The sequence below is a fragment of the Streptomyces daliensis genome (genome assembly GCF_054782395.1).
Genome location: NZ_BAAGSO010000030.1, coordinates 113,960 through 170,944 on the forward strand (window position 1 = coordinate 113,960; position 56,985 = coordinate 170,944).

At 73.1% G+C, this 56,985-nt stretch carries 50 protein-coding genes and 1 pseudogene (2 of these 51 only partly in view); 24 read left to right on the forward strand and 27 right to left on the reverse strand.

Annotation, left to right across the window (positions count from 1 at the left end; genetic code table 11):
* Positions 1-1,934, forward strand: partial view of a right-handed parallel beta-helix repeat-containing protein gene (locus ACYVOO_RS07560; RefSeq protein ID WP_461014849.1) — the 3' portion only. The gene continues 520 nt to the left of window position 1, outside the view; only the last 1,934 of its 2,454 coding nucleotides appear in the window; the start codon falls outside the window, past its left edge; its stop codon occupies positions 1,932-1,934.
* Here the strand turns inward: ACYVOO_RS07560 and ACYVOO_RS07565 are convergent.
* On the reverse strand, positions 1,901-4,537 hold the full coding sequence (locus ACYVOO_RS07565) for a hypothetical protein (RefSeq protein ID WP_461014850.1): 2,637 nt from the start codon (positions 4,535-4,537) through the stop codon (positions 1,901-1,903). The two genes, ACYVOO_RS07560 and ACYVOO_RS07565, sit on opposite strands and share 34 nt — an antisense overlap.
* A 175-nt stretch (positions 4,538-4,712) precedes the next feature.
* Here ACYVOO_RS07565 and ACYVOO_RS07570 point away from each other — a divergent pair, with 175 nt between their 5' ends.
* Together ACYVOO_RS07570 and ACYVOO_RS07575 are read left to right on the forward strand one after the other, a co-directional pair.
* Positions 4,713-5,645, forward strand: a complete 933-nt coding sequence (locus ACYVOO_RS07570) for a DeoR/GlpR family DNA-binding transcription regulator (RefSeq protein ID WP_461014851.1) — start codon at positions 4,713-4,715, stop codon at positions 5,643-5,645.
* A 59-nt stretch (positions 5,646-5,704) separates the two neighbouring features.
* Positions 5,705-6,205 carry an SRPBCC family protein gene (locus ACYVOO_RS07575; protein ID WP_461014852.1) on the forward strand — a complete coding sequence of 167 codons (501 nt, stop codon included), beginning with the start codon at positions 5,705-5,707 and terminating at the stop codon, positions 6,203-6,205.
* A 674-nt stretch (positions 6,206-6,879) separates the two neighbouring features.
* On the opposite strand, the gene ACYVOO_RS07580 is transcribed toward ACYVOO_RS07575, so the two are convergent.
* Positions 6,880-8,010 (reverse strand): PLP-dependent cysteine synthase family protein, encoded by a 1,131-nt coding sequence (locus ACYVOO_RS07580; protein ID WP_461014899.1) that lies wholly within the window; start codon positions 8,008-8,010, stop codon positions 6,880-6,882.
* Between the two features lie 167 nt (positions 8,011-8,177).
* Between ACYVOO_RS07580 and ACYVOO_RS07585 the strand changes: the two genes are divergently transcribed.
* Positions 8,178-8,489 (forward strand): hypothetical protein, encoded by a 312-nt coding sequence (locus ACYVOO_RS07585; protein ID WP_453348631.1) that lies wholly within the window; start codon positions 8,178-8,180, stop codon positions 8,487-8,489.
* A 168-nt stretch (positions 8,490-8,657) separates the two neighbouring features.
* Complete coding sequence (locus ACYVOO_RS07590; protein ID WP_461014853.1) at positions 8,658-9,245, forward strand: ATP-binding protein; 588 nt, start codon at positions 8,658-8,660, stop codon at positions 9,243-9,245.
* 44 nt (positions 9,246-9,289) lie between these two features.
* On the opposite strand, the gene ACYVOO_RS07595 is transcribed toward ACYVOO_RS07590, so the two are convergent.
* From ACYVOO_RS07595 to ACYVOO_RS07605, 3 genes are all read right to left on the reverse strand, one after another.
* Positions 9,290-9,622 carry an SHOCT domain-containing protein gene (locus tag ACYVOO_RS07595; protein WP_461014854.1) on the reverse strand — a complete coding sequence of 111 codons (333 nt, stop codon included), beginning with the start codon at positions 9,620-9,622 and terminating at the stop codon, positions 9,290-9,292.
* Between the two features lie 145 nt (positions 9,623-9,767).
* Positions 9,768-10,343 carry a GNAT family N-acetyltransferase gene (locus tag ACYVOO_RS07600; RefSeq protein ID WP_461014855.1) on the reverse strand — a complete coding sequence of 192 codons (576 nt, stop codon included), beginning with the start codon at positions 10,341-10,343 and terminating at the stop codon, positions 9,768-9,770.
* A gap of 4 nt (positions 10,344-10,347) precedes the next feature.
* Positions 10,348-11,580 carry an ROK family protein gene (locus tag ACYVOO_RS07605; protein ID WP_461014856.1) on the reverse strand — a complete coding sequence of 411 codons (1,233 nt, stop codon included), beginning with the start codon at positions 11,578-11,580 and terminating at the stop codon, positions 10,348-10,350.
* 17 nt (positions 11,581-11,597) lie between these two features.
* On the opposite strand from ACYVOO_RS07605, the gene ACYVOO_RS07610 reads away from it, so the two are divergent.
* Both ACYVOO_RS07610 and ACYVOO_RS07615 read left to right on the forward strand, forming a co-directional pair.
* Complete coding sequence (locus tag ACYVOO_RS07610; protein WP_461014857.1) at positions 11,598-12,863, forward strand: MFS transporter; 1,266 nt, start codon at positions 11,598-11,600, stop codon at positions 12,861-12,863.
* Positions 12,860-13,627, forward strand: a complete 768-nt coding sequence (locus ACYVOO_RS07615) for a maleylpyruvate isomerase family mycothiol-dependent enzyme (RefSeq protein WP_461014858.1) — start codon at positions 12,860-12,862, stop codon at positions 13,625-13,627. Before ACYVOO_RS07610 ends, ACYVOO_RS07615 begins: the two co-directional genes overlap by 4 nt.
* Positions 13,628-13,700: 73 nt before the next feature.
* On the opposite strand, the gene ACYVOO_RS07620 is transcribed toward ACYVOO_RS07615, so the two are convergent.
* On the reverse strand, positions 13,701-15,824 hold the full coding sequence (locus ACYVOO_RS07620; protein ID WP_461014900.1) for a glycoside hydrolase family 3 N-terminal domain-containing protein: 2,124 nt from the start codon (positions 15,822-15,824) through the stop codon (positions 13,701-13,703).
* Positions 15,825-16,295: 471 nt separating this feature from the next.
* On the opposite strand from ACYVOO_RS07620, the gene ACYVOO_RS07625 reads away from it, so the two are divergent.
* The gene (locus tag ACYVOO_RS07625) at positions 16,296-16,691 is read left to right on the forward strand and encodes a DUF6332 family protein (protein ID WP_461014859.1); all 396 of its coding nucleotides are present in this window, start codon (positions 16,296-16,298) and stop codon (positions 16,689-16,691) included.
* On the opposite strand, the gene ACYVOO_RS07630 is transcribed toward ACYVOO_RS07625, so the two are convergent.
* The 4 genes and pseudogenes from ACYVOO_RS07630 to ACYVOO_RS07645 form a co-directional block, all read right to left on the reverse strand.
* Positions 16,652-17,317, reverse strand: coding sequence for a response regulator (locus ACYVOO_RS07630; RefSeq protein WP_461014860.1), 666 nt, complete (start codon positions 17,315-17,317; stop codon positions 16,652-16,654). The two genes, ACYVOO_RS07625 and ACYVOO_RS07630, sit on opposite strands and share 40 nt — an antisense overlap.
* A complete protein-coding gene (locus ACYVOO_RS07635; RefSeq protein ID WP_461014861.1) occupies positions 17,314-18,885 on the reverse strand; it encodes a sensor histidine kinase in 1,572 nt (523 codons plus the stop codon). The genes ACYVOO_RS07630 and ACYVOO_RS07635 overlap by 4 nt, the downstream gene beginning before the upstream one ends.
* Positions 18,886-19,014: 129 nt before the next feature.
* A pseudogene (locus ACYVOO_RS07640) lies at positions 19,015-19,444 on the reverse strand (TetR-like C-terminal domain-containing protein); the annotation flags it as partial.
* A gap of 261 nt (positions 19,445-19,705) precedes the next feature.
* The gene (locus ACYVOO_RS07645; RefSeq protein WP_461014901.1) at positions 19,706-20,875 is read right to left on the reverse strand and encodes a geranylgeranyl reductase family protein; all 1,170 of its coding nucleotides are present in this window, start codon (positions 20,873-20,875) and stop codon (positions 19,706-19,708) included.
* A gap of 473 nt (positions 20,876-21,348) precedes the next feature.
* Here ACYVOO_RS07645 and ACYVOO_RS07650 point away from each other — a divergent pair, with 473 nt between their 5' ends.
* Positions 21,349-22,794, forward strand: coding sequence for a M20/M25/M40 family metallo-hydrolase (locus ACYVOO_RS07650; RefSeq protein ID WP_461014862.1), 1,446 nt, complete (start codon positions 21,349-21,351; stop codon positions 22,792-22,794).
* Between the two features lie 364 nt (positions 22,795-23,158).
* On the opposite strand, the gene ACYVOO_RS07655 is transcribed toward ACYVOO_RS07650, so the two are convergent.
* Positions 23,159-24,274 carry an NUDIX domain-containing protein gene (locus ACYVOO_RS07655; RefSeq protein ID WP_461014863.1) on the reverse strand — a complete coding sequence of 372 codons (1,116 nt, stop codon included), beginning with the start codon at positions 24,272-24,274 and terminating at the stop codon, positions 23,159-23,161.
* 165 nt (positions 24,275-24,439) lie between these two features.
* Complete coding sequence (locus ACYVOO_RS07660; RefSeq protein WP_461014864.1) at positions 24,440-25,078, reverse strand: TIGR03086 family metal-binding protein; 639 nt, start codon at positions 25,076-25,078, stop codon at positions 24,440-24,442.
* Positions 25,079-25,142: 64 nt separating this feature from the next.
* On the opposite strand from ACYVOO_RS07660, the gene ACYVOO_RS07665 reads away from it, so the two are divergent.
* A complete protein-coding gene (locus ACYVOO_RS07665; RefSeq protein WP_461014865.1) occupies positions 25,143-26,114 on the forward strand; it encodes a DUF6597 domain-containing transcriptional factor in 972 nt (323 codons plus the stop codon).
* A gap of 68 nt (positions 26,115-26,182) precedes the next feature.
* The gene (locus tag ACYVOO_RS07670; protein ID WP_461014866.1) at positions 26,183-26,452 is read left to right on the forward strand and encodes a DUF4873 domain-containing protein; all 270 of its coding nucleotides are present in this window, start codon (positions 26,183-26,185) and stop codon (positions 26,450-26,452) included.
* Between the two features lie 91 nt (positions 26,453-26,543).
* Here ACYVOO_RS07670 and ACYVOO_RS07675 read toward each other — a convergent pair whose 3' ends face one another.
* The 5 genes from ACYVOO_RS07675 to ACYVOO_RS07695 all read right to left on the reverse strand — a co-directional run bounded on the left by ACYVOO_RS07675 (position 26,544) and on the right by ACYVOO_RS07695 (position 31,699).
* Positions 26,544-27,098, reverse strand: coding sequence for a hypothetical protein (locus ACYVOO_RS07675; protein ID WP_461014867.1), 555 nt, complete (start codon positions 27,096-27,098; stop codon positions 26,544-26,546).
* 217 nt (positions 27,099-27,315) lie between these two features.
* The gene (locus tag ACYVOO_RS07680) at positions 27,316-28,233 is read right to left on the reverse strand and encodes a carbohydrate ABC transporter permease (RefSeq protein WP_461014868.1); all 918 of its coding nucleotides are present in this window, start codon (positions 28,231-28,233) and stop codon (positions 27,316-27,318) included.
* Positions 28,230-29,144, reverse strand: coding sequence for a carbohydrate ABC transporter permease (locus ACYVOO_RS07685; protein ID WP_461014869.1), 915 nt, complete (start codon positions 29,142-29,144; stop codon positions 28,230-28,232). The genes ACYVOO_RS07680 and ACYVOO_RS07685 overlap by 4 nt, the downstream gene beginning before the upstream one ends.
* Positions 29,145-29,205: 61 nt before the next feature.
* Positions 29,206-30,555 (reverse strand): ABC transporter substrate-binding protein, encoded by a 1,350-nt coding sequence (locus ACYVOO_RS07690; RefSeq protein ID WP_461014870.1) that lies wholly within the window; start codon positions 30,553-30,555, stop codon positions 29,206-29,208.
* Between the two features lie 202 nt (positions 30,556-30,757).
* Entirely contained in the window at positions 30,758-31,699 is a 942-nt protein-coding gene (locus ACYVOO_RS07695) for an ROK family protein (protein ID WP_461014871.1), read from the reverse strand.
* A 281-nt stretch (positions 31,700-31,980) separates the two neighbouring features.
* Between ACYVOO_RS07695 and ACYVOO_RS07700 the strand changes: the two genes are divergently transcribed.
* The 12 genes from ACYVOO_RS07700 to ACYVOO_RS07755 all read left to right on the forward strand — a co-directional run bounded on the left by ACYVOO_RS07700 (position 31,981) and on the right by ACYVOO_RS07755 (position 45,019).
* Complete coding sequence (locus ACYVOO_RS07700) at positions 31,981-32,967, forward strand: LacI family DNA-binding transcriptional regulator (protein ID WP_461014902.1); 987 nt, start codon at positions 31,981-31,983, stop codon at positions 32,965-32,967.
* Positions 32,968-33,404: 437 nt separating this feature from the next.
* Positions 33,405-34,436 (forward strand): hypothetical protein, encoded by a 1,032-nt coding sequence (locus ACYVOO_RS07705; RefSeq protein WP_461014872.1) that lies wholly within the window; start codon positions 33,405-33,407, stop codon positions 34,434-34,436.
* Between the two features lie 89 nt (positions 34,437-34,525).
* Complete coding sequence (locus ACYVOO_RS07710; protein ID WP_461014873.1) at positions 34,526-35,794, forward strand: FAD-dependent monooxygenase; 1,269 nt, start codon at positions 34,526-34,528, stop codon at positions 35,792-35,794.
* Positions 35,795-35,872: 78 nt separating this feature from the next.
* The gene (locus tag ACYVOO_RS07715; protein WP_461014874.1) at positions 35,873-37,324 is read left to right on the forward strand and encodes an MFS transporter; all 1,452 of its coding nucleotides are present in this window, start codon (positions 35,873-35,875) and stop codon (positions 37,322-37,324) included.
* 31 nt (positions 37,325-37,355) lie between these two features.
* Positions 37,356-38,270 carry an FAD binding domain-containing protein gene (locus ACYVOO_RS07720; protein ID WP_461014875.1) on the forward strand — a complete coding sequence of 305 codons (915 nt, stop codon included), beginning with the start codon at positions 37,356-37,358 and terminating at the stop codon, positions 38,268-38,270.
* Positions 38,267-40,660, forward strand: coding sequence for a xanthine dehydrogenase family protein molybdopterin-binding subunit (locus tag ACYVOO_RS07725; RefSeq protein ID WP_461014876.1), 2,394 nt, complete (start codon positions 38,267-38,269; stop codon positions 40,658-40,660). The genes ACYVOO_RS07720 and ACYVOO_RS07725 overlap by 4 nt, the downstream gene beginning before the upstream one ends.
* The gene (locus ACYVOO_RS07730) at positions 40,657-41,217 is read left to right on the forward strand and encodes a (2Fe-2S)-binding protein (protein ID WP_461014877.1); all 561 of its coding nucleotides are present in this window, start codon (positions 40,657-40,659) and stop codon (positions 41,215-41,217) included. Before ACYVOO_RS07725 ends, ACYVOO_RS07730 begins: the two co-directional genes overlap by 4 nt.
* On the forward strand, positions 41,208-41,885 hold the full coding sequence (locus ACYVOO_RS07735) for an SRPBCC family protein (protein WP_461014878.1): 678 nt from the start codon (positions 41,208-41,210) through the stop codon (positions 41,883-41,885). Before ACYVOO_RS07730 ends, ACYVOO_RS07735 begins: the two co-directional genes overlap by 10 nt.
* 14 nt (positions 41,886-41,899) lie before the next feature.
* Complete coding sequence (locus tag ACYVOO_RS07740; RefSeq protein WP_461014879.1) at positions 41,900-42,571, forward strand: isochorismatase family protein; 672 nt, start codon at positions 41,900-41,902, stop codon at positions 42,569-42,571.
* A gap of 64 nt (positions 42,572-42,635) precedes the next feature.
* The gene (locus tag ACYVOO_RS07745) at positions 42,636-43,535 is read left to right on the forward strand and encodes an alpha/beta fold hydrolase (protein WP_461014880.1); all 900 of its coding nucleotides are present in this window, start codon (positions 42,636-42,638) and stop codon (positions 43,533-43,535) included.
* Between the two features lie 61 nt (positions 43,536-43,596).
* A complete protein-coding gene (locus ACYVOO_RS07750) occupies positions 43,597-44,088 on the forward strand; it encodes a MarR family winged helix-turn-helix transcriptional regulator (RefSeq protein ID WP_453348600.1) in 492 nt (163 codons plus the stop codon).
* Between the two features lie 148 nt (positions 44,089-44,236).
* Positions 44,237-45,019, forward strand: coding sequence for a maleate cis-trans isomerase family protein (locus tag ACYVOO_RS07755; RefSeq protein WP_461014881.1), 783 nt, complete (start codon positions 44,237-44,239; stop codon positions 45,017-45,019).
* Positions 45,020-45,047: 28 nt separating this feature from the next.
* Here ACYVOO_RS07755 and ACYVOO_RS07760 read toward each other — a convergent pair whose 3' ends face one another.
* From ACYVOO_RS07760 to ACYVOO_RS07785, 6 genes are all read right to left on the reverse strand, one after another.
* Positions 45,048-46,904, reverse strand: coding sequence for a serine/threonine-protein kinase (locus ACYVOO_RS07760; RefSeq protein ID WP_461014882.1), 1,857 nt, complete (start codon positions 46,902-46,904; stop codon positions 45,048-45,050).
* Positions 46,905-47,046: 142 nt separating this feature from the next.
* Positions 47,047-48,330 (reverse strand): DUF6986 family protein, encoded by a 1,284-nt coding sequence (locus tag ACYVOO_RS07765; protein ID WP_461014883.1) that lies wholly within the window; start codon positions 48,328-48,330, stop codon positions 47,047-47,049.
* Positions 48,331-48,493: 163 nt separating this feature from the next.
* Positions 48,494-49,456: an electron transfer flavoprotein subunit alpha/FixB family protein gene (locus ACYVOO_RS07770; RefSeq protein WP_461014884.1), complete on the reverse strand. Its 963-nt coding sequence runs from the start codon at positions 49,454-49,456 to the stop codon at positions 48,494-48,496.
* 57 nt (positions 49,457-49,513) lie between these two features.
* Complete coding sequence (locus tag ACYVOO_RS07775; RefSeq protein WP_453348595.1) at positions 49,514-50,299, reverse strand: electron transfer flavoprotein subunit beta/FixA family protein; 786 nt, start codon at positions 50,297-50,299, stop codon at positions 49,514-49,516.
* Positions 50,300-50,464: 165 nt separating this feature from the next.
* Positions 50,465-50,974: a flavin reductase family protein gene (locus tag ACYVOO_RS07780; protein WP_461014885.1), complete on the reverse strand. Its 510-nt coding sequence runs from the start codon at positions 50,972-50,974 to the stop codon at positions 50,465-50,467.
* A gap of 97 nt (positions 50,975-51,071) precedes the next feature.
* Positions 51,072-51,485 carry a thioredoxin family protein gene (locus ACYVOO_RS07785; RefSeq protein WP_461014886.1) on the reverse strand — a complete coding sequence of 138 codons (414 nt, stop codon included), beginning with the start codon at positions 51,483-51,485 and terminating at the stop codon, positions 51,072-51,074.
* 266 nt (positions 51,486-51,751) lie between these two features.
* Between ACYVOO_RS07785 and ACYVOO_RS07790 the strand changes: the two genes are divergently transcribed.
* Positions 51,752-52,471: a lysophospholipid acyltransferase family protein gene (locus tag ACYVOO_RS07790; protein ID WP_461014887.1), complete on the forward strand. Its 720-nt coding sequence runs from the start codon at positions 51,752-51,754 to the stop codon at positions 52,469-52,471.
* 63 nt (positions 52,472-52,534) lie between these two features.
* Here ACYVOO_RS07790 and ACYVOO_RS07795 read toward each other — a convergent pair whose 3' ends face one another.
* The 4 genes from ACYVOO_RS07795 to ACYVOO_RS07810 form a co-directional block, all read right to left on the reverse strand.
* Positions 52,535-53,056 (reverse strand): MarR family winged helix-turn-helix transcriptional regulator, encoded by a 522-nt coding sequence (locus ACYVOO_RS07795; protein WP_461014888.1) that lies wholly within the window; start codon positions 53,054-53,056, stop codon positions 52,535-52,537.
* Positions 53,057-53,085: 29 nt separating this feature from the next.
* Positions 53,086-54,927, reverse strand: coding sequence for an asparagine synthase (glutamine-hydrolyzing) (gene asnB, locus ACYVOO_RS07800; RefSeq protein WP_461014889.1), 1,842 nt, complete (start codon positions 54,925-54,927; stop codon positions 53,086-53,088).
* A gap of 285 nt (positions 54,928-55,212) precedes the next feature.
* Entirely contained in the window at positions 55,213-56,292 is a 1,080-nt protein-coding gene (locus ACYVOO_RS07805) for a threonine aldolase family protein (RefSeq protein WP_461014903.1), read from the reverse strand.
* Positions 56,289-56,985, reverse strand: partial view of an SDR family NAD(P)-dependent oxidoreductase gene (locus ACYVOO_RS07810; protein WP_461014904.1) — the 3' portion only. Its footprint extends 83 nt past the window's final position; 697 of the gene's 780 nt are visible here — the last part of the coding sequence; its start codon lies off the right edge, out of view; the stop codon is at positions 56,289-56,291. The genes ACYVOO_RS07805 and ACYVOO_RS07810 overlap by 4 nt, the downstream gene beginning before the upstream one ends.

The window sequence follows — 56,985 nt, forward strand, 5'->3', positions numbered from 1 at the left end:
ACGGCGCACACCCCCGCTTCGAACGCTGCCGCGTCCACCACGCGTCCGGCGCCGGGCTCTCCCTGCACGGTGAGGGCAGCGCCGCCGAGGCCGTGGGCTGCGAGGTGTACGAGATCAAGGGCAGCGGCGTGCAGGTCACCGCGCGCGCCACAGGCCATCTGACGGACTGCCAGGTGCACCGCACCTCGGCCGACGGCATCACCCTCGACACCGACGCCGTGCTCACCCTCGCCGACTGCGACATCCACGACATCCCCGAGAACGCCGTCGATCTGCGCTCGCGCTCGGTCCTCACCCTCACCCGCTCCACGGTGCGCCGCTTCGGCCGCAACGGCCTGTCCGTCTGGGACCCCGGCACCCGCGTGGACGCCAACAACTGCGAGATACACGAGAGCACGGGCGACTACCCCGCCGTGTGGGTCAGCGACGGCGCCACCGTGGTGCTGGACTCCTGCCGGGTGCACAGCGTGCCCGACGCGCTGTTCGTGCTCGACCGCGGCTCGCGGGCCGACGTCGTGGACAGCGACCTCACACAGGTGCGCGGCACGGCGGTCTCCGTGAGCGACGGCGCGACGGTCCAGCTCGACGACTGCCGGATCAGGGACGCCGCCACGGGCGCCTGGTTCCGCGACCACGGCAGCGGCGGCACCCTCGCCAACTGCACGGTGGACGGGGTCGCGACGGGCTTCATCGTCACCAAGGGCGCCGACCCCACTGTCGAGCGCTGCACGGTCACCTCGCCCGCCGAGGCGGGCTTCTACGTCTCGGCCGAGGGCCGCGGCACCTTCCACGGCTGCCGCGTCACAGGGTCCCAGGGCTACGGCTTCCACGTCATCGACGGCTGCCGCACGACGCTGCGCCGCTGCCGTACGGAGCGGTGCGCGCGCGGTGGCTACGAGTTCGCGGAGGAGGGCCCGACGGTCGAGGACTGCACCAGCGACGAGAGCGCCGCCGCCGTCTCCCCCGCCACCGACCTCGCCGCACCCGCGGCACCCTCGACAACGGGGCTGCTGACCGCGCCCGCCGCCGTACCGGCCCGTGCCACTGCCGAGGCGAAGACCGCAGGGCCCGGCGACGGCACGGCGCAGGGGCAGGGGCAGCCCGCCGAGGACGGCCCGTCGCGCCCCTCGTCGGAGGTGCTGGGCGAACTCGACGCGCTGGTGGGCCTGGAGAGCGTCAAGCGCGAGGTGCGCGCGCTCACGGACATGATCGAGGTGGGCCGCAGACGGCAGCGGGCCGGTCTCAAGGCGGCCTCGGCCCGCCGCCACCTGGTCTTCACCGGCTCCCCCGGCACCGGCAAGACGACGGTCGCGCGGCTGTACGGGGAGATCCTGCGCTCCCTCGACGTGCTGGAGCGCGGCCACTTGGTCGAGGTCTCCCGGGTCGATCTGGTGGGCGAGCACATCGGCTCGACGGCGATCCGTACGCAGGAGGCGTTCGACCGGGCGCGGGGCGGGGTGCTCTTCATCGACGAGGCGTACGCGCTCTCCCCCGAGGACTCGGGGCGTGACTTCGGGCGCGAGGCGATCGACACCCTCGTGAAGCTGATGGAGGACCACAGGGACGAGGTCGTGGTGATCGCGGCGGGCTACACGGCGGAGATGGAGCGCTTCCTCGCCGTCAACCCCGGTGTGGCGTCCCGGTTCTCGCGCACCATCACCTTCGGCGACTACTCGCCCGAGGAGCTGCTGAGCATCGTGGAACAGCAGGCCGAGGAGCACGAATACCACCTGGGCGAGGGCACGGGAGAGGCGCTGCTCAAATACTTCACCGTGCTGCCCAAGGGGCCCTCGTTCGGCAACGGGCGCACGGCGCGGCAGACGTTCGAGGCGATGGTGGAGCGGCACGCGGGCCGGGTCGCCCAACTGGGCGACCCGAGCACCGACGACCTCACGCTGCTCTACGCCGACGACCTGCCCGACTCGGTGGTCTGAGCCGCCGCCTCCCGGCGGCCTTCGGCGGCGCCCCTGGCCTCGGCGGCGCGGTTCTCCGCCTCCTTGGCCGCCACGTCCGGGTCCACCACCAGAGGGGGCTCGGCGACACCGGCCGTCGTCCCCGCCTCGGCCGTCCCCGCTCCCTTCGGATCCGCCGCGCTCGCCGACCGCTCCGGCTGGCGCGGCACGCCGCACAGCCCGGTCTCGACGGGCCGCCGCTCGCGCAGCCTGGCCAGCAGCCGGTCGCGTTCCTCGCCGAACGCGGGGTCCGCCTGGTACTCGCCGTGCCCCAGTATCGGCGCGGGCAGCGGCTGTTCGACGGTACGGCCGTAGGCGAGCGGGTCGAGCAGGGGTCCCCTGTCCACGTCGGGGCCCTTGCCGTTCGGCAGCCGCACGGGGCCGCCGATGGGATCGGTGAAGCGCCACAGGTTGCGCCAGCAGTCCAGCTCCCGGTGCAGGTCCCGCAGTTGCTGGGGGCCGAAGTAGGCGGGGAACCAGCGCCCGTAGAGCCGTTCCAGTGGCGAGCCGTACGTCAGCAGGGCCACATGGCGGCGCGTGACCGGGTCGAGCTGCCAGATGGCCGCCGCTGACAGGACGCTGCCCTGGGAGTGCCCGGAGAGCACGAGCCGTCCCCCGGTCTGCTGGGTCCACATGCCGATGCGCCAGGCCAGGTCGGGCACGGCGCGCTCGGCGTAGCAGGGCGGCGCGAAGGGGTGCGCGGCGCGGGGCCAGAAGGTGCCCACGTCCCAGAGGATGCCGATGGTGCGGCGCGCCGAGGGGTCGCGGTAGGCGCGGCGGCCCCAGGTCAGCAGGAGCAGGAACGCGAAGCCGATCAGCCAGGAGCCGAGCGCCTGCACGGTCTCGGCGAAGCCGTCGACGATGGCGGGCAGCCCGTCGGCCGCGCGCCCCGGCACCTCGCCCGTGGTCCAGGCGCCGAGCACGGCGAGGCCGCCGAGCAGCAGCGTGATGAGGGCGACGGTGCCCACCAGCCAGGGCGCCGAGTCGGTGAGCCCCGCACGCGATACGGCACCGGCGATGCGGCGGGAGCGGGTGGCGTCGGGCACCACGCCCGGGTAGCCGCGCTCGACGTCCTCGGTCAGCGCGCCCGCCTGCCGCCACACGTGGACGCCGAACCAGCACACCAGCACCAGGACGGCCGCCAGCAGCAGCGGGATGACGGATGCCTGCCAGCTCAGCACCGTGGGCGGGCCCTCCAGGTGGGCGCCGCGCATGCCGGGGGTGCTGGAGCCTCCGTCGAGCCAGTCGCCCATGCGCTGTGCGACGCCGCCCGACATGATCCCGCCCAGCCCGCAGGCAAGCATGGCGACCGACGCCGAGCCCAGCCCCTTGAGCGCGGTGCGCGCGACGGGGCGCTGCGAATACAGGAGAAGGCCCAGGGCGCCGAGGGCCACGACGAGGGCGCCCTGGAGGACGGCGATGACGCCGAACGTCTCGTCGCCGGGGAGTTCGCCCCCGGCCGAGACCCAGCCGGGGCGGGACCAGAGCGCGTGGCCGACGGCGAGCACCAGCACGGCGACGGAGGCGCCCGGCAGGGCCCTGACCGCCAGTTCGTCGACGCGGTCGTCCGGACTGCTCTCCTTGCGGCCCCTGCTGCACACCACGTACAGGACGCACAGCGCACCGGCCACGGCCAGCAGCCCGATCGCCCAGCCCGCCGCGTTCAGCGCGGCGCTGCCGCCCGGCTCGCCGTCGTGGCGGGTGGTGGCGGCCGTCAGCGCGGCGGCGACGGTGAGGAACCCGGCAGCGGTGTGCGCGGCACGCAGCCGGGCGACGAGCCGCTTGCCGTACCAGAAGCCGGGCAGGCAGAGCGCGGGCCTGCCGTCGGCGGCGCAGTCGTCCTCGTCGATGGGCTTCTGGAGCGGCGGCTGCGACTCGTAGGCGCTCCAGGTGCGGTGCGAGAGCCACCACAGCAGGACGGTGAGCGCGACGGGCAGCAGCGCCGCCAGGGCGAGGCGGCGGCCCGGCTGGCTCCACCAGCCGCCGTTGCCCGCGCGGTCGGCGGCCATGAAGCCGAGCCAGGAGTGGTCGGCCACGCACAGGGACGCTCCGGCGCACTGCCAGGCGACGAGGTCGAGCGCCACCTCGCAGGCGGCGGCGACGAGCAGCACCGTCAGGCTGAGCGAGAGCAGCCGCACCAGGACGCCGTGGACCCGCACGGCCTTGCGGCTGCCTCCGGCGGCGGGGCGCATCCAGTGCGCGAGGTTGGCGACCATGAAGGGCAGCAGGAGCAGCCAGAGCGCGCGGGCGCCGTTGCCCGAGGTGAGGTTGCACCAGGAGTACGCCTCGGGCACCGGCTTGTCGGTGTAGTCGCCGGGGCGGGCTTCGGCGTCCATGTCCTCGCCGCGCCGGTAGACGGCTGCGGTGGCGTCCCCCGTGACGCGTTCGGGGAAGGGGGCGTCGAGCATCTCGTCGGGCGTGGTGCCGCCGACGCCGTGGACGAGGAGTTCGAGGTTGAGCCCGGAGGCGTCGGGCCCGGGAGCGGGTTCAGGGCCGGGCCGGGAAGCGGGCCGGGGAGCGGAGGGGGCGGGAGGCGGTTCGGAACGCGTCGCCGAGGCGTGGGAGTGCTTCTTGTCGGAATGCATGCTGATGGTCCCCCGAGGTCTGTGGCTGTGATCGCCTTCCAGGATCGCTTCCCCGTACCGTCGCGCGCATCCCCTACCGGTGAAGGTGCAGCGAAATCGTCACTCGCGCGGCGGCCCTGCCCCCATGGGAGGATGAGCGCGACCGACGTGCGGGTGACGAAGGGACTATGGCGCGGTGAGCGACAACCAGAACCTCCTCGCGGAGCAGCGGCGGGCGCTCATCCTCGAAGAGGTGCGCCGCCGTGGCGGGGCGCGGGTCAACGAACTGACCCGCAAGCTGAACGTCTCGGACATGACGGTGCGCCGGGACCTGGACGCACTGGCCAGGCAGGGCGCGCTGGAGAAGGTGCACGGCGGTGCCGTCCCCGTCGCCGAGGCGAGCACGCACGAGCCGGGGTTCGAGGCGAAGTCGTCGCTGGAGCTGACGGCCAAGGAGGACATCGCGCGGGCCGCCGCCGCGATGGTCCAGCCGGGCAGCGCCATCGCCCTGTCGGGCGGCACCACGACGTACGCGCTCGCGCAGCACCTCATCGACGTCCCGGACCTGACGGTCGTCACCAACTCGGTCCGGGTGGCCGACGTCTTCCACACCGCGCAGCGCGCCGGGAGCGCCGTCCGCAATCCGCGCCCCGGCGCCGCGACGGTGGTGCTCACGGGCGGGGTGCGCACGCCGTCGGACTCGCTGGTGGGCCCCGTCGCCGACGCGGCGATCCGGTCGCTCCACTTCGACGTGCTCTTCCTCGGCGTGCACGGCATATCCGTCGAGGCGGGCCTCTCGACGCCGAACCTGGCCGAGGCCGAGACGAACCGGCGCTTCGTGGGCTCGGCCCGCCGGGTGGTGGTGGTCGCCGACCACACCAAGTGGGGGACGGTGGGCCTGAGTTCGTTCGCCACGCTGGACCAGGTCGACACCTTCGTGACGGACGGCGGGCTGCCGGAGGCAGAGCGCGCCGAGATCGAGGAGCGGCTGCCGGGGTTCGTTGTCGCGGGCGTCTCGGACCCGGCCTCGGGCAACGGCGGCAACGGCGCCGAGACGGCGGACCCCGACGGCGCGGACGACGCCGGTGCGGACGGAACGGGCGGGTTGCCCGGAGGCGCAGACATCTGACGGGGCCGGGGCTAGGGTGAGCGCGCCCGAACGGCAGACCCACCACAGGGGGTACGTCCATGGCGCGCCGACTGCGTCCCGTAGAGCTGGACTTCTCGGACACGGCGCCGGTACGGCTGTCCTTCACGGCGCAGCTCACGGCCGGTCCCGAGGCGGTGTACGTGGCGCTGGCCGAGGACGTCGAGAACTGGCCGCGCTGGTTCACGGCCGTCACCTCGGCGACGCCGACGGGCGGGGGCAGGGGCCGGGACATGCGGCTCAAGGGCGGCGGCTTCTTCTCCGAGACGATCATGGCGGCACACGCGCCCCAGCGCTACGCGTACCGGATGGACACGACCAACGCGCCCGGCATGCGCGCGATGCTGGAGGACTGGCGGCTGACGCCGACCGCCTCCGGCGGCACCGGCGTCCGGTGGACCATGGCGGCCGACGGCACGGCGGCGCTGCGGCTCGCGATGCGGCTGGCGAGGCCCGCCGTTGGCCGCGCCTTCCGCGACGCGATGCGCAACCTGGACCACCGCCTGGCCCCGGCGCGCGCCCCTTCGCGGGGGGCGGAATGAAATGGGGGGTTGCCCCGTTCGTTGGGGGTGTTGCGCGGGACGGTTCGCCGGTGTGGTGGGTGCCGTAGGGTCCCGCGCTGATTTTTGCGCTGCGGCACGGGGGCGCTGCGCTGGGCTGGGCGCCGTGTTCGGCTGCCTGGCCGGTGGCTTCGGCGCGGCGTGTGGTTGCGGTGCGTCGCGGCTGGCGCCGCGTGGTTCTTGGCTCGGGCCGGTGGTCGTGTGGGGTTGGTGTGTGGTGGGGGTCGGTGCCGCGGTGGGGTGTCTCCTCGGGCGGCGACAAGTGCGGGTCGGCTTTTCGTGCCTGCACATACTCGTCGCCACCACTTGCGGGGACACCCCACCACGTCCCCTCCCACCCGGTGGCCACCAGCAGGTCGGTGCCCCCTCGTCGCCACCACTTGCGGGGACACCCCACCACGTCCCCTCCCACCCGGTGGCCAACTCTCCGCCGGTTCCACTTGTTGTGGGCAAGCGTCCCGCTCGGCGAGGGGGCACCGCCCAGCGGTAGCTGGGGGAGGGTGGGCACAACCCACCCACCGGCCCGCAGCACGCGAACGAACCCCAAGGGGCACCCACAGAGCGCACCCCTACGAGAAACGGGCACCCCGTGAAGGGGCACACCAGCGTGAAGGGGCAACCCTGTGTTTCCTTGCGCGCCCCGCGAAGGGGGACCGTTAGCCGGGCCAGTCGCCCGTCGCGAGGAAGGTCTCGATCGCCTGCGCGTACGGGCGGATGTCCAGGTTCTGCTCGGCGAGCCAGGCGTCGGAGTAGTACTTGTCGAGGTAGCGGTCGCCCGGGTCGCAGATCAGGGTGACGACGCTGCCGGTGCGCCCCTCCGCGACCATCTCCGCGACGATCTTCAGCGCGCTCCACAGCCCGGTCCCCGTGGAGCCGCCCGCCTTGCGCCCGAGCGCCGTCTCCAGGGCCCGCGCGGCGGCGACGCTCGCGGCGTCGGGCACCTTCATCATCCGGTCGATGGCGGCGGGCACGAAGCTGGGCTCCATCCGGGGCCGACCGATGCCCTCAATGCGCGAGCCGCTGTCGCTGGAGACGTGGGGGTCACCCCGCACCCAGCCGTCGAAGAAGCAGGAGTTCTCGGGGTCGGGCACGCAGACGCGGGTGTCGTACTGCATGTACCGCACATAGCGGGCGATGGTCGCCGAGGTGCCCCCGGTGCCCGCAGTGGCGACGATCCAGGCGGGTTCGGGGAAGCGCTCGCGGCGCATCTGGTCGTAGACCGACTCGGCGATGTTGTTGTTGCCGCGCCAGTCGGTGGCCCGTTCGGCGTAGGTGAACTGGTCCATGTAGTGCCCCCCGGACTCGGCCGCCAGCGCGGCCGAGACCTCGTACACCGTCCGGGGGTCGTCCACGAGATGGCACCGGCCGCCGTGGAACTCGATCAGCCGGGTCTTCTCCGGGCTCGTCGTGCGCGGCATCACCGCGATGAAGGGCACCCCGATCAGCTTCGCGAAGTACGCCTCGCTGACGGCCGTGGAGCCGGAGGACGCCTCGATGACGGGCCTGCCGAGGCGGATCCAGCCGTTGCACAGGCCGTACAGGAAGAGCGAGCGGGCCAGCCGGTGCTTGAGGCTGCCCGTCGGATGGGTGGACTCGTCCTTGAGGTAGAGATCGATGCCCCACCGCTCGGGCAGCGGGAAGGACAGCAGATGGGTGTCGGCACTGCGGTTGTTGTCGGCCTGGACCCTGCGGACGGCTTCCTTGAGCCAGCTCCGGTAGTCGGGGTCGCTGCGGTCCACGTCAACGGTGGGTACGGCGGTGGGGGGCGGGACGACTTCCTGGCTCACAGCGGGCTGTCCTGGCCCGGATGCCGCTGCCGGTTCGGTGGTGCTCACCCGGCGATCATAAGAGGGGCTCTGGTGGACCGCCCGCCTTGCGTGCACACTGCGGACAGGGGTGTAGGGCAGCAGGGCAGGGGGTACCCGAGCTGCGATGATCTGGTGGGAGGCAGACAGTGGCGGAGCCGGAGTTCGACGCTACCGGAGTGGAGATACGGCGGATGCTCCGTTCGCTCACCCGGGCCGGGCACGTCCTGGTCAGGGACGGCCAACTGGTGCTGATGACGAGCTATGGCAGCGAGATCGACAGTGCGCCTCTGGACAAGGTGCGGATCAGCGGCTATGGGCTGCGTGACCGTGCCATGGCCACTCTGGGCGGCACCCGCTATCTCCTCCAGTTCGGCCTCGGACACCGTGAGGGCCTGCTGAGCGCGGTGCGCACGGCGCGGGCGAAGGCCGCGGCCGAACGTGGTGTCCTGGGGCGCTGAACCCTGGCGGGACGACAGGACGGCGGGACCGACGGGTTCCGCTTGAGGGCCCCGCGTTGCGCGGCTGTACGTGCCGACTCATTCTGGATCTGTGCCCTACGTCACATCTGATCCTTTTGTCGCGCTCGCGCTCGAAGCCTTCCGCGCCCTCCGCAGGGAGCCGTAGTGGTGATCAGTCGAACCGCCAGCCCCAGCAGGCACTGCGCCGTCGAGTTCCAGGCACTCCCGTCCCGTATCGGGCAGGTGCGCAGGATCGTCGGCGCCCAGTTGCGCTACTGGCACCTGGACCCGCTCATCGACCCGGCGACCCTCGGGGTCACCGAACTGCTGGCCAACGTGCACCGGCACGCGGGCCCCGACAAGCACTGCACCGTCGAGCTGGCCTTTCTCTGGGACCGGCTGACGGTCTCCGTGCGGGACCACGATCCGAACCTGCCGCGGGTACGGGCCGCCGACTCCCTCGCGTGCAACGGGCGCGGGCTGGCGATGGTCGCCGCGCTCAGCGCGAGCTGGGGGATGCGCGCCCAGCAGGACGGCTCGGGGAAGGTCGTGTGGTTCACGCTGCCCGCGGCCTTCTCGACGTCGCCGACGTCGCGCAGGCGCCAGGGCGCCCAGGCGCCCGGGGGGCCGGGAAGCGTGGCCCCTGCCCCGTCCCCGCCCGCCGCCATGGCCCTGGAAGGGGCCGCGACGGGACCGGTCACCGGGCCCGGGCAGAGTGCGAACGGGTCCGGCGGGGCGGTGGCCGCCACCCCGTGAGGGGGGGGCGGCCCCGGCCGCCGCCGCGACAGGGGCGCGGGAGGCTACGGCTTGCCGCTCTCGCGGCCGTGCGCGCTCTCGTTCAGCACGGAGAGGCGCCGCCAGTACTCGTCCTCGTCGATCTCGCCCGAGGCGAAGCGGTGGTCGAGCAGACCGAGCGCACCACCCGGTCCGCTCGGACCACCCGGCCCGTGCTCACGCGGCGCGTCCGCGCCCGGGGCGCCCCGCCACGGCCGTCCGGGCCGCCCCGCGCCGCGCCAGACCGTGCGGCGCAGCAACATCACCGCACCGCCGATGACGGCCGCCCAGACCAGCGGGAAGAACAGCACCCACGGCCCCGGTCCCCCGCTCTCGTTCCACTGCGCCAGTGTGTTCATGGCGGTTCAACTCCTCGGTAGCGACGGCCCTGCCGTCTCCTGTGCTTCCTTCGCTACCGAGACTCGCGCGCGCCGCGTCCCGCGTCGTCGTACGCCCAGCGGCTCTCGCACTACCCCGCCGGGAGTACGGGGCGGCCCGGGGGACTCACCGCGCCTGCCCGTGCCGCGAACCCCGCGGCCCCAGTTCGCGGCGCATGCACACGCGGGGCCACCGGTCCAGCCCCGCGCCCGCCTCGTGGGCGCGTATCCGGCGCAGGCCCGGGGTCAGTTCGGACTCCGGGAGGCGGCGGAAGCCGCAGCGTTCGTAGTAGGGCGCGTTCCAGGGGACGTCGCTGAAGGTGGTGAGGGTGAGCGCGGGGACGTCGTCGGCCGTCGCCAGGGACGCGACGTGCTCGATGAGCGCGCGGCCGATGCGGCGGTGCGCGCTGGCGGGGTGCACCGAGATCTGCTCGATGTGCACGTTGCCGTCGACGGGTTCGACCATCACGTACGCCACCGGCGGCCCGTCCCCTCCCCCTGGCCCCCAGCGCGGGCCGGGCCCCTCGCCGTCCTCCGCCACCCACAGGGATCCGGCCCGCGCGTAGTCGCGCAGGACGGCGAGCGGCGGCGGCTCGTCCTCGGCGACCGCGTGCATGCCCAGGTCGCCGAAGGCCAGGCCCGCGGCCCGCTCGATCTCACGCAGGGCTTCGAAGTCCCCGTCCCTCCCCGGTCTGATGCGCATGGAGCTATCCTCCCAGCGCCCCCAGCGGGTCATCGAGCACCGGCTGCCAGGCCAGTTCGGCCGCTCCCACCAGGCTGGCGTGGTCGAGGGAGCTGGCCAGCAGGGGCACGCTGCCGCTCCTCCCCCACAGGCTGCGGTCGGCGACGACGGCGCGCAGCCGGTCGCCGTCGGCCTCCACCAGGGCGCGGTGCAGTCCGCCGAGGACGACGCGGTCCGGGTTGAGGATGTTCACCAGTCCGGCGAGTCCGAGTCCGAGCCGGTCGATGAGGGTGCCGACGGCGGCCCGCACGTCCTCGCTCGTGGCGTACTCGGCGGCGATCAGCTCGCGGGACTGGTCCAGCAGCGAGACCTCGGGTCCTGGCGGGCGCCCGGCCGCCTCCAGGAACGCGAGGGGGTCGGCCTCCACGTCGAGGCAGCCGCGGCTGCCGCAGTGGCAGGGGCGCCCGCCGGGGTCGACGGTCAGATGGCCGACCTCCAGTGCGAGCCCCGAACTCCCGGTGTGCAGGCGGCCGTCCAGGACCAGCGCGCCGCCGACGCCCCGGTGCCCCGTACCGACCACGAGCAGGTGCTGCGCCCCGCGCCCCGCGCCGTGCCGGTGCTCGGCGAGGGCCGCGAGGTTGAGGTCGTTCGCCGTGAAGCCGTTCGCCGTGGTCTCCCCTGAGGGGCCAGGGACGCGCGCTTCGGCGAGGCACTGGTTGAAGACGTCCCGCACGGGCACCCCCGCCTCCCAGGCGAGGTGGAGCGGGTTGAGCGCGGTGCCCTCGGGCTCGGCGACGGCCGAGGGCACCGCGAGTCCGGCCCCCACGCAGCGCCGCCCCGTCTCCCGCAGCAGCCTGGCCCCTTCCTCGACGACCTCGCGCAGCACGCTCGCCGGGTCGGCCTCGACGGTGCCGCAGCCGGGCGCCGTCGCGACGATGCGTCCGCCGAGGCCGACGAGCGCGGCGCGGAAGCCGTCCGCGTGCACCTGCACCGCGAGCACGACGGGCCCGTCCTCCCGGACGGCGAGCCGGTGCGAGGGGCGGCCCTGTGCGCCGACGGCGGCGCCGGGCCGCGAGTCGACGGTGATCAGCCCGAGCGTCTCCAGCTCCGCCGCGACCGCGCCCGCCGTCGCGCGGGTCACGCCCAGCTCGGCGGTGAGCACGGCCCGGGTGGGCGCCCTTCCGGTGTGGACGAGTTCCAGCGCCGGGCCGAGGGCGCTGCGGCCTCTCTCCAGCTTTGTTGTACGCGTGTGGGTCACCCCCCTATTCTTGCTTTGTGCCGACACTGAACAAAATACGGTCGGCGCTGACCGGTGCGATGGGGCGCGGCAGCACTTCCTCTCCCCTCGCGGCTCTCCCCGCGACCGACCCGGTTCTGCGCCGTCTCCGTATCGCCCTCACCGCGTTCTTCGCCCTCGACGGCTTCATCTTCGCCGGGTGGGTCGTCCGCATCCCCGCGATCAAGGAGCAGACCGGGGCCTCTCCCAGCGCCCTCGGTCTGGCGCTGCTCGGGGTCTCCGCCGGGGGCATGGTCACCATGATGCTCACCGGACGGCTCTGCCACCGCTTCGGCAACCACTCCGTGACCGTCGCCTCCGCGCTGCTGCTCTCCCTCAGCGTCGCGCTGCCGCCGCTCACCCACTCGGCGCTGGCGCTCGGGCTGGTGCTGCTGGTGTTCGGCGCCGCGTACGGCAGCATCAACGTGGCCATGAACGCGGCGGCGGTCGACGTCGTGGCCGCGCTGCGCCGTCCCGTGATGCCCGGCTTCCACGCCGCGTTCAGCCTCGGCGGGATGCTGGGCGCGGGTCTTGGCGGGCTGATCGCGGGGCAGCTCTCGCCCACCCGGCACCTTCTGCTGCTGACGGTGCTGGGGCTGCTGATCACCGCCGTCGCGGCCCGTCCGCTGCTCGCGCACGCCGCTCCCCCGCCCCCGGAAGCGCGGCCGGAAGGACCGGGCGGGGAGCCCGCGCGCACGATGACGGGGCGCACCCGCTGGCTGGTGATCGTCCTCGGCCTGATCGCGCTGTGCACGGCCTACGGGGAGGGCGCCCTCGCCGACTGGAGCGCGCTCCACCTCACCGACGACCTGGGCGCGGGGGCCGGGGTCGCCGCGGCCGGGTACTCGGTCTTCGCGCTCGCGATGACCGTCGGACGGCTGTCGGGGACCGCGCTGCTGGAGCGGCTCGGGCCGGTCCGCGCCCTGGTCGGGGGCGGCGCCATGGCCGCCGCCGGCATGCTGCTGGGCTCCCTCGCACCCTCGGTCTGGCTGGTGCTCACCGGCTTCGTGATCACCGGGCTCGGGCTGGCCAACATCTTCCCCATCGCGATCGCACGCGCCGGGGCCCTCGCGGGCCCGAGCGGCGTCGCCGCCGCTTCCACGCTCGGCTACGGCGGCATGCTGCTGGGCCCGGTCGCGATCGGCTTCCTCGCGGAGTGGTTCTCGCTGACGGCGGCCCTGACCACGGTGGCGCTGCTGGCGGGCGTGGCCGCTGCCGTCGCCTATACCACCCGACGTGCGGTACTGGCAGAATCCCGGCCATGAGAACCGCTGACTTGCTCACCGCGCTCGAAGGCGAGGGCGAACTGTTCGCGCGCGCCGTGGAATTCGCTGGCGCGGACGCCGAGGTGCCGTCCTGCCCCGGCTGGCGGGTCCGCGACCTGACGCTGCATCAGGGCCAGGTGCACCGCTGGGCCACCCGCTACGTCGCCGAGTCGCTGACCGAGCGACAGGGCTTTGACGAGGTGAAGGTGGCCGACGAGGAGGTGGCCGACTGGCTGCGGGAGGGCCATGCTCGGCTGGTCACGGCGCTCAGGGAGGCGCCCGAGGACCTGGAGTGCTTCACCTTCCTGCCCGGCTCGCCCTCCCCGCTGCACTTCTGGACGCGGCGGCAGACGCACGAGACGACCGTCCACCGCGTCGACGCCGAACTCGCCACGGGCGGCGCCCTCTCCCCCGTCGCGCCCCGCGTCGCGGCCGACGGGATCGACGAACTGCTCACCGGCTTCGCCACCCGTGCGCGCACCAGGTTCCGCACCGAGACCCCGCGCACACTGCGGCTGCGCGCGACGGACGTGCCCGAGGCGCCCTGGGCGCTGCGGTTCTCCGACGCGCCGCTCCAGGTGACCAGGGAGGACGAGGGCGCGGACGGCCCCGGCCCCGGCCCACTCGACGGTGGCGACTGCGAAGTGAGCGGACCCGCCGAGCTGCTCTATCTCGCCCTGTGGAACCGGCGCTCCTTCGACGGGCTGACGGTCGAGGGCGACGCCTCCCTCGCGGAGCTGTGGCAGGCGACGGCGCGCGTCTGACCTCGGGCCCGGCCCGGCCCGCAAGGTGCGCGGGGCGGGCCGGGCGGATCACGTCGGATCAGGGCACGTCACATCAGGTCAGCGTCAGGGTCCGCTTGAGCGACGCCTCCGCGCTGGTGCCCGCGTAGACCTCGAACTCGCCCGGCTCGACGCGCAGTTCGCCGTCCGGGTCGTTGGTGTGGAAGCCCAGGTCCTCGGCGCCGAGCGCGAAGGTGAGGGTGCGCGACTCGCCCGGCTTCAGGGTGACCCGCTCGAAGCCGCGCAGCCGCCGCACCGGCTGGGCGAGGCTGGCGACCTTGTCGCGGACGTAGAGCTGCACCACCTCGTCCCCCTTCCTGCGGCCCGTGTTCTCGACGCGGACGGTGGCCTCGACCTCGCTCCCGCCGCCGCGCACAGAGGACGCGCTCGCGCTCGCCGCACTCAGTTTCAGGTCCGAGACCTCGAAGGTGGTGTAGCTGAGCCCGAAGCCGAACGGGTAGAGCGGGCCGTGGGGCAGGTCGAGGTACTTGGACGTGTACTTGTTGTCCGGGTCGTAGGGGCGCCCGGTGTTCTCGTGCGCGTAGTAGTACGGCAGTTGGCCGACGGAGCGCGGGAACGTCGCGGGCAGTTTGCCGCCGGGGTTGACCTTCCCGAACAGCACGTCCGCCACGCTGTTGCCGCCCTCGATGCCGCAGTGCCAGGCGTTCAGGATGGCCGGGGCCTCCTCCGCGATGCCGGAGAGCACGAGCGGGCGGCCCGCGAGGACGACGACGGCGAACGGCTTGCCCGTCTTGGCGATCTCCTTGATCAGCCGCTCCTGCACCCCGGGCAGGGTGATGTCGCTGCGCACGGCCGCCTCACCGCTCTGGGCCGCCTTCTCACCGACCACGACGACGGCCACGTCCGCCTTCCGTACCGCCGCCAGCGCCTTCGCGAAGCCGCCGGTGTCCTCACCCTCCACCTCGCACCCCTTCGCGAAGGTGACCTTCGCCCCTGGCGCCGCCTTCTTGACGCCCTCCAGGACGGAGACGGCCGGGTACTTGCGCGCGCCGGGGCCCGCCCAGGTGCCGTGCAGCTCCTGGGTGTCGTCGCCGAGCGGGCCGACCACGGCGATGGCGCCGGTGCCCGCCTCCAGGGGGAGGGTGCCGTCCTCGTTCCGCAGCAGCACGGCGGAGCGGGCCGCGGCCTCGCGTGCCGCACGGCGCGCGGCTGCGGTCGGGTCGCCGATCTGCCCGTCCTCGTCCGCGTAGGGGTTCTCGAAGAGGCCGAGGCGGACCTTGATCCGCAGGATGCGGCGCACGGCGTCGTCCAGCCGGTCCCGGTCCAGCTTGCCGGACTCCAGGAGTTTCTTGCCGTGCTCCGCGTAGGTGGTGCTGACCATCTCCATGTCGACGCCCGCGCCGAGCGCGAGGCGTGCCGCGTCGGCGCCGTCGGCGGCGACACCGTGCGGGATCAGCTCCTGCACGCCGTTGTAGTCGCCGACCACGAAGCCGTCGAACTCCAGCTCCTCGTGGAGGATCTCGCTCAGCGTGTGCTTGTTGGCGTGCGCCGGGATGCCGTTGACGGTGTTGAAGGAGGCCATGACCGTGGCCACGCCCGCGTCGACGGCCGCCTTGAAGGGCGGCAGCGCGATGTCGCGCAGCCGTCGCTCGGAGAGGTCCACGGTGTTGTAGTCGCGCCCGCCCTCGGGGAAGCCGTAGCCGACGAAGTGCTTGGCGCAGGCCGCGAGCCGGTCCTTCGCGCTGTAGTCCTCGCCCTGGTAGCCGCGCACCTTGGCCGCCGTCAGCCGGGCCGTGAGGTACGGGTCCTCGCCGCTGCCCTCGGCCACCCGGCCCCAGCGCGGTTCGCGGCTGACGTCGGCCATCGGCGCGAACGTCCAGTGCACGCCCCACGAACGGGCCTCGCGCGCGCTGACCTCGGCGTCCGAGGCGACCACTCCGGGGTCGAAGCTGGCGCCCTGCGCGAGGGGGACGGGGAAGGTGGTGAGGAAGCCGTGGATGACGTCGAGCCCGAAGACGAGGGGGATGCCGAGCCGGGACTCCTCGACGGCGACGCGCTGGAGGTCGTTGCACTCCTTGGCGCCGACGATGTTGAGGACCGAGCCGAGCCGTCCCTCGGCCGCCGCCTTGCGCGCCGCCTCGTTCTGGCCCTCGCCAGGGCCCGTGTCGGGGTTCCAGGTGAGCTGCTGGAGCTGCCCGAACTTCTCCTCCACGGTCATCCGGGCGAGCAGGCTCCGTACGCGCCGCTCCGTCTTCGGGTCCCGTGCGGCGGCCCGTCGCGCGGCACGGGACGCTCCGGTACCGGGCGCGGCGGGCGAGGCCGGTGCGGCGGCGGCCGTGCCCGCCGGCGGGAGAGCGGTGGCGGACGAGGCCAGGACGGCCGCTCCCGCTGATGCCTTGAACACGCTGCGACGGCTGACGTTCCCGGCCACGTGAGTCTCCTTCGACTTCGACAGAGGCGTTTCGGCAGAGGCGTACGGAAGATGCACCAGGCAACTTGAGTGATCGCAGTCAAACCCGGAGGCGAGAGAGGGGTCAAGGCCTGAACACGCAGTCCCTCACCGGCCAGCCGAACGGACGCACCTCTTCACCTCCTGAAGCCAGTACGTGCCCCGCGCATGAGGTGTGCCCGTCCCCGCGTACGGGGAGACGAAGGGGACGGGACCAGGAACCCCGGGGGGAGGCACCCGATGACCGGTACCGGATCGGGAGCGGGCGCGGGCACAGGGCCGGATGCGGGGCCGGATGCGGGAGCGGACCCGGGCGCGGACCCGGCCTCACCGCACGGGGACCCGGACACCCCAGGGCGGCCCGGCGCTGGGCCCAGGACACAGGCCGAGCGGGACGCGACCACCGTCGAGATGGGCTTCGCCGTCGTCACAGGCGGACTCCTCGCCGCGCTGGCCTACTTCGCGCTCGCCCTCCCCGTCGCCCTCGCGCACCCGGCGGAGCCGGGGCCCTGGCTGCTGGCCGCCAAGTTGACGGCGGTCACGGTGTTCGCCGCGCGCGTCGCGTACGTACTGCTGCGCTGGCGCCACCGGGCCCGTCAGCCGAGCCAGCCGGGCCGGACGAGCCCCGACTCGTAGGCGAGCACCACCAGTTGGGCACGGTCGCGGGCGCCCAGCTTCACCATCGTGCGGCTGACGTGGGTCTTCGCGGTGAGCGGCGAGACGACCAGCCTGCGGGCGATCTCCTCGTTGGACAGCCCGATGCCCACCAGTGCCATCACCTCGCGTTCGCGCTCGGTCAGCTCGTCGAGCCCCGCGGCGGCTGTGGGCTCCTTGGAGCGGGCGGCGAACTCGGCGATGAGACGGCGGGTGACGCTCGGAGACAGCAGCGCGTCGCCGTGCACGACAGCGCGCACGGCCCGCACCAGTTCCTCGGGTTCCGTGTCCTTGACGAGGAACCCGGAGGCGCCCGATCTGAGCGCCTCGAAGACGTACTCGTCCAGCTCGAAGGTGGTCAGCATGACGACCTTCACCTCGCTCAGCGACGCGTCCGCCGTGATGCGGCGGGTGGCGGCGAGCCCGTCGAGCAGGGGCATGCGAATGTCCATCAGGACCAGGTCGGGGCGCAGTTCGCGCACGAGCGCCAGCGTCTCGTCGCCGTCGGCCGCCTCGCCCGCGACCTCGATGTCGGGCTGCGCGTCCAGCAGCGCGCGGAACCCGGCGCGGACCAGGAGCTGGTCGTCGGCGAGCAGTACGCGGATCACGGTGTCTCCCTCTGCGGGCGCGCCGGGTCGGGGCGCGCCGGGGCGTGCGGTGGGCCGACCGGCGGGTCCGGCGGGTCCGGCGGGTCCGGCGGGCCGTCCGGCCGCGGGGCGGCGTCCGGCGCCGTACCGGCGGGCGTCAGCGGGAGGCGCGCGACGACGCGGAAGCCGCCGTCGCCCCGTGGCCCCGCCTCGACGCCGCCGCCGAGCGCGGACGCGCGCTCGCGCATCCCGACGAGCCCGTTGCCGCCGCCGGTGGGCCCGACGCCGTGAGCCGGCCCCTCGTCGTCGACGGTGAGTTCCAGCTCGCGCTCCCCGTAGCGCAGGCGCACCAGTGCCGTGCGGGAGGCGGAGTGGCGCACGACGTTGGTCAGGGCCTCCTGGACGACGCGGAACGCGGCGAGGTCGGCGCCCGGCGGCAGCGGGCAGACGGCGCCCTCGGTCTCGGTGGTGACGCTCAGGCCCGCGCCCTCGGCCTGGTCGGCGAGTTCGGGCAGGCGGCCGAGGCCGGGCGCGGGGGCGCGGGGCGCGTCGCCCGGGGCGCGGAGGGTGTCCAGCACCTGCCGCACCTCGCCGAGCACCTCCTTGCTGGCCGCCTTGATGGTGGTGAGCGCGGTGCGGGCCTGGTCGGGGTCGGAGTCGAGCAGCGCGAGGCCGACGCCCGCCTGGACGTTGATGACGGAGATGCTGTGGGCCAGCACGTCGTGCAGCTCGCGGGCGATGCGCAGCCGCTCCTCGTCGGCCCGGCGCCGCTCCGCCTCCCGCGCCTCAGCCCTGCGGCGCAGCCACTCCTCGCGGCGGGTGCGGGCCAGCTCGGCCGCGGTCACGATCACGGCGGCCCAGGCGAGGATGAACAGCTCGGAGCCCCAGGGCGCCGGGCCGTCGCCGGAGGGCGGCAGCCAGCGGTAGAGCCAGTGCCCGGTCACCAGGTGGCACGCGCAGAAGGCGCCCGCCGCGCCCCAGGCGGCGTAGCGGCGCCCGGAGACGACGGCGGAGAAGACCGCGACGGCCACGCTGACGAAGATGGGCCCGTACGGATAACCGGCGGCCAGATACACCGTCGCGACGGCCGAGGTACCGAAGGCGACCGTGCCGGGCCAGCGGTGACGGAGCATCAGCAGCACGGGTCCGAGCACGAGCAGCACGCGCGCGAACGGGTCGAGCGGCACGCGGTCGCCGAGCTGGTTGGCGGCGGCCACGTTGGAGCCCACCAGTTGGAGGATGAGCAGCGCCAGCGAGGACAGCCACGGCAGCGCCCTGTCGGCACGGGGCTCCTCCAGCCACCGCCGCCAGGGCGGGGACCAGGGAGGGGGCCAGGGGTGCCGGGGGTGCCGGGGGGGTTCGTCGGCGCGCGGAGCAGCGGTGTGCCTGTCGTCGCCGCGCGGGTCGGCCGGGCGCGGGGCGCCGGTGCGCTCGCGGGGTGCGTCGTCCGGTTCGCGGAGAGCGCGTGCCGCGCCGCCGTCCTTCGCCACGGGTTCGGGGCCGCCGTCCTCACGGCGCCGGGGCGGGCCACCGCGCCCACGGAGGGCACGGAGGCCGCCGGAGCTGCGGAAGGCTCGGCGGGGGTTCATGACGTCACGCTAGCCCCGCGCGGGCCGGGGCCGCGTCGACCGAGCGCAGTGATCACGCGTACTCCCCCGGGAGTACGCCCCGCTCCCGCCGGGCCCGCGCCGCGAACAGCCCCGCGCGGGCGTCGGCCGTCACCGCACGAGGCCCACCCCGCGTGCCAGTCCCGTGACGGCGTGGTCGAAGAAGACGCCCCTGTCCGTGACGACGTTCTCGAACTGGCCGAACAGCTCGAAGCTCAGCAGCCCGAAGAGCTGTGCCCAGGTCGCGGCCAGTTCGGCGGCGACGGCCGGCGGCAGCTCGACCCCCGAGACGGTCCAGCAGACGGCGTGCGTCATCGCGTACGGGCGCTGGCGCGGCGTGCGTCGCGTCGGGCTCGCGGAGCGCACCGGCGGCGTACGCGTCACGGACCACGGTGAACAGCGCGAGCCACACCCGCGAGGCGGGGCCCGTGGTCGACTGCGGCGCCGAGTAGCCGGGGACGGGCGAACCGTAGATCAGCGCGTACTCGTGCGGATGCGCCAGCACCCACTCGCGCACGGCCCGGCAGACCGCCTGCCAGCGGGCGAAGTGGGAGGCCGGCGCCTTCTTCGACGGGGTGGGCCCCGACTCGTCGGACGCGGAGCTGCTCGCCGCGGCACCCAAGCACCGTCTTCCGCATCACCGTTCTCGACGGTGACGCGGAAGACGGGGGCGGGGCGGGCCGGGCGGGGCACACCGCTCCGTAGCGGCGACGCGGCCGACCCGTCGCGCCCGTACCCGCCTCCACATCCGCGTCCACATCCGTGTCCGCACCCGCACCCGCACCCGCGTTCGCGGAGTGCGCTACGCGCCCGCCTTGTCCAGCGTGTCGAGCGCGCGCCGCGCCACCGGCCGGTTCCGCACGATGTCGGCCAGCGAGGTGGCGCCGCGCGTGAAGTCGGCGAAGACGTTCCAGGCGGGCCGGAAGCCCGTGAGGGCCGTGTGGATCATGGCGGGGCGCCGCGAGAAGATCCGCAGGAGCCGCCGTCCGACCCCCATCTCGACGCCCAGCCCGGCCTTGATGGCGAAGGCGTAGTTGAGGGCCTGGCGCCTGGCATCCACGGCGTCGTGTGACTCGGCCACACGCACGGCCCACTCCCCCGCCAGCCGCCCCGAGCGCAGCGCGAACGAGATGCCCTCGCGCGTCCACGGCTCCAGCAGCCCCGCCGCGTCCCCGCACACCAGCACCCGCCCGCGCGAGAGCGGGGAGTCCTCCGAGCGGCAGCGCGTGAGGTGCCCCGAGGAGATGCTGGGCTCGAACCCGGCGAGCCCGAGCCTGCCGATGAAGTCGTCCAGATAGCGCTTGGTGGCCGCGCCCTCGCCGCGCGCGGAGATCACGCCGACGGTGAGGGTGTCGCCCTTGGGGAAGACCCATCCGTAACTGCCGGGGAGCGGGCCCCAGTCGACCAGGACCCGGCCCACCCAGTCCTCGGCGACGCTCGGCGGTACGGGGATCTCCGCCTCCAGGCCGAGGTCCACCTGGTCCAGCTTCACCCCGACGTGGGCGCCTATGCGGCTGGCGCTGCCGTCGGCGCCGACCACGGCACGGGCCAGCACCGGCTCGTGCTCGCCGGAGAGCACGACGGCGACGGTGCGGCGGTCCGGCACGTTCGGGCCGTGCTGCTCGACGCGGGAGACGGTGACGCCCGTCCGTATCTCCGCGCCCGCCTCGACCGCCGACTCGACGAGGGCCTGGTCGAACTCCGGCCGGTTGATGAGGCCGAACAGCATGTTCCGGGAGCGGCGGGTGCGCGTCAGCCTGCCGTTCAGCGAGAAGGTGACGGCGTGCACGCGCTCGCGCAGCGGGAGTTCGAAGCCGGGGGGCAGGGAATCGCGCGAGGGGCCGATGATGCCGCCGCCGCAGGTCTTGTAGCGGGGCAGGGTGGCCTTCTCCAGCAGCAGGACGCGACGGCCCGCTACGGCGGCGGCGTACGCGGCGGATGCCCCGGCCGGGCCGCCCCCGACCACGACCACGTCCCAGACGCGCGCCTCGCGCCCCGCCTCGGATCCCTCTGCGGGCTCTTCCCCGGGCTCCGCCTGCTCCCCCGGCTCCTCCGAGGCGCCCCGCTCCTCCGAGACCGCCGGAAGCTCACCACCGTCGGGGGCCTCAGCGCCGTCGGACGCCTCGGCACCGTCAGGGACCTCGGCACTCCCGGACACCTCGGCACCCTCGGACACCCCGGCACCGTCGGGAGTGCGCCCGGTGTCCGGACTGCTCCCGTTCTCGCCCCGTTCGGTGCCCCGGTCCTCTCCTCCGGCTGCGTTCTCGCTGCTCACGATGTGCTTCCGCTCCCGCTCGACCTCGGCTCCGGTATGGCCGTCCGCATCCTACGGCGCGCCCTCACCGGCCCATGCTGTGGGAGGATCGGCGGCACCGACTCGTACGCATGTGCAGTACACATGTCCGTACGTACGTGCCCAACGTCGCGCCCACAAGGAGCGTTCCCATGGACCACAGCCCGGACCTCGGCGGCACCGCCGACAGCCTCCCCGACGGCACCACGCGCTGCGGTGCCACGGACGCCCTCGACGGGGCCGGGGCGGGTATCGCCGCCACCGTCGCGGGGCTCATGCCGAGGGCGCGCGCCGAGCTGGCCGAGCTGGTCGCCTTCCGCTCCGTGGCCGACCCCGCGCAGTTCCCCGTGAGCGAGTGCGAGGCCGCAGCCGACTGGGTCGCCGACGCGCTGCGCGCCGAGGGCTTCGAGGACGTCGCCCTGCTGGACACCCCCGACGGCACCCGCTCCGTCTACGGCTTCCTCCCCGGCCCCGCCGGCGCGCCGACGGTGCTGCTCTACGCGCACTACGACGTGCAGCCCCCGCTCGACGAGGACGCCTGGCTCACGCCGCCGTTCACGCTCACCGAGCGCGAGGACGGGCGCTGGTACGCGCGTGGCAGCGCCGACTGCAAGGGCGGGGTGATCATGCACCTGCTCGCCGTGCGCGCGCTGAAGGCGCACGGTGGAGTGCCGGTGAACGTCAAGGTGATCGTCGAGGGCTCGGAGGAGCAGGGCACGGGCGGGCTCGAACGGTACGCCGAGGAGCACCCGGAGCTGCTGTCCGCTGACACCATCGTCATCGGTGACGCGGGGAACTTCCGCGTGGGCCTGCCGACCGTCACGGCGACGCTGCGCGGCATGTCGCTGCTGCGGGTACGCGTGGACACCCTGGAGGGCAACCTCCACTCAGGCCAGTTCGGCGGCGCCGCCCCGGACGCGCTGGCCGCACTCATCCGCACCCTCGACTCGCTGCGCGCGCCCGACGGGAGCACCGTCATCGACGGGCTGGAGACGGACGCGAGCTGGCAGGGCCTCCAGTACACGGAGGAGGACTTCCGGCGGGACGCGAAGGTGCTGGACGGGGTGGAGCTGACCGGCTCCGGCACCGTCGCCGACCGCATCTGGGCCCGCCCCGCCGTCACCGTGCTGGGCATCGACAGCCCGCCCGTCGTGGGGGCCACCCCCTCCGTGCAGGCGAGCGCGCGTGCCGCGGTGAGCCTGCGGGTGCCGCCGGGTGTGGACGCGGCGAAGGCCGGTGAGCTGCTGGTCTCGCACCTGGAGGCGCACGTGCCGTGGGGCGCGCGGGTGTCCGTCGAACGGGTCGGTCAGGGCCAGCCGTTCCGCGCCGACACCGGCAGCCCCGCGTACGCGGCGATGGCCGCCGCGCTGCGGGAGGCGTACGACGGCGAGGACATGCAGATCGCGGGCCAGGGCGGCTCCATCCCGCTGTGCAACACCCTCGCCTCGCTCTACCCGCACTCGGAGATCCTGCTGATCGGCCTCAACGAGCCCGAGGCCAGCATCCACGCCGTGAACGAGAGCGTCTCGCCCCAGGAACTGGAGCGGATGTCCGTGGCCGAGGCCCACTTCCTGCGCCGTTACGCACGGCAGGACTGAGCGACGCCGCTCCGGCCGGGGCGGCCCCCGCGCGCTTCCCGTTGAGCTGAGCGACCCTGAACGGCAGCGCGCACGCTGGCGCACCGGTAGCACGCGAGGCGGCCGGGCAGACCGCCCCGGCCGCAGCGCGCTTCCCACCACGTCACGCGCAGCCAAGCTGAGCGACGGCGCCCCGGTAGCACGCGAAGCGACTGCGCAGAGACCACCCCGGCCGGGACCGGCTCAGCCCGCCCCGACCGCCGCGCCGTCCCGTGGCGTCACGCGCGACCGAGCTGAGCGACACAGAACGACGGCGCGCACGCCGACGCACACGTAGCCCGCAGGGCAGCCGCGCGGCCCGCCCCGGCCAGGAGCGGCTCAGCCCTCAGCTCTCTCCGACCGCCGCGCCGTCCCGGCCGCGCCCCGGCACCCGCTCCGGTTCCGCTTCCCGCTCCCACTCGGGTTCGCGTGCGCGGGAGCCCGCGCCGACCGGGACCCCCGCCTCCAGATACAGCGGGCACCCCTCCTCGCGGGCGCGCAGCGCGCGGCGCAGGCGCTCCAGCCGTACGGGCGGCAGCAGGCTCGCGGCCTCGTCCTCGGTGACGAAGCGCCAGTCGCGCAGTTCCGCGCCGGGCAGCAGCAGTGTGCCCGCCGCCTCCGCGCCGAGGTGGCCGCCGTCGAAGAGGAGGCGCAGCCCGCCGTAGCCGGGCGGGCGGGGCGGCTCCCAGTCGGTGACCAGGAGGCGCGGTTCCCTCTCCAGCCGCAGCCCCAGTTCCTCCGCGACCTCGCGGATCCCGGCCCGCGCGGGGGCCTCTCCCGCCTCGACGACGCCGCCGGGGAACTCCCAGCCCGGTTTGTAGGTCGGGTCCACGAGGAGCACGCGGTCGTGCTCGTCGAAGAGCAGCACCCCGGCGGCGACGGTCTCGGCCGTCGGTTCCGGTGTCTGCACGATGTCCATGGCCCCGGCGCCGTCGCGTATCGCGTCCACGATCCGCTCCGCCGTCTGGCGCGGGGTGAGCCGCGAGGTGTCGATGGCGTGGGCCTCGGCCGAGAGCCGGCCGAGCGCGGCGCCGTAGTGCGGCAGATGGCCGAGGCACCAGCGTCGCGACGACTTGCCCTCGGTGGCGGCACGCTGGTCGATACGTGCCCGAAGGATCGTTTCATCGGCGTGCAGCAGAAGATGGCGGACCTCGACGCGGCGGGCGGCGAGCGCGCCGAAGATCTCGTCCCTGTACTCCTGCCGCAGCAGCGTCATCGGGGCGATCAGCGGTCCCTCGACCTCCGTCAGCAGCGCGGCGGCGGTCTCCGCGACGAGCCGCCGCCACGAAGGCAGGTCCTGGAAGTCGTCGACCTGGCCGAGGCGTTCCTTGGGGAGCATCGCTCTCAGGCCGGTGCCGATCAGTTCCGGGTCGTAGAGCGTGCTTCCGGGAAGCAGATCAAGCAGTTCGTTCGCCGCTGTGGTCTTGCCCGCGCCGAAGGCGCCGTTCAGCCACACGATCACGATGCGTCCCCCTCTTCCGTCGCCCCCGTTGGGGTGCCCGTTCCACCCTGCCACGGAAACGCGCCGGGGCGCCGCCGTCGGGCTCCCCTGGCGTACGGGGGTGCCACCTGGGGCGCGAGGGGCTGACGGGGGTCGGGAGGACGCGGCCGAGGAGCCGAGGAGCCGTCAGGCGTTCGCCGGTCGCGGGCTCCAGTCGGGGTCGCGCCCGGTCGCGGCGAGCAGGGTCTCGAAGGCGGGGGTCCCCTCGGGCACGGGCACGGGTTCCCCGAAGACCTTCATCCGCCGCGCCATGGGGGCCAGCTCGGCGAAGGCGGGCGCCAGTTCGGCGAGCGCGGGGCCGTCGGGGGTGAAGTCCTGGCCCGTCGCGCGGGCGAGGTCCCAGGCGTGGACGGTCATGTCGCCCAGCACCATGTGCGCCACCGTGAGCTGGGGCATCCCGAACCCTCCGGAGACCCCCTCCAGCGTTCCGGGCCGCGCCCACGCCCCGGCCAGCTTCCTGGTCTCCGCCGCGAAACGGTCGCGCCAGCCGCCCTCGGCGACGTAGTCGGGCGTGGTGGAGAAGTCCGCCGTGCCCTTCGCAGCGAGGGCCTGGAAGCCGATGACCACGTGGAGGAGGTGGTTGAGCAGCGCGCGCACGTCGTACTCCGCGCACGGCGTCGGCAGCCCGAGCTGCGCGTCGTCCACGCCGCGCACCACGGGGGCCGCCGCGCGCGCCGCGTTCTCCATCAGTGCGCTGATCCTGGCTGTGTCGTCCGTACGGCTCGTGCGGTCCGTACGGTCCGCGCCGTCAGTCCTGTTCGTCATGGCCGTGACGCTACGGACGCGTGCGCGGCCCCGGCTTGAAGAAACGCGACATAGGATCGCCGCCATGGCAGTTCCGCCAGGTCACGGCGATTCGCGGGGCGGGGAGAGGCCCGGCGCGGGTGCGCCACGGCGCGATACGCGGGGCATCGTGGACGCGGCGGGCCTGTTCGCGCGCGTTCGCTTCCGGCGCCGCGCGCCCGCCGCACCGCTGCTCTCCTGCGTGGAGCACTACTGGCTGATCGACTGGGACCTCGACGAGCCGTACGTCTCGTACGTCGTGCCGCACCCCTCCGTGAACGTCGTCTTCGAGGACAGGGGCGGGGCGCGCGGGCCCGAGGCGCAGGTGGCGGGGGTCGGCACCGGGCTCTTCTCCACGAAGCTGGAGGGCAGGGGCCGCGTGTGCGGGATCCGGTTCCGGCCCGGCGGCTTCCGCCCCTTTCTGACGCCGACGCCGACATCGACGCCGACATCGGCGCACACGCAGACGTCGACGCACACGCCGGCCTCGCCCCCTGCCCTGTCGGCGCTCACGGGGCGCAACCCGCCCCTGGCCGAGGTCTTCCCCCACGTCTCCCCCGACGTCCCCTCGCGGGTGCTGGCCCCGGAGGACGAGGACGCGCGGGTCGCGGCGCTGGACGCGTTCCTGCTCGCGCTGGGCCCGCGTCCAGAGCCGGGCTCGGAGCGGGCGAGGCGGCTGGTGGAGCGGGTGCGCGGGGACCGCTCTGTCCTCCGGGTGGAGGAGTTCGCCCGGAGCGAGGGCATGACCGTGCGCGGGATGCAGCGCCTCTTCGCGGAACACGTGGGGGTGAGCCCCAAGTGGGTCATCCTGCGCTACCGCCTGCACGAGGCGCTGGAGCGCGCCTCGGCCGGTCCCGGTGCGGGCTGGGCGCGGCTGGCCGCCGAACTGGGCTACAGCGACCAGGCCCATCTCGTACGGGACTTCACCGCGACCGTGGGCGTCACCCCTGCCGCGTACGCGAGGACGGCGGCCGCCTCCCGCGCCGCCAGTCGGGGCCGGGGCCCGGGACAGGGGTGACGGGCGCGGTCGCCGGAGTGGCCCACGCCGGGAGGCGGAAGATCATCGCCGCTGCCAGACTGATCGCCATGGAGAGCTTCTACCGCGGGCCCGCGAGGCTGATCAGCGGAGGTGTGGAGATCGCCGTCGAGGCCGCCCTCCACCTGGCGCCGACGGACCCCGAGACGTCCTGGTCCGGCACCATCCGCTCGGCGGAACCCGGCCGGAGCCTGTGGGCGCAGTTGGAGGGCGACACGGCGACGGTCCGGCTGCCCGACGGGCGTGCGGGCAGGGTGCTGGTCAGGGGTGCCGGGTTCGGTCCCGTCGAGGTCTCGGGCGAGGGCCAGGGCCCGGCGTAGCGGCCGGGCAGCCAGGTGGTCGGGCGCGAGCGGAGTGACGGCCCCGCCGTGCTGGGGGCACCGCGGGACCGCCACGACACGGGTGTGGGGGTCAGTCCCAGCCGAAGCCGGTGTCGCTGAGCTGCGCGTTGCAGACGTTGTAGCCGCCCCTGGCGTGCGCCGTCCTCGTCTCGCCGTCCACGGTGACGGAGCAGTGGATGTCTCCTCCGCCCAGCAACTGCGCGTTGACCATGTACCAGCCCGCGTCCTCCTTGAGCGGCAGCGTCTTGGTCATCGGCAGCCCCGGGCCCTCCAGGTTCTCGGTCTCGCTCCCGTAGATGATGTCGACCCCGGACGGGGCATCGCCCCACACCTTGATGGTGACCTTGTCGCCCGCGGGCTCGGCCTTGTCCTTCTCGGCCTTCTCGGCCTTCTCGGCCTTCTCCGCCTTGTCCGTCTTCTCGCCCTCGTCCGCCTCGGGTCCGGCCTCGGCCTCCGCCTTCGCCGATGTCTCCGCGGCCTCGGCCCTGGCCCTGGCCTTGCCGCCGTCGTCGCCGCTCCCGGTCAGGGCCACGCCGAGGGCGACGACGAGGAGGACCATCACGACGGCGCCGAGGCAGCCGAAACCGATGATCTTCCCCGTACGGGGACCGCGCTGCGGCGGCACGGGCGGCCCGGTCGGCGGTCCAGGCGGCCCAGACGGTCCGGGTGGATATGGCGTGTTCGGATACGACATGAGCAAGTCCCCCCTCTTGCGAGGAGACGGACAGTATCCGGCGGGATGCGAGGGTGGTAAGTAGTCGTCAGAGCCTGTGACCGTTTTGTGTTCAACAAGCGCTTTCCGCCGACTCGTCGGACGGAACCGGACCACCCGGTCCCCTCCCTCACCCCTTCCCGGCCCCCAGCGTCAGCCCGGCGATGAAGTGCCGTTGCAGCAGCAGGAAGACGACGATCGTGGGGAGGGCGACGAGGACGGAGCCCGCGGCCAGGAGGTTGTAGTCGGTGAAGAACTGGCCCCGGAGGTTGTTCAGCGCCGAGGTGATGGGGAGCTTGTCGCCGTTGGAGATGAAGACGAGCGCCCACAGGAAGTCGTTGTACATCCAGGTGAACTCCAGCGTGCCCAGCGCAGCGAGCGCCGGGCGGCACAGCGGGAGCGTGATCCGCCAGTACCGCGTCCACACCCCGGCGCCGTCGACGATCGCCGCCTCCAGGATCTCGTGCGGCAGGGTCCGCATGAAGTTGGAGAGGACGAACACGCAGAAGCCGAGCTGGAATCCGACCTGCACGGCGATGACGGCCCACAGCGAGTCGTACATCGTCATCGAGTCCGACATCCAGTACGGCAGCGGCACGCGGTTGAACAGCACGTACAGCGGCGTGACGATCACCTGCTGCGGCAGCAGGTTGCCCGCGGTGAACAGGACCAGCAGGAACAGTTGGCCGCGCATCCGCAGCCGCGTCACGGCGAAGGCCACGAAGGACGCGAGGAAGAGCACGATCAGCACCCCGGGGAGCGCGATCAGCAGGGAGTTGACGAAGTACGTGCCCATCCCCGAGTCGGTGAACGCCTGCCGGTAGTAGTCGAAGGAGAGGCTGCGCGGCAGGGAGAAGTAGCCGTGTTCCGCGGTCTCCTCGTACGGCCGCAGCGAGGCGTAGACCGCGAGCAGCAGCGGTGCGAGGAAGGCGAGGGAGACGGCGGCCAGGAACGCGTGCAGCCCCAGCCGCCCCGTGCGCACCCGTGGGCGGGTGGCGGGCGTCGACGGCGTCGGCGCGGGGGCGGTCATCGGCGCGGAAGCGGTCATCGGCGCTTCTCCCCTCGGAACTCCTGGACGAGATACGTCACGATGAACCCCAGCGAGACGACGAGCAGCACGGTGGCGATGGCCGAGCCGAAGCCGATCCGGCTGGCCTCCCCGATGATGTTGTCGGTGACCAGGACGGAGAGCAGTTCGAGCCCGTTGCGGCCCTTGTTGACCGCGTAGACGATGTCGAAGGCCCGCAGCCCCTCGATGACGGTGATGACGCCGACGATGACGTTGACCGGGCGCAGCACGGGGAAGACGACCCGCAGGAACGTCTGCCGCTCCCCGGCCCCGTCGAGGGCCGCGGCCTCCTTGAGGTTCGGGTCAACGGACTTCAGACCGGCGAGGTAGAGGATCATCACATAGCCGACGTGCCGCCAGCCCGCGGCGAGCAGGATGACCCAGATGTTGAGGTCCGGGTCGCCGATCCAGTCCACGGGGTGGTCCTGGTTCGCGAGGATCGCGTTCAGCGCGCCCTGGTCACGGGAGAAGACGAGCTGCGCGATGAAGCCGACGATCGCCAGCGACAGCACCACGGGCATGTAGAGGGTGGACTGGTAGAAGCGGCTGAAGCGCACGCCCCGGTCGATGAGCACGGCCAGGAGCAGGCCGAAGGGTGTGGCGACGAGGCCGAGGAACAGCAGCCAGAGCAGGTTGTTGCGGACGGCGGGCCAGAAGGGCGGGTAGGAGGAGACGAGGGAGCGGTAGTTGTCCGCGCCGACCCACTCCAGCTCCGTGATGCCGTCCCAGTCGGTGAAGGACAGCGCGACGGAGGCCAGGGTGGGGCCCCAGATGATGACGACGTCGATCAGGATCGGTATCCCCAGCAGCACGCCGAGGACGGCGAGATCGCGCGTGGTGTAGCGACGCGCTCCCCGCCGTCCGGCGCGCCGGGCTCTGCTGAGCTGCACGGCGCGGTGCTCCTCGTCGGTCGAGTCGGATCAGGTCGGGTCGGGTCGGAAAGGCACCGGCTCAGTCGGCGCCGAAGATCTCCTTCTTCTGCGCCTCGATGTCCCGCACCAGGCCGTCGATGTCGTCCGGCTTGTTGATGAAGCGCTGGATCGCCGTGATCATCACCGTCGAGGCGAAGTCGGGGCGGGTGTCGCGGTCCATGAACTGCGAGATGTCCTTCGCCCCGCCGATGAGTTCGGCGGCCTTCTTCTGGAGGGGGTCGTAGTCCGCGGTGTCGGCCTTCTCGTGGACCGCGATGTTGCTGGGGTCGTGGGCGAGATAGGTCTGCTCCGCCTTCGGCGTCGCCAGGAACTTCAGCAGGTCCTTGGCCGCCTCGTCGTTCTTCGCCTTCTTCGACATCAGGAAGCCGTCGATGGGTGCCTCGACGGCGTCCGTCCCGATGGCGGGGTCGATCTCGGGGAAGGGGAAGAAGTCCAGGTCGTCGCGCTCGTCCTCAGGGAACTGCTGGCCCGGGTGCGGGAGTCCGAAGACGGCCATGCCGGACTTCTTCTTGGCGAGGGTCTGCGCGGCCTCCTGCCACGTACGGCCGTTGGCGCCCTCGTCGTGGTACGGCATCAGGCCGCGCCACAGGTCGAAGACGTCGCGGGTGCGCTTGGAGGTCCACGACTCCTCGCCGCGCATCAGGCCGAGGTGGTAGTCGTAGCCGTTCGCGCGCATGTTGAGGTAGTCGAAGGTGCCCATGGCGGGCCACCCGTCCTTGTCGCCGAAGGCGATGGGGATGAGCCCGTCCTTGTCCATCTTCTTGGCGAGGGCGCGGTAGTCGTCGAACGTCTTCGGGATCTCGTAGCCGTACTTGTCGAAGACGCTCTTACGGTAGAAGACGGCCCACGGGTAGACGTAGAAGGGGATGAAGTACTGCTTCCCGTCCTCGCCCGTGGACTGCTTCTTCATGGCGTCCGAGAAGCCGTCGAGCCCCTTCCACACGTCGCTGATGTCCGTCAGCAGGCCCTGCTCGGCGAAGAACTGCATGCGGTAGCCGGCGAACCAGGTGAAGACGTCGTCGGGGCTGCCCTTGAGATAGCGGTTGATGTTCTCCTGGAACGACTCGTGGTTGACGGTGTTGACCTTCACCGTCTTCCCCGACTTCTTCTCGTAGGCTTCAAACGATTCGGCGTACGCCTCGCGCGGCACCTTGTCCGAGGCGTTGGAGCCCATCGTGACGGTCTTTCCGTCGCCGCCGGGGCCGCCGCACGCGCTCAGCAGCGTCGGCAGGGTGAGCGCTCCCGCCCCCGCGGCCGTCCCCCGCAGCAGCCCCCGACGGGACGGACCGCCCCTCGCTCCGCCGAACCCACCGAACCCGCCGGAACCGCCGGGCACACCCGGCCTCTCACTGAACGATGATTGCGCCATGGTCTTTCCGCCCTCCCGGGTCGAACCGCACACAACCGAACGCGAGGAGGAGATACCACTGCACGGTCAGAGCGCAGTCAAGGGTTTCGACAGCGGGCCGAACAAGCGTTACCGCACCGAGTCCAACAGCTTCCAACAGCCATACGGGTCACGGCAGTTGGCGCGCGCACACCTTCCCTGACGCCCCTCCCGGGAACCCGCCTCAGGCCCCAGCCCCCAGTTGCTCCCAGCACGCCGCCGCTGCCCCGACCAGCCCCGCGTCGGTGCCCATCTGCGCCGGTGCCACCTCCAGGCCCCGTACGAAGGAGAGCGTCGCGAACTCGTCCAGCGCCTCGCGCAGCGGCGCGAAGAGGACGTCGCCCGCGTTCGCCACCCCGCCGCCGATCACCGCGATCTCGATCTCCACCAGCGTCGCGGTCGCGGCGATGCCCGCGGCCAGCGCCCGCGCGGCCCGCCCGAAGGAGGCGGCGGCGACCGGGTCACCGTCGCGCGCCGCCGCTGCCACGGCCGCCGCGCTCGTGTCGCCGTCGGCGGCGGGGCGCCAGCCCGCCTCCAGCGCACGGCGCGCGATGTTCGGGCCGCTGGCGATGCGCTCGACGCAGCCGCGCCCGCCGCACGGGCAGGGGTCGCCGTCGAGATCGACGCTGATGTGACCGATGTGGCCCGCGTTGCCCGTGGGCCCCGGATGCAGCCTCCCGCCGAGCACCAGCCCGCCCCCGACCCCCGTGGAGACCACCATGCACAGCGCGCCCGCGCGCCCGCGTGCCGCGCCCTGCCAGTGCTCGGCCGCTGTCATCGCGACGCCGTCCCCGACGAGGGTGACCGGCAGCCCGCCGACGTGTTCGCGTACGCCACTGACCAGCGGATAGTCGCGCCAGCCCGGGATGTTGACAGGGCTCACCGTGCCCGCCTTCGCGTCCACGGGTCCCGCGCTGCCGATGCCGACGGCGCCCGCCCTCGGCCACTCCGGTGACGCGGCCAGCTCGTCCAGCACCTCGCCGACTGCGGCCATGACCGCGCCGCCCTCCGCGCGCGCGGGCGTGGGGCGCTGCGCGCGTGCCAGCAGTCCGCCGTCGCCCGCCACCAGAGCGCCCGCGATCTTGGTGCCGCCGATGTCGAGAGCGGCGACGAGGTCGGTGTGCATGGGCGTTGTTCTCCTGGTGACAGGCCGTCCGCTCCCCTGCCGGGAACGGTCCGGGGGCAAGTCTGACCCCTAGTGACAACGTTGTCCAGCCTTACGCCTTCCGGGCTATGCTGCTCCGTGCCGCACGACGTCGCATGACGCCGCGCACGACGCCGCCCGGCGACGCCCGACGCGCACGCCGCGCCCGGCGCCGTACGTACGAACAAGGACTGGAGACCGTGGCCGATCCCGCTCGCCCCGCCACCCGTAGCCCTGAGCGCCGCTACGGCACCCGGCCCACCATGAAGGACGTCGCGGCGCGCGCGGGGGTGGGGCTCAAGACGGTCTCCCGGGTCGTGAACGGCGAGGCGGGCGTCTCACCCGACACCGAGCGCCGGGTCCAGGAGGCCATCACCGCGCTCGGCTTCCGCCGCAACGACAGCGCCCGCATCCTCCGCAAGGGCCGCACCGCCAGCATCGGGCTCGTCCTCGAAGACCTCGCCGACCCCTTCTACGCGCCGCTCAGCCGCGCGGTGGAGGAGGTCGCGCGGACGCACGGGGCGCTGCTGATCAACGGCTCAAGCGCCGAGGACCCCGACCGCGAGCGCGAACTCGTCCTCGCGCTGTGCGCGCGGCGCGTCGACGGGCTGGTCATCGTCCCGGCCAGCGACGACCACCGCTATCTGGAGCCCGAGATCGCGGCGGGCGTGGCCACGGTCTTCGTGGACCGCCCGCCGGGGCTGATCGAGGCGGACATGGTGCTCTCGGACAGCTTCACCGGCGCGCGGGAGGGCGTGGCCCACCTCATCGCGCACGGCCACCGGCGCATCGGCTTCATCGGCGACCATCCCAAGATCCACACGGCCACGGAGCGGCTGCGGGGCTACGAGGCGGCGATGGCGGAAGCGGGCCTCCCCGTGCACCCCTCCTGGCTGGCGCTCGGCGGCACGGAGCCGGAGCGCGTACGGGTGGACGCGGCGTCGATGCTGTCGGGGGCCGAGCCGGTCACCGCGCTCTTCGCGGGCAACAACCGGGTGACGGTCACGCTGGTACGGGTGCTGGCCGAGCGCGAACGTCCCGTGGCGCTCGTCGGGTTCGACGACTTCGAGCTGGCCGACCTGCTCTCGCCGCCCGTGACCGTCGTGGCGCAGGACCCGGCGCGGCTGGGGCGCAGCGCGGCCGAGCTGCTCTTCCGGCGGCTGGACGGCGCGGACGACGCGCCGCGCCGCGTGGCGCAGCCGACGCGGCTGATCGCCCGGGGTTCGGGCGAGCTGGCGCCGCGCGACTGACGTCGGCGGAGGGGGCCCGGGGCTCCCGCCGGTCCGGCCCGAGCGGTCCGCGCGGTGACCGGCGGCGCGCGGTGACGGTGCGATGTCGTCCGTGAAAGATCCGCGTCAACTCGCTGCACGGGCCTTGCCAACGCAAGTTAGTACGTGTTCGGATTATCTCCGTCGGGCACCGAACCCGAACGATGTTTCCCCTGCTCAGGCCATGTGCGGCGGGCCGTTCCCCGCTGCTTTCGTACCGTTCCGTACACCGCCTACCCCGCCGTCCGCGTCTCCGCGACCCCTCACTCGTCAGCGCCGTTCCCCGCCCGCCGGGCACCGGGCACCGGGGCGCTTGCCGTGCCCTCCGGCGTGCCGTGACCGCCGCTTCCCCGTGCCGTGCCCCGCGAAGACGAAGACCGCAGCCCGAAGTCCGCAGCCCGAAGATCCTGGAGGGACCCGTGTTCGACCTCTCGTCCGTCGATCTGCTCGACGCCTTCACCCGCGAACTGGAACTGTGCAAGGTCAGGGAGGACGAGCATGTCGTCGTCCTCTCCGAGCCCGGCAGCCGCGGGGACTACGTGGCCGCCGCGTTCGGCGCCGCCAAGTCGCTGGGCGCCCACGTCATCGCCGCGACCGTGCCGGGCGGCAGCCCCGCGCCCATGCCCAGCACCCACACGGGAGCGGGCCCCGGGCTGACCTCGGTCCTGGACGACACGGCAGCGCAGGACCTGCTGAAGTCCGCCGACCTGGTCGTGGACCTCACCAGGGAGGGCTTCATCCACGCCCCCGTACAGCAGGAGATCCTGCGCGCCGGGACCCGCATCATCTTCGTCTGCGACGCGCCCGACGTGCTGATCCGCAACCTGCCCAAGGAGAGCGACAAGGCCCTGGTGCACCGGGAGACCGAGCTGCTCGCGAAGTCCTCGGTCATGCACGTCACCTCGGAGGCCGGCACCGAGCTGACGGTCCAACTGGCGGGCTCGAAGCCGGAGTTCCAGGTCGGGTTCGCCGACGATCCGGGCCGCTGGGACCACTGGCCGAGCACGATGGTGCTGTGCTGGCCGGAGATCTCCGACGGGCAGCTCGTGCTGGCCGAGGGCGACATCCTGCTCCCGTTCAAGGAGTACGTGCGCGAACCCGTGACGCTCCAGATCGCGGCGGGCCGCATCGAGAAGGTCTCCGGAGGCGCGGAGGCGCGGCTGCTGGAGACGTTCTTCGAGGACGCGGACGACCAGTGGGCGCGCAGCCTCTCCCACATGGGCTGGGGGCTGATGCGCACGGCCGACTGGTTCGCCACCGCGATGTACGGCAAGGGCGACCTGATGGGCATGGACGCGCGCGCCTTCGCGGGCAACTTCCTCTGGTCCACGGGGCCGCACCCCGTGCTCGGCCGGGAGTCGTACGCGCACCTCGACATCGCGATGCGCGGCTGCACGGTCGATGTGGACGGCACGCGGGTCGTGTCGGCCGGAGTGCTCGCCGACCGCTGACCGCTGCTCGCTGACCGAAGGCGGCCGACGGCGGCGACCGCTCGCCGACCCGTGCCCCTGCCCGTCCGATCCCTTGGAGGAGAACAGCCTTGGCGTCCAGTCAGTCGTTCGAAGTCACCGTCGTCGGGGGCGGGCTCGGCGGGCTCACCGCGGCCCTCGCGCTGCGGCACCGCGGCATCCGCGTCACCGTGCTGGAGCAGGCACCGCAGCTCGGCGAGGTCGGCGCGGGCATCCAGACGGCCCCGAACGCGAGCCGCGTCCTGCTCGGCCTCGGTCTGCGCGAGCAACTGGAGGCCATCCACACCGAGCCGCAGGACCAGGTGCGGCGGCGCTGGAAGGACGGCAGCGTCGTCGGCCTGACGCCGCTGGGCGCGTTCTGCAAGGACACCTACGACGCCCCGTACTGGCACTACCACCGCGCCGACCTGCACCGCGTCATCATGGACGCCTGCACCGACCCCGAGGGCCCTGGGCCCGCCGTCGCCCTGCACACCAGCAGCAGGGTGGCCGAGCTGGACACCTCGGACCCGGAGCGGCCCGTCGCGGTCACCGACGACGGCACCCGCTACGCGTCGGACGTGCTCGTCGGGGCCGACGGCATCCGCTCCCGGGTCCGCGATCTCATCGGCGGCGAGGACACCCTCGTCTTCTCCGGCGAGATGGCCTACCGCGCCCTGATCCCCGGCGACCTGATCGCGGCCGACCCGGCGACGCGCTGGCTCGTCGACCGCTTCCAGAGCACCATCTGGTACGGCCCCGACCGGCACTTGGTGCACTACATGATCAGGGGCGGCGAATACCTCAACGTCGTGGCCTGCGTACCGTGCAGCGACGAGGTCGCCGAGAAGTGGACGGCGCCCGCTTCGCCGGGCGAGCTGGCCGCCGCCTACCCCGGCTGGGACGACCGCGTACCGGCGATGCTCTCCAAGGCCAAGGACGACGTGACCTGCTTCGCGCTCCACTACCGGCGCCGCGACCCGGTGTGGATGGACGGCCGGGTCGCGCTGCTGGGCGACGCCTGCCACGCCATGCTCCCCTACCAGGCGCAGGGCGCCTCGCAGGCCATGGAGGACGCGGCGGTGCTGGCGGAGGAGCTGGGCGCCGTCACCCGTTCCGGTGCCGAGGGCGCGCTGCGTCGCTACGTCGACCGGCGCGCGAAGCACGCGGGGATGGTCCAGGACGCTTCGCTGCGGAACAAGACCTTCTACCACTACCCCGACGGCCCCGAGCAGCGCGAACGGGACGCGAAGCTGCGGAACTTCACCGGGGAGTCGGACCTCTCCTACGAGTGGCTGTGGCGGGGGACACCGCTGAACGACCCGGACCGCACGGCGTTCTCCTACCAGTTCCCCCACTGATACCAGTTCCCTCGCTGACCAGCACCCGCCCGTGAACAGCGCACTGTGAGCGGCACACCCCGAACACCTGGAGCCAGGGTGAAGACAGGCGATCAGATCGTGCAGGAACTCCCCTGGAAATGGGGAGTACAGGGCAGGATCTTCCTCATCGGTGGCCTCGGCTACCTCTTCGACGCGTGGGACATCGCGCTCAACGGCTTTCTCATGCCCCTGCTGGGCAAGGAGTTCGGCCTCACCCTCGGCGAACGGGGGCTGGTCGCCACGTCGAACCTCGTCGGGATGGCCGTCGGCGCCGTCGTCTGGGGTGCCATCGCCGACCGTATCGGCCGCAAGAAGGCGTTCAGCGCGACGCTGCTGATCTTCGCGCTGTTCTCCGTGCTCGGGACCGCCTCCCCCGACTACGCCACCTTCCTCGTCCTGCGCTTCCTGGCGGGAGTGGGCCTGGGCGGCTGCATCCCCGTGGACTACGCGCTGGTCAGCGAGTTCTCGCCGAAGAAGTACCGCGGCCGGGTCCTCACCGCGCTGGACCTGTGGTGGCCCGTCGGCGTCACGCTGTGCGGGCTCGTCGCCACCCTGATGGTGCCGTGGGAGGGCAACTGGCGCTGGATGCTGGCGACGATGGTGCTCCCGGCGCTGCTGCTGTTCTGGGTGCGGCGCGGGGTTCCTGAGTCGCCGGTCTATCTGACGAAGGCGGGCAGGGAGGCCGAGGCCCGCGCGGTCATCGACGACCTCGTGGCCCGTACGGGCGCGACACCGCAGCCGTACGCCGTACCCGCGCCCCCGCCGGGCTCCGAGGACCGGGCGGGCGGCGTGGTGCGGGGGCTGCGCGCGGGCGTGGCGCAGTTCAAGGGGCTGTGGAGCTTCAGCCCCCGCATCACCTCCGTCGCCTGGCTGCTGTTCGTCACCGTGATGCTCGTCTACTACGCGGCGCTGACCTGGATGCCCTCGATCCTCAAGGAGCAGGGCTACGGCGACACCGCCTCCTTCACCGGTACGACGCTGATGAGCGCAGTAGGCATCGCCGGAGTCGCCGCCTCCACCTGGCTGGTCGACGTGGTGGGCCGCAAGCGGCTCATCGGGATCTCCGCGCCCGTGGCGACGGCCGCGCTGGTGGGGTTCGCGCTGGTGCTTGAGGTGCGGACGGCGGCGCTGATCGGGATCGCCGCCTTCGGCTTCCTGATCCAGCTCACGATCCCGGTGCTCTACGCCTACGTCTCGGAGCTGTACCCGACGCGGCTGCGCGCCAGCGGCTTCGGCTGGGCCTCCTCGGTGAGCCGGGTCAGCACGGGGTTCGCGCCGATGCTGTTCGGTTCGCTGATGTGGCCGCTGCTGGGGCTGCCGCTCACGTTCACGGTGCTGGGTGTCGTGGTGGTGGCGGCGGTGCTGTGGATGGCCGTCGCCGCGCCGGAGACGAAGGGGCGCGAGCTGGACGAACTGGACGAGCGCGCTGAGCGGGACGGGCCGCCCGGGGCGGACGGGCACGGCGACCGCGACGAACGGCCCGCCGACGGCGCGCCCATGCGCGGCTGAGCCCCACCGCTCCCCCACGGAAGGAGGACCCATGAAGCCCGCCGCGTTCACGTACCACCGCGCACGCGACGTCGAGGGCGCGACCCGCCTCCTCGCCGAACTCGGCGACGACGCCAAGCTCATCGCGGGCGGCCAGAGCCTGGTCGCGATGATGAACTACAGGCTGGCCAGGCCGGCGCACCTCGTCGACGTCGGAGCCCTGCGGGGCGATCCCGCGCTCACCGGTGTGCACCCGGAGACGCACTCGGAGACGTCCCCTGAGGCGCATCCGGACGAGGGAAACGCCCTGCGCATCGGGGCGCTCACCACGCACCACGCCGTGGAGACCGCACCGGACGCGCTGCTCGGTCCCGGCTTCGCGGTGCTCCGCGACGCCATGCGCTGGGTCGGCCATCTGCCGATCCGCACCAGGGGCACCGTGGGCGGCAGCCTCGCGCACGCCGACGCCACCGCCGAGTGGTGCCTGCTCGCCGTGCTCCTCGGCGCGCGGCTGGAGGTGCGGGGCCCACGGGGCGCACGCCGGGTCGCCGCGGGGGACTTCTTCCACGGCTACTACGCCACGGCGCTCGACCCCGACGAGATGCTGACCGCCGTCGTCTTCCCGCGTCCCGCGCCGCACGCCGCGCTGACCGAGTTCGCGCAGCGGCAAGGCGACTTCGCGACGGTGGCCGCGGGCGTCGATCTGGACCTGGCCCCGGACGGCCGCACGGTGCGCGGCGGCCGGGTCGTGCTCGGCGGCGTCGCCCCGCGCCCGGTGCGGGTCCCGGCAGCCGAGGAGGTGCTGGCCGAGGGTGGCAGCGCCGGCGCGCGGCTCTTCGCGGCCTGCGCCCGTGCCGCAGCCGACTCCGTCGACCCGCCCTCGGACGCGGACGGCAGCGCGGACTACCGGCGCACCCTCACCCGCACCCTGGTGGCCCGCGCCTGCGAGGAGGCCGTATCCCGATGACCCCGTCACACTCGATCCCCGCACCGGACCCCGCGCCCGACGCCGCGCGCACCGAGCCCTGGGTCGGCGCCTCCGTCGGCAGGCGCGAGGACCCACGGCTGCTGACCGGGCGCGGGCGGTTCACCGACGACATCCAGCTCCCCGGCATGCTGCACGCGCAGTTCGTCCGCAGCACCGTCGCCTCCGGCACGGTCACCGCGCTCGATCTGTCGGCCGTGCGCGAGGTGCCGGGCGTGGTGGCCGCGTTCACGGCGGCTGGCCTGGCGCTGGGCGACATCACCGCGCGGCTCGGGCGTCCGCTCTCGGAGTTCGTCCCCACGGACATGCCCGTGCTGGCCGGGGACCGGGTCCGCTACGTGGGCGAGCCCCTCGCCGTCGTCGTGGCCCGCGACCCGTACGCGGCCGAGGACGGCCTGGAGGCCGCCCGCGTCACCTACGAGACGCGCACCCCGGTCACCTCCGAGGCCCAGGCCCTCGCGCCCGGCGCGCCCCTCGTGCACGACGGGGCCGGGGCCAACACCCTGCTGGACGTCTCGATGTTCGCCACCGAGGGCATCGACGAGATCTTCGCGGGCGCGGAACACGTCGTACGCGTCGAGACCAGGACGGGGCGCCAGAACGCGCTTCCGCTGGAGACGCGGGGCGTCGTCGCCGGGTGGGACGACCGCGAGGAGCAACTGCTGCTGCGGATGTCGAGCCAGGTGCCGCACCAGGTGCGCACCGTCGCGGCGCGCTGTCTGGGCCTGGACGAGCGCGCGGTGCGTGTCGTGGTCCCCGACATGGGCGGCGGCTTCGGGCTCAAGTGCGTGGTGGGCCGCGAGGAGATCGCGGTGGGCGCGGCGGCGCTGCGCCTCGGCAGGACGGTGAAGTGGACGGAGGACCGCAAGGACGCGCTCACCGCCTCGTTCCTCGCCAGGGAGCAGCACTACGACGTGCGCGCCGCCTTCGACGGGGACGGGCGCGTCCTGGGTCTCGACGCGGCTGTGGTGTGCGACATGGGCGCGTACTCCTGCTATCCGTTCACCGCGGGCATCGAGCCTCTGATGGCCTCGGCCGAGATGCCCGGGGTCTACAAGGTGCCCGCCTACCGGGTGCGGGCCCGCGCCGTCACCACCAACAAGGCGCCCACGGCGCCGTACCGGGGGGTGAGCCGCCCGCAGTACGTGATGGTGATGGAGCGGCTCTTCGAGCGCGCGGCACGCGAGCTGGGCATGGACGCGGTGGAGGTGCGGCGGCGCAACCTGATCACGGAGTTCCCGTACACGGGCGTCAACAACATCACGTACGACCCCGGTTCGTACCGCGAGTCCCTGGACCTGTGCGAGCGGGTGCTGCGCGACGAGGGCTGGTACGCGCGGCGCGACGCGGCGGCGGACGAGGGGCGGCACCTGGGCATCGGCTACTCCTGCTTCAACGAGCGCACGGGCTACGGCTCGGCGGCCTTCGCGCAGCGCAAAATGGAGGTCGTCCCCGGCTTCGACATCGCCGAGGCCCGGATGGACACCAGCGGCGCGCTGACGGTGACGACAGGCACCATGAGCCACGGCCAGAGCCACGAGACGACGATGGCGCAGATCGCGGCCGACGCGCTGGGCCTCGACCTCGCCAAGGTGCGGGTGCACCAGGGCGACACGGACCGGGTGGCGTACGGCTGGGGCACGTTCGCCAGCCGCTCGATCGCGATCGGCGGCAGCGCGGTGCGGCTCGCGGCGGGCAAGCTCGGCGAGAAGCTGCGGCTGATCGCGGCGGCGCACTGGGACACCGCGCCGGAGAAGGTGGAGCTGGGGCGCGGGGCCGTGCGGCGCCGCGAGGACGGCGCCACCCTGTCCTACGAGGAGATCGCGGACCTCGCGTATCTGCGGGCCCACCTGCTGCCCCCTGCCATCGAGCCCGGCCTGTCCGCGACGGCCACGTTCGACGTCCTCAACGACGGCACCTTCTCCAACGCAGCGCACGGCGTGGTCGTGGAGCTGCACGAGGGCACGGGGCAGGTGGAGATCCTGCGCTACGTCTGCGTCGAGGACTGCGGGGTGGCCATCAACCCGCAGGTCGTCGAGGGGCAGTGCAGGGGCGGGATCGCGCAGGGCATCGCGGGCGCGCTGTTCGAGCGGATCACCTACGACGAGCAGGGCGAGCCCTCCGCCACCGGCTTCATGGACTACAAGGTCCCCACCGCGCACGAGATCCCCGACATCACCGTCCACCACCTGGAGACGCCCTGCGCCTTCACCGGCACCGGCGCGAAGGGCACAGGCGAGGGCGGCACCATCGGCGCCCCCGCCGCGGTGCTCAACGCCGTCAACGACGCCCTGCGCCCCACGGGCGTCGAGCTGGACGACACCCCCATCAGGCCCGAGACGGTCGCGAGCGCACTGGAGCACGCCTCATGACGGACACCACCCATCTGCCGCCAGGGCAGCAGTTGATCGGCCTGCGCGTGAACGGCGAGCGGTACGAGCTGCTGACCGAGCCGCGCCGCACCCTCGTGGACGCGCTGCGCCACGACCTGGGTCTGACGGGCACCCATGTGGGCTGCGAGCACGGCATCTGCGGCGCCTGCACGGTGCTGGTCGACGGGGCGCCCGCGCGGGCTTGCCTGATGTTCGCCGCGCAGGCGGAGGACGCCGAGATCCGCACCGTCGAGTCGCTGGCCGAGGGCCCGGACGGGCGGACCCTCAGCGATCTCCAGCAGGCGTTCAGCGCGCACCACGGGCTCCAGTGCGGCTTCTGCACACCGGGGTTCCTGATGCTGGCCGAGGGGTTCCTTGCCGAGCGCCCGGAGGCGACCAGGGAGGAGATCCGCGACGTGGTCGCCTCGAACCTGTGCCGGTGCACCGGCTACCAGACGATCGTCGACGCGATCGAGGACTGCGCGACGCGGCGCCGCAGTTGTGCGGCGACGTGCGCGCAGGGTCCCGCACGAGATGAGGAGACCGCATGCGACTGACCAACACGGTGCCGGTGAAGGCGGCGCCCGACGAGGTGTTCGCGCTCGTCAACGACGTGGAGCGGGTGGTCTCCTGCATGCCGGGCGCCGCCCTCGAAGGCCGCGAGGGGGACGCCTGGCGGGGCAGGGTGAAGGTCAAGGTCGGCCCCGTCACGGCCGCGTACGCCGGAACGGTGCGCTTCCTGGAGACGGACGCGGCGAGCCGCACCCTGCGCGTCCAGGCGCGCGGCGCCGACGCGCACGGCAACGGTGACGCGGAGGCCGAGGTCCGGCTGGAGGTGGTGCGGGCCCCGGACGGCGCCGAACTGCGCCTGGACACCGATCTGGTGATCCGGGGCAAGATCGCGCAGTTCGGCAAGGGCGCGGTCGCCGCGGTCTCGGACCGGATACTCCAGCAGTTCGCGCGCAACCTCGGCAGCCTGCTCGACCAGCCCGTGCCCGACGGCTCAGGCGCCGCGCAGCCCCCGTCGAAGGACGCCTCCGCCCCGGGCAAGGCCGGGGAGCCCGAGGCGCTGAACGGGCTCGCGGTGCTGGCGGGCCCGGCCCTGTCCCGGTACGGGCCCGTCGTCGGTGCCTTCGCCTTCGGCCTCTTCGAGGGCTGGCTCCTGGGGCGGGTGCTGGCGCACGAGAGGCAGCACGGGTGCGGCGTCGCGCGGAGGACGCGATGAGCGGGGAGCGCGCTGTGAGCGGGGGCAGTCGCGCGGGAGACGGCGGGCGCTACGGGAGCACGACGGACCGCACGTACGCGCGCGCCGGGTTCGGCGCGCGGGTGCGCAGGGGCGCCAGGCCCGCGCTCGTGGTCGTCGATCTCACGCGCGGGTTCACGGAGGACGCCTTTCCCTCCGGCGCCGACCTGACCGAGATCGTGGAGGCGACGGCGCGACTGGCCGAGGCGGGCCGCGCCACGGGCGTCCCGGTGATCTGGACGGCCATCGCCTACTCCGCCGCCGAGGCCGGGGGCCGCTCGGTCACCTGGCTGGAGAAGGCCCCCGGCATGCGGGCGCTGGTGGAGGGCGGCGAGGCCGTCGAGCTGGACCCCAGGCTGCCCCGTCGGCCGGAGGACCCGCTGGTGGTGAAGAAGGGCGCCTCCGCGTTCTTCGGCACACCGCTCGCCTCGCTGCTGGTCGGGCTCGGAGCCGATACGGCGGTGGTGTGCGGCGCCACGACCAGCGGCTGTGTCCGGGCGACAGCGGTGGACGCGGTGCAGTACGGCTTCCCCGTGCTGGTGCCGCGCGAGTGCGTGGGCGACCGCGCCCAAGGGCCGCACGAGGCCGCGCTGTTCGACATCGACGCCAAGTACGGGGACGTGATCGCCCTCTCCGACGCCCTCGCCTACCTCACAGGGCCGCGCTGACCGCGCTCGCCCCCACTCCCCCACCCCCGAACCCCGAACCCCGAACCCCGACAGGAGATCCCAGGTGTCCTCGCGTTCCCTCACCCCCGCAGCGGCGGCCGATCTCGCCGACGTACCGGCCCTCAGCCGCTGGGTCCGCTCGGGCCCGCTGCGCCTGCACGTCCTCGACTACGGCGGTACCGGGGTACCCCTCGTCGTGCTGCCCGGCATCACCAGCCCCGCCGTCACCATGGACTTCGTCGCCCGCGAACTCACGGACCTGGTACGCCCCCTGGTCCTGGACGTGCGGGGCCGCGGCTTCTCCGACGACGGCGAGGGCGACGGCGGCAACGGCAACGGCAACGGCAGCGACGACAGCAGCGGCACCGGCAACGCCTACACCCTGGAGGCGTACGCGGCGGACACCGAGGCCGTCATCGCGGAGCTGGACCTGCCGCGCCCGCTGCTGCTGGGCCACTCGATGGGGGCCCGTATCGCCGCGGCCACGGCCGTACGGGCCAAGCAGCCCCTCCGGGGCGCCGTCCTCGTCGACCCGCCCATGAGCGGCCCAGGACGCGGCCCGTACCCGACCTCGCTGGCGGCCTTCCAGGCGCAGCTCGCCGAGGCCAGGCGGGGCACCGACGCGGACGAGGTGGCCAGGTCGTGGCCGCGGTGGCCGCGCGCGGAACAGGAGCTGCGCGCACGCTGGCTGGCGAGCTGCGGCGACGAGGCCGTCGCGCGCACCCACCAGGGCTTCGAGACGGAGGACTTCTTCGACTGGTGGCCCTCCGTGCCGGTGCCCACCGTGCTGCTCCACGGGGCCGACAGCCCCGTGGTCACGGCGGAGGGCGCGGCCGAGGCCGCGCGTACGCTTCCGTCGGCGCGCCTCACCGCGGTCCCCGGCGCCGGGCACATGGTGTTCTGGGACAGCCCCGAGGCCGCTCTGGGGGCGCTGCGGGACGCGCTGCGCGGACTGCTCGATTGACGCGTGCACGTCGAGCCATGCGCGGAGCGAGCCGCCCATGTGCCGTGCTTAAGTGGGGCGCATGGCTGACAACACCTCACCACCGGCGGCGGACCCCGCCTCTCCCCCCGCGCCACCGGCGGCCCTGCTGGCCGCGCCCGGCTACCAGGTACGGCGCCTGTACCAGGCGTATCTGGCCGCGTGGGTGCGTACGGTCGATTCGACGCTGACAGGACCGCAGTTCGCGGTGCTCACCGCCGTGGACGCGGCCCCCGGCAGGGACCAGAGTTCCATGGCCTCCGCCGTGGCCCTGGACACCTCGACCATGGCGGACGTCGCCAGGCGGCTGGAGAAGCGCGGACTGCTCGCGCGGCGCACGGCGGTCGACGACGGCCGCAGAAAGCTGCTCTATCTCACCGAGGAGGGCGAACGGACCCTCCGCGAGGCGAACGGCCGCGCGCGGCAGCTCGACGAACGCCTGCTGGAGCCCTACGAGCAGGCGCGGCGCGCGGAGGTGCTGCGCGAGCTGACGGCGCTGGCCGACCACTGGGAAGCGCTGGTCGAGAGCGCGTAACTCCCCCGGCCCTCGCGGGGGTTCACGGGCCGAGGGGCCACGGAAGGATTCGCGTCCGAGGCTCTTCACCGCCCATTAGTACGTGTCCGGATTGCCCATGTGGCAATCCCCGCGACAACCCCGCGACAGACCCCTGGAGGAGCGCACCGTGACGGACCACCACATCGGCATGATCGTGCCCAGTTCCAACCTGACGATGGAGACGGAGCTGCCGCGCATGTTCCGCGCCCGCGAGGAGGCGATGCCCGAGGACCGCTTCCTGTTCCACAGCAGCAGGACGCGGATGCGGCACGTCACGCCCGAGGAACTGCGCGGCATGAACGCGCAGACCGCGCGCGCCTCGCTCGAACTCGCCGACGCGCGGCCCGACGTGGTGGCCTCGGCGTGCCTCGTCGCGATCATGGCCCAGGGCAAGGGCCACCACCGCACGGCGGAACGCGAGATCGCCGAAGGGCTGCGCTCCGGGGGCTGCGAGGCGCCCGTGGTCTCCAGCGCGGGGGCGCTGCTGAGCGCGATCGAGGCGCTGGGCGCCCGGCGGGTGGCGCTGATCGCCCCGTACATGAAGCCGCTCACCGCCACCGTCGTCGACTATCTCCAGGACGCGGGCACCGAGGTCGTGGACGCGCTGAGCCTGGAGGTCGCCGACAATCTGGCGGTGGCCGCGCTCGACCCCGACGACCTGCGCAGGCACTGGCGGCGGCTCGACCTCTCGGGCGCAGACGCGCTCGTGCTCTCGGCCTGCGTGCAGATGCCCTCGCTCCCGTCGATCCAGCACGTGGAGGACGCCTGCGGCCTGCCCGTGCTCTCCGCTGCGACGGCGACCGCGCACCGCGTCCTCTCCGAACTGGGCCTGGAGACCGTCGTGCCGGGGGCCGGAAGCCTGCTGAGCGGGCGCGTTCCGGCTGCCGTGCGTCAGGCCGCCACGTCCTGACGGAGGGCCTGGGCCCCGGGCCGTCCCGTCAGCAGGTGGGCAGCCCGGGGAGCGGCTTGTCGTTGTCACCGCCCTTGAGATAGACGGCGCTGACGAAGACCCCCGCGTTCCCGCTGTCGTCGTCGGTCTTCGCCCACCAGACGTTGGTCCACTTCCCGTAGGTCTCGCGGTGGGAGAGCTTGGTCTGGCAGTAGAAGTAGTTCACCCCTGACTTGAGGGTGCCTACGGGTGTGTGGGCGCTGTCGTACGAGGTGGCGTCCTTCCACACCTCGCAGTTGTACTTGCCGCCGCCCAGATCGTGGCAGACGGGCGCGGGGTCGGTGTCCCCGCCGCCTCCGCCTCCGCCACCGCCACCGCTCGCGCCGTCACCGTCGCCACCGCCGGAGCCCTCGTCCCCGCCCTTCTCCGAGTCGCCGTCGCCCTTGTCCGCGCCGGAACCGGAACCGGAGTCCGTCGACCCGCCGTCGTCCTTCCCCTTCTCGGCGTCGCCCTCACCGTCGGCTGCGCCGCCCGCGCCGCCGTCCTTGTCCGCCTCGTCCTTCGCCGAACCGTCGGGCGAGGGCGTCGAGCCGCCGCCCGCCTCGCCCCGCGTGCCGCCTTCGGCGGCGGCCTCTCCCTTGCCGCCCGTCGCCGAGGCATGGTCACCGCTCCCGGCGCCGTGGCCGACGACGGCGTATGTGACGCCCGCGCCCGCCAGCACGACGGCGGCCACGGCTGCCGCGACGACGATCCTGCGCCGACGCCCGCCGCTCGCCGCGCCGTCACGGACCGGACCCGGGGGCGACGCGCCGACGTGTGCGGCCGGTCCCTGCGGAGCACCGGCGCCCGTCGCGGCAGGCTGATCGGGCGGCGAACCCACGCCCGCGCCCACACCCGCGCCCTCCCCGGACGGCGCCGGGTCAGGGGCGCGGCGGCCCAGGCGGAGCGTGTCCGGCGAGGTGGGGAGCGGTCGGCCCGAGGCGACGGCGGACAGCAGCGCCGCGGCCCGCTCGGCGTCGGCCCTGCGCGCCGGGTCCTTCTCCATCAGCTCGGCCAGCGCGGGCCCCAGCGGACCCGCACGGCGCGGCTCGGGCAGCGGATCGACGACGATGGCGTTGAGCGTGGACCACGTGGAGGTGCGGCGGAAGGGCGAGGCGCCCTCGACGGCCGCGTACAGCGTCGCGCCCAGCGCCCACACGTCCGAGGCAGGGCCCGGGTCCTCGCCGCGCGCCCGCTCGGGGGCGAGGTAGTCGAGCGAGCCGACGAGTTCGCCGCTGCCCGTGAGGCGGGTGGCCGAGCCGTCTCCGGGGTCCTCGACGGCCGCGATCCCGAAGTCGGTGAGGACGACGCGGCCCCCGGCGCCGTCAGCGCCCGCCTCCCCCTCGCCCTCGCCCTCGGCCGCCCGCGTCGTACTGCCGCCCTCCAGCAGGATGTTGCCCGGCTTGACGTCCCGGTGCAGCACCCCCACCCGGTGCGCTGCGGCGAGCGCGTCCAGCACACTGGCGCCGATGCGCGCGGCCTCGACGGGGCCCAGGGGCCCGCGTCCGCGCAGGACGTCGTCGAGGGACGGGCCCTCGACCAGTTCCATCACGATGACGGGGCGGCCCTCGTGCTGCGCGATGTCGTGCACGGCGATGACGCCGGGGTGCCGCACCCGCGCCGCCGCACGTGCCTCGCGCCGCATCCGCGTGCGCAGATCGTCCAGTTCGGGGCCGCCCGCGTCGGTGTAGGTGCGCAGTTCCTTCAGCGCGACCTCGCGCCCCAGCACCTCGTCCATGGCGCGCCAGACGACTCCCATGCCGCCCCGCCCGAGCCGCCCGGTCACGCGATAGCGCCCCGCCAGCAGCCTGCCGCTCCCGCCTCCGCCGCCGCCCTCGTCCGGGCCCCGCTCCCCCGTTGTCCGCACCGCGCCGTCCCCTTGTCGCGTCGTGTCGCGTCGTGAGGGACGACAGCCTACGGGGCAGAGGTGACGTACGGGCCCTTTGTCCACAGGACACGCGACGCCCGTGTCAGGGGGGACGGCGGGCCCGTCACCGCACGCGGGTCCGCTACCGCGCGCCGCCCGGGCGTCCGGTCAGCGTGTCGAGGTCGGCGCGCGTCATGCCGGAGTGGCGGGCGACCTCGGCGCCCGTGAGGGCTCCGCAGTCGAGGCCGCGCAGCAGGTAGTTGCTCAGCGCCTTGGCCGTGGCGGGCTCGTCCATGACGTCGCCGCCGGCCTGTCCCGCGTAGGCGGCCAGCCGCGCCGCGGCCCGTTCGAAGCCCTCGCGGTAGAAGGCGTAGACGGCGGCGTAGCGGGTGGGCAGGTGCCCGGGGTGCATGTCCCAGCCCTGGTAGTAGGCGCGGGCCAGCGAGCGGCGCACGAGCCCGTGGTGGAGGCGCCACGCGTCGTGGACCTTCGCCTGGGAGCCGACGGGCAGGACGTTCGTCGAGCCGTCCGACAGGCGCACCCCTGTACCCGCGGCGGCGACCTGCATCACGGCCTTGGCGTGGTCGGCGGCCGGGTGGTCCATGGCCTGGTAGGCGGCGCTGACGCCGCAGGAGGCGCTGTAGTCGAAGGTGCCGTAGTGCAGCGAGGTGGCCCGCCCCTCGGCCGCCTCGATCATGGGGGCGACGGTGGCCCTGCCGTCGGGGCCAAGGATGGACTGGGTGGTCTCGATCTGGATCTCGAAGCCGATGCGCCCGTTGTCGAGCCCGCGCGCCTTCTCGAACTCCTCGCACAGCCGCACCAAGGCGGTGACCTGCTCGGGATAGGTGACCTTGGGCAGCGTGAGGACGAGCCCCTCGGGCAGCCCGCCCGCCTCCATGAGCCCGGTGAGGAAGATGTCGAGGGTGCGGATGCCGCGGTCGCGCACGGCGGCCTCCATGCACTTCATGCGGATGCCCATGTACGGGGGCGCGCCCTCGGTGCCGCAGGCCGCCGCCACCAGGCGTGCCGCGTGGGCCGCCGCGGCGTCCTCCTCGGCGTCGGGGCGCGGGCCGTAGCCGTCCTCGAAGTCGATCCGCAGGTCCTCGACGGGCTCGCGCTCCAGCTTGGCGCGCACCCGGTCGTGCACGGGGCCCGCCAGCTCGTCGCCGAGGCCGAGCACGGCGGCCAGGGAGGCGGCGTCGGGCGCGTGCTGGTCCAGGAGCGCGAGGGCCGCCTCGCCCCACTCGCGGACGGTGTCCTCGGTGACGGCGTCGCCCGGAACGTAGACGGTGTGGACCGGCTGACGGGTGCCGGGGTCCCCGGGGAAGCGCCGGGCCAACTCGGCGTCCACAGGGGCCAGGGCGGCTCCGATGCCCTCGCTCACGGTGCTCGCAAGACTGGTGGCCGCCGTCCCGTGCTCGCTCACGCTCAGCTCCCTCTTTTCCGTTCAGCGGAATCAACAATTCGTATAGCGAAGCTATCCACGCCCCGCCCGAAGGTCAACACCTCCCCGCCACCGGGCCCGACGTGCGACGCCCCCGCACACGTCGTGTACGGGGGCGGCACAAGGCATCTCTTGTGGGAAGGGGTCAGCCCTTGCGGGTCTTGACCTCTTCGGTGAGCTGCGGGACGACCTCGAAGAGGTCGCCGACGATGCCGTAGTCCACCAGGTCGAAGATCGGGGCCTCGGCGTCCTTGTTGACGGCGACGATGGTCTTCGAGGTCTGCATGCCCGCGCGGTGCTGGATCGCGCCGGAGATACCGGCCGCCACGTAGAGCTGCGGCGAGACGGACTTGCCGGTCTGGCCGACCTGGTTGGAGTGCGGGTACCAGCCCGCGTCCACGGCGGCACGCGAGGCGCCGACGGCCGCACCGAGCGAGTCGGCCAGCGACTCGATGATGTGGAAGTTCTCCGCACCGTTCACGCCACGGCCACCGGAGACCACGATCGCGGCCTCGGTCAGCTCGGGACGGCCGCTCGACTCGCGCGGGGCGCGCGAGACGACCTTGGTGCCCTTCGCGGCGTCGCCGAAGGAGACGGCGAGCTGCTCGACGGCGCCGGCGGCCGGGGCCGCCTCGGGCGCGGCCGAGTTGGGCTTCACCGTGATGACCGGGGTGCCCTTGGTGACGCGGGACTTGGTCGTGAACGCGGCGGCGAAGACCGACTGCGAGGCCACTGGACCCTCGTCACCGGCCTCCAGGTCCACGGCGTCGGTGATGATGCCGGAGCCGACGCGCACGGCGAGCCGGGCCGCGATCTCCTTGCCCTCGGCGGAGGAGGGGACCAGCACGGCGGCCGGGGAGACGGCGTCGTAGGCGGCCTGGAGCGCGTCCACCTTCGGCACGACGAGGTAGTCGGCGAACTCGGGCGCGTCGGCGGCCAGCACCTTCACGGCGCCGTACTCGCCGAGGGTCTTCGCGGCCTCGTCGGCGTTCGGGCCCAGGTGCACGGCGACCGGCTCGCCGATGCGGCGGGCCAGGGTCAGCAGTTCGAGGGTCGGCTTGCGGACGGCGCCGTCCACGTGGTCGACGTAGACAAGGACTTCAGCCATGGGATTGCTCTCCTGCCAGAAAAATAAGGGCTGTGGGTCGGACGGGCGTACGCGGGATCAGATGAACTTCTGGCCCGCGAGGTACTCGGCGAGCTGCTTGCCGCCCTCGCCCTCGTCCTTGACGACGGTGCCCGCGGTGCGCGCGGGGCGCTCGGTGGCGTCGTCGACCTTGGTCCAGGCGCCCTCCAGGCCGAAGTCGTCGCCGTCCAGGTCCAGGTCGTCCAGGTCCAGGGACTCCACCGGCTTCTTCTTGGCCGCCATGATGCCCTTGAAGGACGGGTAACGGGCCTCGCCCGACTGGTCGGTGACCGAGATGACGGCCGGGAGCGCGGCCTCCAGGTGCTCGGTCGCGGTGTCGCCGTCGCGGCGGCCGTTGACCTTGCCGTCGGTGACCGAGACCTCGGACAGGAGGGTCACCTGCGGCACGCCGAGCCGCTCGGAGAGGACCGCGGGCAGGACGCCCATGGTGCCGTCCGTCGAGGCCATGCCGCACACGACCAGGTCATAACCGGTCTTCTCGATCGCCTTGGCCAGCACCAGCGAGGTGCCCAGCGCGTCGGTGCCGTGGAGGTCGTCGTCCTCGACGTGGACGGCCTTGTCGGCACCCATGGACAGTGCCTTGCGCAGCGCGTCCTTGGCGTCGTCGGGGCCGACCGTGAGCACGGTGATCTCCGCGTCGTCGGCTTCGTCGGCGATCTGGAGAGCCTGCTCGACGGCGTACTCGTCCAGCTCCGAGAGCAGGCCGTCAACCGACTCGCGATCGGTGGTCAGGTCCTCGGCGAAGTGCCGGTCGCCGGTGGCGTCGGGCACGTACTTCACACAGACAACGATCCTCAGGCTCACGCCGGCTCTCCTACTGCATCGTCTTACGGCGGTCCGGTCCGTGTGGACCGCTGCTGCCGTCCACAATATTACTCGTCAGTACACTGGGCTGGTTCCCCGTTATCAAGGACCGCTAACTGTGACCTTGCCAACGTGGGGAAACGCGCCCGGTGCACAGGGGTCAACTCAATCACGCAGCGCGTTGAAGCGCCCTTGGTGGTACAGCAACGGGCGCCCTCCGCCCGAAGAATCCCCGGCATCCCCGTCTACGATCTCGGCCAGCACGAGCCGGTGGTCACCGGCCGGCACCCGCGCCACGATCCGGCACACCAGCCACGCCACGACCCCCTCCAGCACGGGCACCCCGGAGGGCCCCGAGCGCCAGGCGGTGGGCGGCGCGAAGCGGTCGGCGCCGCTGCGCGCGAAGGTCGCGGCCAGCTCCCGCTGGTGCTCGCCCAGTACGTGCACGCCCACGTGCCCGGCCTCGGCGACGACGGGCCAGCTGGAGGAGCCGGTGCCGATGCCGAAGGAGAGCAGCGGCGGTTCGGCCGCGACGGAGGCCAGCGAGGTCGCGGTAAAGCCCACGGGCCGCCCCCGTGCGGCGGCCGTGACGACGGCGACGCCCGCGGCATGCTGCCTGAAGGCGCCGCGCAGCAGGTCGGCGCCCGTGGCGTTCCCGGTGTTCGGCACGCTCACCGCGCGTTCCCTGACCACATAACGTCACCCTGACGATACGCGGTGCGCACCGTCAAGCCAGGGCCAGGGTTTGGGAGCCGGATCACGCCACGGCCTGTCACGCCACGGCCTCCCCGAGCGCGGCGATGACGTCCGCCTTGCGTGGCTGCCCCGCCGCCCTGCGCACGATCTGTCCGCCGGGGCCGAGGACGAGGACCGTGGGGGTGCGGGTGATGTCCAGCGCGCGGACGAGGCCGAGGTGGGCCTCCGCGTCGATCTCGACGTGGCTGACGCCGGGGACCATGGCGCTGACCTCTTCGAGGGTGCGGCGGGTGGCGCGGCAGGGCTGGCAGAACGCGCTGGAGAACTGCACCAGCGTGGCCCGCTCCCCCAGCCGCTGCACCCCGAGGGTCTCCGCGCTCAGTACCGGCGCTCCGGCGGCTTCGCCGTCGCAGCGCCGCTCGTCCCCGCCGTCGCCGCGAACCCCGCTCTCGTCCCGCGTGCGCACCCTGGCCCTCCCGTTCCGGGGCACGGCCGTCCGCCGTCCGCGCGCCCGTGTCGTCGCTCCTGGTCCTCTGCCCGTCCCCCGCCGTGTGCAGCGCACGCGCGGGCGCCCGGATTCCCGGGTGCCCCGGCGGCACCGCGTGATGAGGATCTCCTGATCAGGCGAGATACGGGGTAGCCATCGTTCCGTCTTTCGGGAACCATCTTCGGCAACCCGAAGTTACGCATGCGTAGGTTCAGGGCACCTGGCGGGAGAACCTTTCCCCAGGCACCGACACGAAGGGTCCCCCCGACATGGCAGATCTCGTCTACCCGCCGGTGATCGGCTTCGCGCGTACCTGGTTCAAGGCACTCGACCTCCGCTTCGACATCCAGGGCACCGAGCACATACCACGCAAGGGCGGTGCCGTGCTGGTGAGCAACCACATCAGCTATCTCGACTTCGTCTTCACCGGCCTCGCCGCGCGTCCCGCCAAGCGGCTGGTGCGCTTCATGGCGAAGGACTCCGTCTTCCGGCACAAGGTGTCGGGGCCGCTGATGCGCGCCATGAAGCACATCCCGGTGGACCGCTCGCAGGGCGAGCACGCCTACCGGCACGCGCTCAAGGCCCTGCGCTCCGGCGAGATCATCGGCGTCTTCCCCGAGGCCACGATCTCGCGCTCCTTCACGCTCAAGGATTTCAAGTCCGGCGCGGCCCGCCTCGCCCAGGAGGCCAAGGTGCCGATGGTGCCGATGGCGCTGTGGGGCACGCAGCGGCTGTGGACCAAGGGCCACAAGCGGGACTTCGGGCGCAACCACTTCCCGGTCACCATCCGCGTCGGCGAACCGGTGCACCCCGAGCCCGACGAGCCGACGTTCAAGGTCACCGAGCGGCTGCGGGAGCGGGTGCACGATCTGCTGGAGGCGGCGCAGCGCGCGTACCCGGGAGTGCCCAAGGGGCCGGAGGACTCCTGGTGGGTGCCCGCGCACATGGGCGGCACGGCACCCACGCCCGCTCAGGCCAAGACGCTCTGAGCCGACGTTCCGGGCCGGTGTTCCGAACCGGTCCGGGCTGACGTTTCAGGCCGACGCGCCCGCTCAGGCGCCGGGGCCGGACACCGGGGGGCGTCCGGCCACGTCGCCGTCGGCCGCGTCGCCGTCGGCTGTGTCCGCGTCCGGCACCTCGACGTCGGACACCTCGGCCTCGGCCAGCCTGCGCAGCACCCGCCCGATGGCGAGGACGCTCTCCACGTCCTCGGGCGGCAGCGAGCCGAGGCGCTTCATGAGCGCCTCGGCCTCGCCGTGTGCCACGTCTGCGAGCGCGCGGGTGCCCGCCTCGGTGACGGCGACGCGGGTGGCGCGGCCGTCGGTGGGGTCGGGCTCCCTGTGGACCAGCCCGGCGGACTGCATGTCCACGATGGCGGCCGTCGCCGTCGGCTGGGAGCACGGCACCCGGTCGGCCAGTACGCCGATGCGCGAGGGCCCGAGCTCCTTCAGCAGGGCGAGGAGGATGAGCTGGGTCGGCTGGAGCCGCCCAGCGGGCGCGGCCCTGCGCAGGGTCCGCAGTATGCGGTGCAGGGACACCACGAGTTCCAGTGCCGCATCCTCGCGCCCGCCCATCGTCCACCCGTCGACTCGCGTTGATCAGGTCAAGCGAGTGTAATAGCGGGTGCGTACATGTCCATCCAGAGCGCCAGGTCCAGGGCCCGTTCCAGACCTCGCCTGGACGCCTGGGTGATCTGCGGGGTGTCCACCTTGGCTGCCTGCTCCAGCCGCTCCCTGCTGACGAGGTCGAAGACGGGGTGCGACGGCTTGGCCAGGATGTCCTTGACGTTGTTCTGGAGGGCCACCGCGTACTGCGGGTCCTGCGTCGAGGGGTAGGGGCTCTTGACGCGGTCGTAGACCGAGCGGGGCAGGACGTCCGCCGTCGCCTCGCGCAGCAGGCTCTTCTCCCTGCCGTCGAACGACTTCAGCGACCAGGGCGCGTTGTAGACGTACTCGACGAGCCGGTGGTCGCAGAACGGCACCCGGACCTCCAGGCCCACCGCCATGCTCGCGCGGTCCTTGCGGTCGAGGAGGATGCGCACGAAGCGGGTCAGGTGGAGGTGGCAGATCTTGCGCATCCGGAACTCGAAGTCGCTCTCCCCTTCGAGCCGCTGGACGCCCGAGACGGCCTCGGCATAGCTGTCCTGGACGTAGCCGGGCAGGTCGAGGGCCTTGGTGGTGGTCTCGGTGAGGATGCTGTCGTCGCTGCCGAAGTGCTCAGCGACCTTCACCAGCCAGGGGAAGGTGTCCGCCTGCTGGGCCGCCGGGTCGAAGAACTGCTTGTAGCCGCCGAAGACCTCGTCGGCCGACTCGCCTGAGAGCGCGACCGTCGAGTGCTGCCTGATGGCCTTGAAGAGCAGGTAGAGGGAGGCGTCCATGTCGCCGAATCCCGCGGGCATGTCCCGGGCGCGGATCATCTTGGCGCGCACCTCGGGGTCGGCCAGTTCGCCGGAGTTCAGGACGATGTCCTGGTGCTCGGTGCCCGAGTCGCGCGCCACGTCGTGCACGAAGGGGGTGTCGGGGGTGCCGCGCAGTTCGTCGGCGACGAAGTTCTCCGTCTGGCCCACGAAGTCCACGGCGAAGCTGCGCACGGTCTCGCCCACCGCGCCGAGCTGCTGGGCCGCCAGCGCGGTCATGGCCGAGGAGTCCAGGCCGCCCGAGAGGAGGGTGCAGCGGGGGACGTCGGCGACGAGCTGACGGCGCACTATGTCGTCGAGGAGGGTGCGCACGTGCGCGACCGACTCCTCCTGGCCGTCGGGGTGCGGCGCGGTCTCCAGCTTCCAGTACACGTGCGTACGGATGCCGCCCTTGCCGACGGTCACGACGGTGCCGGGTTCGACCTCGCGCATGCCCTCCCACACGGCGTTGCCTGGCGTCTTGACGAACGCGAACAGCTCGCGCAGACCGCTGAGGCCGACCTCGCGGCGGGCGAGGGGGTTGGCGAGGATGGCCTTGGGCTCGGAGCCGAAGAGGACGCCGTCGTCGGTCGGGTAGTAGTAGAAGGGCTTGATGCCCATCCGGTCCCTGATCATCACAAGCTTGTGCTCACGGCTGTCCCAGATGGCGAACGCGTACATGCCGTTGAGCCGCTCGGCTATCGCCTCGCCCCACTCCAGGTACCCGTGCAGCACCACCTCCGTGTCGGAGTCCGTGGTGAAGCGGTGGCCCCTGGTGGCCAGCTCCTTGCGCAGCTCGGTGAAGTTGTACGCCTCCCCCGAGTACACCATCGCGACGGGCCCGTCGGGCGTCTCGTAGCTCATGGGCTGGCGTCCACCGGGCAGGTCGATGATGGCCAGCCTGCGGTGGCCGAGGGCGGCGGGGCCCTCGATCCAGGTACCGCGGTCGTCGGGGCCGCGGCAGGCCATCGTCTCGGTCATGGCGTCGACGGCTTCCTGTTCGGACGCCAGGTTCCGCTGGAACGAGACCCATCCGGCGATTCCGCACATGTTCTCTCCTCCGATTCCGACCCCGGTGTTTCGCGCATGTGACGGGCGGCTTCCTTGCCACCGTCCGTAACGCATGCTTGACCAAAAGTCATATGTATCGGGCACCTATGTATCAGGATGTTTTCACGGGGATGTCGTCCGTGAAACACGCGGCGCCGGGTTCACGCCAGGCGCACACACAGGGGCGCCACCCGGTGTCCCGGGTGGCGCCCCTGTGTCCTGCGGTCTTGTGCGGGCCTTTCCGTTCCTCTTACACGGATTTTGCTCCGGCGATTGGCGACGTTTTTACCCTGCCGTCATCTCCTCGCGCAGCGCCGCGAGGAAGCCGTCGACGTCCTCCTCGGCCGTGTCGAAGGAGCACATCCAGCGCACGTCCCCGGCCGCCTCGTCCCAGAAGTAGAAGCGGTAGCGCTTCATCAGCCGCTCGCTCACGTCGTGCGGGAGCCGCGCGAAGACCGCGTTGGCCTCGACGGGGTACAGGATCTCCACCCCGTCGACGGCCTTCACGCCCTCCGCGAGGCGCTGCGCCATGGCGTTGGAGTGGCGCGCGTTGCGCAGCCACAGATCACCGGCGAGCAGCGCCTCCAACTGCGCCGATATGAAGCGCATCTTGGAGGCGAGCTGCATGGACAGCTTGCGCAGGTGCCGCATCGCCGGGCCCGCCGCTTCCGGGTCCAGCACGACGACGGCCTCGCCGAAGAGCATGCCGTTCTTGGTGCCGCCGAAGGAGAGGATGTCCACGCCCGCCGCGTAGGTGAAGGCGCGCATGGGGACGTCCAGCGCGGCGGCGGCGTTGGCGATGCGCGCGCCGTCCATGTGGACCTTCATGCCGCGCTCGTGCGCGTGGGCGCAGATGGCGCGGATCTCCTCCACCGTGTAGAGGGTGCCCAGTTCGGTGTTCTGGGCCAGGGAGACGACCTGCGGCATCGCGCGGTGCTCGTCGTCCCAGCCGTACGCCTCGCGGTCGATCAGCTCGGGCGTGAGCTTGCCGTCCTCCGTCGGCACCGTCAGCAGCTTCAGGCCGCCGACGCGCTCGGGCGCACCGCACTCGTCCACGTTGATATGCGCGGACTCGGCACAGATCACGGCGCCCCAGCGGTCGGTGAGCGCCTGGAGCGCGACGACGTTGGCGCCGGTGCCGTTGAAGACGGGGAACGCCTCGGCGTGCGGGCCGAAGTGGCTGCGCACGACCTGCTGGAGGTGCGCGGTGTACGCGTCGCCCCCGTAGGCGGTCTGGTGGCCGCCGTTGGCGAGGGCGAGCGCGGCCATGATCTCGGGGTGGCCGCCCGCGTAGTTGTCGCTGGCGAAGCCACGGACGGCGGGGTCGTGGCGGCGGCGTGCTTCGGTGCCGGACGGCGGGTTCAGGGCTTCGGCGTCAGCCACAGGCGGTTTCCGTTCACTTCCTCGGCGGACTTGCTCCAGGTCCCGGCGATGGCCTCGGCCAGCTCCTTGACGTCCGTGAAGCCCGCGAACTTGGCGTTCGGGCGGTCGGCCCGCATCTGGTCGTTCACCAGTGCCTTGACCACCAGGATGGCAGCCGCGGCGGGCGGTCCGGCCTCGCCCCCAGCCTTGCGGAAGGCGTCACCGAGCGCCAGCGTCCATGCCTCGGCCGCCGCCTTGGCCGCCGCGTAGGCCGCGTTGCCCGACGTCGGCCTGCCCGCGCCCGCCGCGCTGGTCAGCAGATAGCGGCCGTTGCCGCTGCGCTCCAGCGCGCTCTGGAAGGCGAGGGATGTGTGCTGGACGGTGCGCACGAGGAGGTCGTGCAGCGTGTCCCAGTGGGACAGGTCCGTCTCGGCGAAGGTGGACGAGCCGCGCCAGCCGCCCACGAGGTGGACGAGCCCGTCGATACGGCCGAACTCCTTCTCGGTGCGGTCCGCCCACTCGCGGGTCGCCGCCAGGTCGAGCAGGTCCACGGTGTCGCCGGTGACGGTCGCGCCGCCGTGCGCGAACCGGGCCGCGTCCACGGCCTGCGCGAGGCGCTTGGCGTCCGCGTCGGCCGCGACGACCTTGGCGCCCTCCTCCGCCAGCCGCAGCAGCGTCGCCTGCCCCGCCGGGCCC

Bases quoted from the DNA above. Each gene is read 5' to 3' on its own strand.
- ACYVOO_RS07565 (WP_461014850.1), bottom strand. From the start codon at position 4,537: ATGCATTCCGACAAGAAGCACTCCCACGCCTCGGCGACGCGTTCCGAA.
- ACYVOO_RS07575 (WP_461014852.1), top strand. From the start codon at position 5,705: ATGGCGCGCCGACTGCGTCCCGTAGAGCTGGACTTCTCGGACACGGCG.
- ACYVOO_RS07595 (WP_461014854.1), bottom strand. From the start codon at position 9,622: ATGAACACACTGGCGCAGTGGAACGAGAGCGGGGGACCGGGGCCGTGG.
- ACYVOO_RS07600 (WP_461014855.1), bottom strand. From the start codon at position 10,343: ATGCGCATCAGACCGGGGAGGGACGGGGACTTCGAAGCCCTGCGTGAG.
- ACYVOO_RS07615 (WP_461014858.1), top strand. From the start codon at position 12,860: ATGAGAACCGCTGACTTGCTCACCGCGCTCGAAGGCGAGGGCGAACTG.
- ACYVOO_RS07620 (WP_461014900.1), bottom strand. From the start codon at position 15,824: ATGACCGTGGAGGAGAAGTTCGGGCAGCTCCAGCAGCTCACCTGGAAC.
- ACYVOO_RS07625 (WP_461014859.1), top strand. From the start codon at position 16,296: ATGACCGGTACCGGATCGGGAGCGGGCGCGGGCACAGGGCCGGATGCG.
- ACYVOO_RS07635 (WP_461014861.1), bottom strand. From the start codon at position 18,885: ATGAACCCCCGCCGAGCCTTCCGCAGCTCCGGCGGCCTCCGTGCCCTC.
- ACYVOO_RS07650 (WP_461014862.1), top strand. From the start codon at position 21,349: ATGGACCACAGCCCGGACCTCGGCGGCACCGCCGACAGCCTCCCCGAC.
- ACYVOO_RS07660 (WP_461014864.1), bottom strand. From the start codon at position 25,078: ATGACGAACAGGACTGACGGCGCGGACCGTACGGACCGCACGAGCCGT.
- ACYVOO_RS07665 (WP_461014865.1), top strand. From the start codon at position 25,143: ATGGCAGTTCCGCCAGGTCACGGCGATTCGCGGGGCGGGGAGAGGCCC.
- ACYVOO_RS07670 (WP_461014866.1), top strand. From the start codon at position 26,183: ATGGAGAGCTTCTACCGCGGGCCCGCGAGGCTGATCAGCGGAGGTGTG.
- ACYVOO_RS07680 (WP_461014868.1), bottom strand. From the start codon at position 28,233: ATGACCGCTTCCGCGCCGATGACCGCCCCCGCGCCGACGCCGTCGACG.
- ACYVOO_RS07690 (WP_461014870.1), bottom strand. From the start codon at position 30,555: ATGGCGCAATCATCGTTCAGTGAGAGGCCGGGTGTGCCCGGCGGTTCC.
- ACYVOO_RS07695 (WP_461014871.1), bottom strand. From the start codon at position 31,699: ATGCACACCGACCTCGTCGCCGCTCTCGACATCGGCGGCACCAAGATC.
- ACYVOO_RS07700 (WP_461014902.1), top strand. From the start codon at position 31,981: ATGAAGGACGTCGCGGCGCGCGCGGGGGTGGGGCTCAAGACGGTCTCC.
- ACYVOO_RS07720 (WP_461014875.1), top strand. From the start codon at position 37,356: ATGAAGCCCGCCGCGTTCACGTACCACCGCGCACGCGACGTCGAGGGC.
- ACYVOO_RS07725 (WP_461014876.1), top strand. From the start codon at position 38,267: ATGACCCCGTCACACTCGATCCCCGCACCGGACCCCGCGCCCGACGCC.
- ACYVOO_RS07730 (WP_461014877.1), top strand. From the start codon at position 40,657: ATGACGGACACCACCCATCTGCCGCCAGGGCAGCAGTTGATCGGCCTG.
- ACYVOO_RS07735 (WP_461014878.1), top strand. From the start codon at position 41,208: ATGCGACTGACCAACACGGTGCCGGTGAAGGCGGCGCCCGACGAGGTG.
- ACYVOO_RS07750 (WP_453348600.1), top strand. From the start codon at position 43,597: ATGGCTGACAACACCTCACCACCGGCGGCGGACCCCGCCTCTCCCCCC.
- ACYVOO_RS07770 (WP_461014884.1), bottom strand. From the start codon at position 49,456: ATGGCTGAAGTCCTTGTCTACGTCGACCACGTGGACGGCGCCGTCCGC.
- ACYVOO_RS07790 (WP_461014887.1), top strand. From the start codon at position 51,752: ATGGCAGATCTCGTCTACCCGCCGGTGATCGGCTTCGCGCGTACCTGG.
- ACYVOO_RS07795 (WP_461014888.1), bottom strand. From the start codon at position 53,056: ATGGGCGGGCGCGAGGATGCGGCACTGGAACTCGTGGTGTCCCTGCAC.
- asnB (WP_461014889.1), bottom strand. From the start codon at position 54,927: ATGTGCGGAATCGCCGGATGGGTCTCGTTCCAGCGGAACCTGGCGTCC.